The sequence below is a fragment of the Streptomyces sp. NPDC059009 genome, from assembly GCF_042740175.1.
Classification (GTDB): domain Bacteria; phylum Actinomycetota; class Actinomycetes; order Streptomycetales; family Streptomycetaceae; genus Streptomyces.
Genome location: NZ_JBHYJB010000009.1, coordinates 96,040 through 137,760, shown reverse-complemented (window position 1 = coordinate 137,760; position 41,721 = coordinate 96,040). Strand labels below are relative to the sequence as shown.

Genomic DNA, 41,721 nt, shown 5'->3' with positions numbered 1-41,721 from the left:
ACGGGGCGGGGCTGGGGAAAACCCGCCGGAGGCACAGCCCGGCCCGGCCCCACCGCTCACCCGAACGACGCCCGCTCCAGCCAGAAGTCCAGCAACTCCCGCTCCCCCAGCACCTCGACACCACCCTCGTCCAGCCCTCGCCTCCGGTAGAAGGCGAGCAACACCTCCGTCAACGGCCCCCGCAAGGCGACCGTCGCCTTCTCATGCCCCCGCCGCCACACAAACCCGTCCTCCCTGAACTCGATGAGCCACTCGGCCTCGGGCCCCGGCCCCGCATCCGTGGCGTGCAGGTGGATGCTCCGCCCCGCCCCCTTCAACTCGGCGGCGCTGTCCGAGGGTTGGATCCGCTGCACGAACCGCACGATGTCCAGCCACTCGTCGATCGCATCGGCCGCGACCTCGGGGTCCACCTCGTACGGCACGCCCACGGCGATCGCCGCGTCCGCCCGGTGGATCGCCACCTCATGGGTCATCCGCCGCGCCCAGAACGCGGCGTCCCGCGCCTCGGTCCACGTCCACACGAACGCCTCGGGCCCCACCTCCCGCAGCGTCCCCACCACGAGCTCCGCCGACTCGGCCAGCCAGGCGTCGAGCCCCGCGGGGTCGTCGTCACCGGGCGCCGCGGCCCCGGGGACGTCCTTCTCGTCGACGGGCTTGTCGGTGCCCGTCCGCATCATGATCTCCGCCCACCGCACCGCCCGCCCGACGTGCCGGGCCAGCTCCCCCAGCGTCCAGTCGGGACAGGTCGGCACCGTGACCGTGAGGTCCGCCCCCGTGAGCGTCGCCCGCAACGCGGCCAGCTGACCGGCGACTTCGTCGCAGTAACGCTCGTACTCCAGTGTCGTCATGGGGCGCACCCTAGTTCGCCTTGAGCGGCCCCCGCACGCCGGTTTCGGATGGCCCGGAACCCCGTGCGTCAGGTGCATCAGGCGTGTCAGGCGCATCAGGTGTGTCAGGTGCATCACCTACGTCACATCGTCCGTCACGGCGATCGAGCACCACCACATCCCCAGCCCCGAACACGACCCCCACCGCGTCCCCCACCTCGGGCGCCTCCCCCAACGGACAGGCCGCCTCGATGCGCGGCCCCTCCACCGGCCGCAGCCGCACCGCGACATGGGTCCCCCGGAAGGTACGCGCCACCACCTCGCAGCCGAGCCCCTCCTCGGCGGCCCCGAGCCGCACCCCGGTGGGCCGCACCAGCAGCTCGCACGCGCCCGGCCGGGTACCGGCGGGCACCGGGACCTTGCCCCACACGGTGTCGGCCACATCACCCGAACCCGACACCGTCGCCTCGACGACGTTGTCGAAGCCGAGGAACCGCGCCACGAACGCGTCGACGGGCCGCTGCCACACCTCAAGTGGCGTGCCGGACTGGGCGATCCGCCCGTCCCGCATGACCACGACCCGGTCGGCGAGCGCGAACGCCTCCCCCTGGTCATGGGTGACGGCGAGCACGGTCGTGCCCAACTCGCTGAAGAGTTCCCGCAGTTCGACGACGAGCCGTTCGCGCAGCGACCGGTCGAGCTGGCCGAGCGGCTCGTCCAGCATCAGCAGCCGGGGCCGGGGGGCGAGCGCACGGGCCAGGGCGACGCGCTGCTGCTCGCCGCCGGAGAGCGTGGCGACGGCCCTCCTCTCGGCGCCGGGCAGCCCGACGAGGGCGAGCAACTCCCGTACGCGTACGTCCTGTTCGGACTTCGAGACGCCATGCATGCGCAGCCCGAAGGACACATTGCCGCCCACGTCCCGCTGCGGGAACAGCTGGTGGTCCTGGAACATCAGGCCCACGCCCCGCTTGTGCGCGGGCACCCCGCCCTGGTCGCGGCCGTCCAGGACGACCCGGCCGCCGTCGAGGCCCTGGAGCCCCGCGACGGCCCGCAGCAGCGTCGACTTGCCGCTGCCGCTGGGCCCGAGCACGCACACGGTCTCGTGCTCGGCGACGGACAAGTCCACGGCGTCGAGCGCGGCCCGCTCCCCGAACCGCACCGTCGCGTCCGCGAGCGTCAGCAAGGCCATCAGAACTCTCCCGTGGTGCGTTCGGTCCGGATCCGTTCGAGGAGCAGCAGCGACACCGCGCACACCGCCATGAGGATCGTCGAAAGGGCCATCGCCTGGCCGTAGTTGAGGTCGCCTGCCCGTCCGAGCAGCCGCGCCACGGCGACCGGCAGGGTCGGGTTGTCGGGCCGGGCGATGAACACGGTGGCGCCGAACTCGCCGAGCGACACGGCGAAGGCGAACCCGGCGGCGATCAGCAGCGCCCGCCGCACCATCGGCAGGTCGACCTCCCGCCAGGCCCGCAGCGGCGACGCCCCGAGCACGGCGGCCGCCTCCCGCAGCCGCCCGTCCACGGCCCGCAGCACGGGCAGCATGGTGCGCACCACGAACGGGACCCCCACCAGCGCCTGGGCGAGCGGCACCAGGATCCATGAGGAGCGCAGGTCGAGCGGCGGCTCGTCCAGGGTGATCAGGAAGCCGAAGCCGACGGTTACGGCCGACACCCCGAGCGGCAGCATCAGCAGCGCGTCGAAGCCCCGTACGAGCCGCCCCGCCTTCCGGGTGAGCGCGGCGGCCGCCAGCCCGCCGATGACGACGGCGATGGCGGTGGCCGCGAGGGCGTACTGGAGGGAGTTGCCGATCGCGTCGATCGGCGGCACCAGGAACGCCCCGCCCTCCGCCGACGTCAACTCCCTGAAGTACAGCAGCCCGAAGCCGTCGGGCCCGTCGAAGGAGCGCTGCACGAGGACGCCGAGCGGCAGCAGGATCAGCACGACGATCGTGGCGAGGACGAACGCGAGCAGCGTCCACTGCCCCGCCCCGCGCGGCCGCCGCGCCACCGCCGCCGCGGAGACGAGCTTCAGGGCGCTCTCCCGCCGCCGCACCGTCCAGGCGTGCACGGCGAGGATCAGTCCGACCGCCGCGAACTGGACGAGGGTGAGCACGGCGGCCGTCGGCAGGTCGAGGAGCTGCGCGGTCTGCCGGTAGATCTCCACCTCGAGGGTGGAGTAGGCGGGCCCGCCGAGGATCTGCACGATGCCGAACGACGTGAAGGTGAAGAGGAACACCATCAGTGCGGCGGCGGCCACGGCGGGCGCGAGCGCGGGCAGCGTCACCGTCCGCCAGGCCCGCCACCGGGAGGCGCCGAGCATCCGCGCGGCCTCCTCCTGGCGCGGGTCGAGCTGCGACCAGAGCCCGCCCACCGTCCGTACGACGACGGCGTAGTTGAAGAAGACGTGCGCGAGGAGGATCGCCCACACCGTGGTGTCCAGGCGCACCCCCCACCACTCGTCGAGGAGCCCGCCGCGCCCGAGCAGCGCCAGGAACGCCGTGCCGACGACGACGGTCGGCAGCACGAACGGCACGGTGACGACGGCCCGCAGCACCTGCTTGCCGGGAAACTCGAAGCGCGCGAAGACATAGGCGCCGGGGAGCGCGATCAGCAGCGTGAGCGCGGTCGAGGCGAGCGCCTGCCAGGTCGTGAACCACAGCACGTCCCGGATGTCACCCTGCCCGAGCACATCCGCGATCCGCCCGAACTGCCAGGCCCCGCCGGCCTTCAGCCCGCGCGCGACGATCGCCGCGACGGGATAGGCGAAGAACACCGCGAAGAACGCGACGGGCACGGCCATCAGCCCGAGCCGCACCGCGCTCCCACGCCAACCCCCTTCACGGGCCTCACGGCCCTTCGGGGCTACTTCTGTACGAGCGAGGTCCACGACTTGACCCACGCGTCACGGTTGTCGGCGATCTTCTTGGGCGCCATGGTCTCCGGCTGGACGGTCGCACCGAACTTGGTGAACAGCTCCGGCACCTTCGCGTCCTTGAGCGCGGGCTTCACGAACATGTTGAGCGGCATGTCCTCCTGGAACTTCTTGCTGATCAGGAAGTCGAGGAGCGCCTTGCCGCCCTTCTCGTTCTTCGCGCCGTCGAGCAGCCCCGCGAACTCGATCTGCCTGAAGCACGTCCCGGTGGCGACGCCGGTGGGCGCCTCCTTGGGCTGCGGCTTGGCGTAGAGGACCTCGACGGGCGGCGACGAGGCGTAGGAGACGACGAGCGGCCGGTCGCCCTTGGCCTTCTTGCCCCCGGCGGACCCGGAGAACTCCTCGTTGTACGCCTGCTCCCAGCCGTCGACGACCTTGACGCCGTTGGCGTCGAGCTTCTTCCAGTAGTCCTGCCAGCCGTCGTCGCCGTACTTGGCGGCGGTGGCGAGCATGAAGCCGAGCCCCGGCGAGGACGTGGCGACGTTCTCCGTCACGAGCAGATTCTTGTACTGGGGCTTGATCAGGTCGTCGAAGGACTTCGGCGGCGCCAGCTTGTGGTCGGCGAAGTACTTCTTGTCGTAGTTGACGCAGATGTCACCGGTGTCGACGGGCGTGACGCGGTGCTTGCCCCGGTCGAGCTGCAGGTCGGCCGGGATCCCGGAGAGCCCCTTCGCCTCGTACGGGGTGAAGACGCCCTGGTCGAGGGCGCGGGACAGGAGCGTGTTGTCGACGCCGAAGAAGACGTCGCCCTGCGGGTTGCCCTTGCTGAGGACGGCCTTGTTGACGGCCTCTCCGGCGTCGCCGCTCTTGAGGATGTGGACCTTGTAGCCGGACTGCTTCTCGAAGTCCTTCAGGACGTCCTTCGACACGTTGAAGGACTCGTGGGTCACGAGCGTCACGTCCTTGGAGTCAGCCTTCGACCCGCTGTCGGAGCTGCCGCACGCGGAGACGGCGACGAGCCCGAGCCCCACGGCAACGGCGCCGACACAGACCTTCTTGGTCCTGATCCTGGTCCTGCTGGTGGTGCTCACTGAGTTCATTCCTCCTGGGGTGACCAGGAGAAGACGCGGCCCTGCCCGGGATCCCCGAAGGGTTCCCGGGCAGGGCGCAACAGCTTGATGAGTGGTGACCGAACTTCCTACCCGGAATGACCCGGGCAAGGTTCAGAGGGTCTGCGGCCCGCCTGTCCCCGGCTGCCGCACTCTCAGCGCTGTGGCGCTCCCCTGTCGGAATATGCAGATGTGTTTCGGCCAGACTACCGCGCGGCGCCCTATCGCTCGGCGGCGGCGAGCTGCCCGCACGCCCCGTCGATCTCCTGACCACGGGTGTCCCGGATGGTGACGGGCACCCCGTGGGCGGCGATGGCCTCGACGAACGCCTTCTCGTCCTCGGGCCGCGACGCGGTCCACTTGGACCCCGGCGTCGGGTTCAGCGGAATCAGATTCACATGGACGGGCTTGCCCTTGAGCAGCCGCCCGAGCCGGTCACCGCGCCACGCCTGGTCGTTGATGTCCCGGATCAGCGCGTACTCGATGGACAGCCGGCGCCCCGACTTGGCGGCGTACTCCCATCCGGCGTCCATCACTTCCCGCACCTTCCACCGCGTATTGACCGGTACGAGGGTGTCGCGCAGCTCGTCGTCCGGCGCGTGCAGCGAGATGGCGAGGCGGCACTTGAAGCCCTCGTCGGCGAAGCGGTGGATGGCCGGGACGAGCCCGACCGTCGACACGGTGATGCCGCGCTGCGAGAGCCCGAGACCGTCGGGCTCCGGGTCGGTCAGCGCACGAATGGCTTGCACGACCCGCTTGTAGTTGGCGAGCGGCTCCCCCATGCCCATGAACACGATGTTGGACAGCCTGGCCGGTCCGCCGGGAATCTCCCCGTCCCGCAGCGCCCGCATCCCGTCGACGATCTGGTGGACGATCTCGGCGGTGGACAGGTTCCGGTCGAGCCCGGCCTGCCCCGTCGCACAGAACGGGCAGTTCATCCCGCATCCGGCCTGGGAGCTGATGCACATGGTGACCCGGTCGGGATAGCGCATCAGCACCGACTCGACGAGCGTCCCGTCGAACAGCCGCCACAGGGTCTTGCGGGTGGTGTCGTCGTCACAGCTGATGTGCCGCACCACCGACATCAGCTCGGGAAGCAGCGCCTCCTGCAGCTTGCCGCGCGCGGCCGCCGGAATGTCCGTCCACTGGTCCGGGTCGTGGGCGTACCGCGCGAAGTAGTGCTGCGAGAGCTGTTTGGCGCGGAACGGCTTCTCGCCGATGGCGGCGACGGCTTCCTTGCGCTCGGCGGGCGTGAGGTCGGCGAGGTGCCGCGGGGGCTTCTTGGCTCCGCGGGGCGCGACAAAGGTGAGTTCTCCGGGCTTAGGCATGGCTCTACCAGTGTCGCAGATGCCCGCCCCTGCCTCACTCGGCCGCCGAGAGGGCCCCTGCGGCCCCGGAAAAATCCCTCAGCTGAAGATCCCGCCGATCACCACGGCGACCCGAGAGCCGTACTCCTTCCACCGGTGCGAGGTCCGGCAGTACTGCCGCGGCCTGCGCCGCCCGCCCTGACCGATCAGCGTCTTGCACCACTTGCACGGCAGGTCCCCGTGATAGGTGCCGTCCTTCTCCACTCGCGCCCGCCCCATGAGCGGGGACCTTACGTCAACGAGCCCCCGTTCCGAGCGGAACGGGGGCTCTCAGTTGATCACAGGACCAAGATCACGACCCCGGGCAAGGCGCCCGGCCTCATCCGGACCCGCCCGGTCTCACCCGGACCCGACGAACGCCACCAGCAACAGCCACACCACCGGCGCCGTCGGCAGCAACGAGTCCAACCGGTCCATGATCCCGCCGTGCCCCGGCAGCAGCGTGCCCATGTCCTTGATACCGAGGTCCCGCTTGATCATCGACTCGCCGAGGTCCCCGAGCGTCGCGCTCGCCGCGACCGCGAGACCGAGCAGCAGCCCCTGCCACCAGCTGCCGCCGTCGATCAGGAACTGCATGCACAGCGCGCCCGCCGCCATCGCGAACGTCACCGCTCCGACCAGGCCCTCGCGGGTCTTGCCGGGGCTGATGCGCGGCGCGAGCTTGTGCTTGCCGAAGCGCCAGCCGATCGCATACGCCCCGGTGTCGCTGACGACCGTCAGGAGCAGGAACGTGAGGACCCGCTGCGGCCCGTCGTCGGCGGTCAGCATGAGCGCCACGAACGTCGCGAGGAACGGCACGTAGAACGCCGCGAAGACCCCGGCCGTGACGTCCTTGAGGTAGCCCTCGGGCGGCTCCGTCATGCGCCAGACGAGCACCGCGAGCGCCGTGAGGGCCATCGCCACCCAGGCGCCCTCGGCCCCGCGCACATATCCGGCGACCACCATCGCCGCGCCGCCCACCGCGAGCGGCACGAGCGGCGCCTTGATGCCCTTGCGCTCCTCGAGCCGCGAGGTCAGCTCCCACAGGCCCACCACGACGGCGACCGCTATGACGCCGATGAACACGGCCTTCACGATGAACAGCGAGGCGATGATCACGGCGCCGAGTCCGACACCGACTCCTATGGCCGCCCCGAGATCCCGGCCCGCGCTCTTCTTCTGCGGCGTCTGCGGCGCGGCCGGCGCGGGCTGTGGTGCGCTGGGCATGGGCTCCTGCGGGGGCGTGGGCGTCGGGCGCGGGGACTCGTACTCGTCACGGAACAGGGGGCCACTCAGCCGAGCGGCCCCCCGGTCGTCGTCCTGGGCCCCGCCGCTCGCGGGCATGTCGGGCACGATGGGCATGGGCTGCGTCTCTGAAGGCTGCACGGCGTCATGCGCATCGTATGCGGGGCCGGTCGGGGCGGCACCCTGGACGGGCCCCTGGCCGGGCGGCCCCCAGTACCCCGCTCTGGGCGGCGCCCCCCAGGAAGAGTCGTTCACGGATCGGATTCCTCAGAGTTCCCTCGGACCTGACTCAGACCTCGAGCAGCTCGGCTTCCTTGTGCTTGAGCAGCTCGTCCACCTGAGCGACGTACTTGGCGGTGGTGTCGTCGAGCTCCTTCTCGGCGCGACGCACCTCGTCCTCGCCGGACTCCTTGTCCTTGACGAGCTTGTCGAGGGTCTCCTTGGCCTTGCGGCGGACGGAGCGAATCGAGATCTTGGAGTCCTCGGCCTTGGTCTTGGCGACCTTGATGTACTCGCGGCGGCGCTCCTCGGTGAGCTCGGGGAACGTCACACGAATGATGTTGCCGTCGTTGCTCGGATTGACGCCCAGGTCGGAGTCGCGGATCGCCTGCTCGATGTTGCGCAGCGCGCTCTTGTCGAACGGGGTCACCACGGCCATCCGCGGCTCGGGAACCGAGAACGAGGCCAGCTGGTTGATCGGCGTCAGCGCGCCGTAGTAGTCGGCCACGATCTTGTTGAACATCGCCGGGTGCGCACGACCAGTGCGGATCGCGGCGAAGTCCTCCTTGGCGACCACGACGGCCTTCTCCATCTTCTCCTCGGCCTCGAGGAGGGTCTCTTCGATCACCACTTGCTCCTGCGTGTCTTGAGTGGGCCCGGCGTCCATGGGGCGGCCGGCTGCGTCGCGTCTCTTTCCCTGCACGGTGTCCGACCGTCAGGGCTTTGTCCATCCCTCGAGGGACGTCCTGGCGTCCCGTGCGGGACACCCCGGAGTCAGGACCGAGTGTCGTGGTCGCCCACGAGCGTGCCGATCTTCTCACCCTTGACGGCCCGCGCGATATTGCCCTCGGCGAGCAGCTCGAAGACGAGGATCGGCAGCTTGTTGTCCCGGCACAGGGTGATCGCCGTGGCGTCCGCGACCTTCAGGTCGCGGGTGATGACCTCGCTGTATCCGAGCGCGTCGAACTTCACCGCGTCGGGGTTGGTCTTGGGGTCGGAGTCATAGACACCGTCCACGCCGTTCTTGCCCATCAGCATGGCCTCGGCGTCGATCTCCAGGGCACGCTGCGCGGCGGTGGTGTCGGTGGAGAAGTACGGCATGCCCATACCGGCACCGAAGATGACCACACGGCCCTTCTCCAGGTGACGCACGGCACGCAGCGGGATGTACGGCTCCGCGACCTGCCCCATCGTGATGGCGGTCTGGACGCGGGAGTCGATGCCTTCCTTCTCCAGGAAGTCCTGCAGGGCAAGGCAGTTCATGACGGTGCCGAGCATGCCCATGTAGTCGGAGCGGGCCCGGTCCATGCCGCGCTGCTGGAGCTCGGCGCCGCGGAAGAAGTTGCCGCCGCCGATGACGATGGCGATCTCGAAGCCGTCGCGGACGACCGCCGCGATCTCCCGGGCGATCTTGTGCACCACGTCGGGGTCGACGCCGAGCGCCCCGCCCCCGGCGAACGCCTCGCCGGAGAGCTTCAACAGGAAGCGCCCGGCAACTTTGCCGTCGTCACTCTTGGAGTCGGCCTTGGTCATGGAGATCTCGCTTCCTTGCGTGTCACACATACGAAGAAGGCCACTGCCGCTGGGGTGTCGTTTCGCATCCCATGCGCGGCAATGGCCTCCTCGTCAGAACTGCGGTCGTCCGTCGCCCACGAGGTCGTGGTGGCGGTCTCCCGCACCACACCCGCGCGACGTTCCGTACGCGGTGGCCGCTGAAGACCCTAGCGGGCTCAGCGGTCTGCCACGTACAGACTCAGATGCCGACCTTGATGCGCGAGAAGCGCTTCAGGCTGACACCGGCCTCCTGGAGGACCTTCTCGACGGACTTCTTGTTGTCGAGCGCGTACGGCTGACCGAGCAGCGTCGCGTCCTTGAAGAAGCCGTTGAGGCGACCCTCGACGATCTTCGGCAGGGCGGCCTCGGGCTTGCCCTCCGCGCGCGTGGTCTCCTCGGCGACGCGGCGCTCGGCCTCGACGACGTCGGCCGGGACGTCGTCCTTGGCCAGGTACTTCGGGGCGAACGCGGCGATGTGCTGCGCGATGCCCTTGGCGACCTCGGCGTTGGGCTTGTCCAGCTCGACGAGGACACCGATCTGCGGGGGCAGGTCGGGCATCGTGCGGTGCATGTAGGCGGCGACGTAGCCACCGGAGAACTGCGCGAAGCGGTCCAGGACGATCTTCTCGCCGAGGGTCGCGTTGGCCTCGTCCACGAACGCCTGGACGGTCTTGCCCGCGGCGATCTCGGAGGCGAGCAGCGCCTCCAGGTCAGCCGGGGAGGTCTTGGCGATGTGCGCGGCCAGCTCGTTCGCGACGGCCTGGAACTTCTCGCCCTTGGCGACGAAGTCCGTCTCGCACTTCAGCTCGACGATGACACCGGAGGTGTTGTCGTCGGCGATGAGGGAGACCACGGCGCCGTTCTCGGCGGAGCGGCCCTCACGCTTGGCGACGCCCTTCTGGCCCTTGATGCGGAGCGCCTCGACGGCCTTGTCGACGTTGCCCTCGGCCTCGTCGAGCGCCTTCTTGCAGTCCATCATGCCGGCGCCCGTGAGCTCACGGAGCTTCTTGACGTCAGCGGCGGTGTAGTTCGCCATGATCGTGAATTTCTCTCTCGAAGTCTGAAGGATCTACGAAGATCTACGGGTGAACGGCGGGGGCCGATCGGGCCCCCGCCGTCAACTACCGAATCTGTGCGGCCGGATACCGACGCATGCGGTCGGATCCCGGACCGCGAGAATCAGCCCTGCTCGGCCGGCTTCTCGGCCTCGGCCTCAGCAGCCTTGGGCTCCTCGGCCTTGGGCTCCTCGGCCTTCGCCTCGTCAGCCTTCGGCTCCTCAGCCTTCGGCTCGTCGGCCTTCTCGGCGTCAGCCTTCTTCTCACCCTCGAGCAGGTCGCGCTCCCACTCGGCGAGCGGCTCGCCCTGGGCCTTCTCGCCCGGCTTCGAGTCACCGGCGGCAACGCCGGAACGGGCGATGAGGCCCTCGGCGACGGCGTCGGCGATCACGCGGGTGAGCAGGGTGACGGAGCGGATCGCGTCGTCGTTGCCCGGGATCTTGTAGTCGACCTCGTCGGGGTCACAGTTGGTGTCGAGGATGGCGACAACCGGAATGTTGAGCTTCCGGGCCTCACCGACAGCGATGTGCTCCTTCTTGGTGTCCACGATCCAGACGGCGCTGGGCACCTTCTGCATCTCGCGGATACCACCGAGGGTCTTCTCCAGCTTGGCCTTCTCGCGCGAGAGCACGAGAAGCTCCTTCTTGGTCAGACCGGACGCGGCGACGTCCTCGAAGTCGATCTGCTCGAGCTCCTTGAGGCGCTGCAGACGCTTGTAGACGGTCGAGAAGTTGGTGAGCATGCCGCCCAGCCAGCGCTGGTTGACGTAGGGCATGCCGACGCGGGTCGCCTGCTCGGCGATCGCCTCCTGCGCCTGCTTCTTCGTGCCGACGAACATGACCGTGCCGCCGTGGGCAACGGTCTCCTTGACGAACTCGTAGGCGCGGTCGATGTACGACAGCGACTGGAGCAGGTCGATGATGTAGATGCCGTTGCGCTCCGTGAAGATGAAGCGCTTCATCTTCGGGTTCCAACGACGGGTCTGGTGACCGAAGTGGACGCCGCTCTCCAGCAGCTCCCGCATCGTGACGACGGCCATGGCCGTACTCCTTGGTGTTCTCGGTTGTGCCGCGGGTGCCGGACGGCACCTGCGCCTGACGCCCGCATGCGCCGTGCCGCAAAGGACCGAGGGGCGCTGACACCGGCTGGTGATGGCCTGATGTCGGGGCGTGCGAAGTCGACCCGGTGACCCGGATCGCCACATGAAGTGTACGGGACCCGCGAGGCCGCGGGTGACGCCGCTGTCCACAACCAGCGGGTACTCCACAGATCCAGGCCATGATCCCCGCCACCCCGCCCGATCCGGGACCGTCATCACATGCGACAGAACCCCCGCCCCACACGGCGAAAACTGATGCGTGGAGCATCGGCCGCGGCCACTTCGGCAGCGGTCGGAGCAGGCACAGCGGCAGCCCTGCTCACCCCCGCCGCCACAGCCGCGGACCACCCACCCCCGACCCCCCACCCACCCTCGGCCCGCACCGCCCCCGACCCCCCAGTCCCGACGGTGGGCCGCGCCTGGCCGACGACTTCCCACCCCGTGGTCGTACGCGGCTGGGACCCACCCGCCACGCAGTACGGACCAGGCCACCGCGGCGTGGACCTGGCCGCCCCACCGGACACCCCCGTACGCGCCGTCGCCACAGGCCGGGTCACCTTCGCGGGCCGCATCGCCGACCGCGGCGTCATCACGGTGAAACTCTCCGGCACAGGCACCCCACCCCTACGCACCACCTACGAACCGGTCCGGGCAACGGTCACCAAGGGCGACAAGGTCAACGCAGGCGACCCCATCGGCACCCTGGAACACCCACGACCCCACTGCCCCCGAACCTCCTGCCTGCACTGGGGCCTGCTCCGCGCCGACCACTACCTGAACCCCCTGGACCTGCTGCCGCCGTGGGTACTGCGACCGGGGCCGAGCCGGTTGCTGCCTGTGGTGGGGGTGGAGCTGGGAGTGGAGGCGGGGGTGGAGGTGCGTTCTTGAGCTGAAGTCGAGGGGGGTGGGGAGGGGGCGGGGGGGGGTGGGGGTGGGGGGGGTGGGGGTGGGGGGGGAGGGGCCCCGGTAGAGCTCGATTCAGCCCCGAACGCCCCGCAACGCCATCCCCACAGCCGCCTCCGTGATCGCCCCGGGGTCCTCCGCCGCTCCCAGCTCGATCCGTCGGACCGCTGCGTCGACGATGCCCTGGAGCAGCATCGCGGCGAGCCGGGGCTGCTCGTGTCCGAGTGTTTCGAGGGCTTCGACGATCATCGCCACGAGGCCGCCGTGCGCCGCGCGGATCTTCTCTCGCGCCCCCGCGTCGAGTTCGCTCGCGGAGATCGCGACGACGGCGCGGTGCCTCCGGTCGCCGACCAGGGAGAGCTGCTGGCGCACATACGCCTCGACCTTGCCCTCGGCGGTGTCGGCGGCCTGCATCGCGGCGGACACCTCCGCCGCCCAGACGGGGAAGTCGACCTCGCAGAGCTCTTCGACGACGGCGGCCCGGGAGCGGAAGTACTCGTAGACGGAGGATCGCGCGAGCCCCGTGCGTTCGGCGAGCGCGGGGAAGGTCAGCGCCTCCGTACCGCCTTCGGACAGCAGGGATCGCGCGGCGTCCAGGAGGGCGCCGCGCTGCATCGACCGGTGCTCGGCCACGGAGGCCGCTCGAATCCTTGGCACGTCTCCACTTTACGGACGCGGGGCCCGGCACGGGAGTCCGTTCAAGCGTGCCACCGGTGCGGGAGCCGGGCCGAGGGACGGCCGGGGGACGGCCGGGGGCGTGGCAGACACGATTCAGCAGCGCGCCTGCCCGGCGCATCTCACCGTCCGAAACTCGCCAGCTTCGCTCTCAGCTGGAGCACCGATTTGGTGTGGATCTGGCTCACTCGGCTCTCTGTCACACCGAGGACGTTGCCGATCTCCGCGAGGGTGAGCCCTTCGTAGTAGTAGAGGGTGACGACGGTCTTCTCGCGCTCCGGCAGTGTGTTGATCGCCCGGGCGAGGAGGCGCCTCAACTCCCGGTCCTCGGCGACTTCGACGGGGTTGTCGGCGGCGTGGTCCTCGAGGGTGTCCATGAGGCTGAGCCGGTCGCCGCCTTCGCCGCCGACGTGCAGCAGCTCTTCGAGTGCCACCACGTTCGCGAGGGACAACTGGCTGAAAACCGCGTGCAGTTCTTCGAGTGCGACGCCCATCTCGGCGGCGACCTCGCTCTCCGACGGGGTGCGTCGCAGCTTCGCCTCGAGTGTGGCGTAGGCGCGCTCCACGTTGCGCGCCTTCTGTCGTACGGAGCGGGGAATCCAGTCGAGGGCGCGGAGTTCGTCGATCATGGCGCCCCGGATGCGGGTGATCGCGTATGTCTCGAACTTGATCTCGCGCTCGATGTCGAACTTCTCGATCGCGTCGATGAGTCCGAAGACGCCGGAGGAGACGAAGTCGGCTTGCTCGACGTTGGGTGGGAGTCCGACGCTCACCCGGCCCGCGACGTATTTCACCAGCGGTGAGTAGTGCAGGATCAACTGTTCGCGCAGGCGCCCGTCCCCCGTCGCCTTGTACGACCGCCACAGCTCGTCCAGCGACGTGGGTGCGGGGGGCCGCTCCCGCTCGCCGCTGCGGGCAGCTGGGGGAACAGCCGCCCGGTCAGAACCGGAGGTGTGCTGGGGCATTCGTCGCCTTGAGCCGTTCTGCCGTGAGCCGGTGAGATCGCGTGCACCGGTGGGGTGGTGACCTTGCGTGAACTGAATGAGCTTGTCCGTCTGTTTGCCTGCCGCGTCGGAATCCTTGTGAGCGTAGCGTGACTGAAGTGTCGCAGTGTGCGAAGAGTATGGGATCGCGCGTACGCAGATACGTTCCGCTGAGCGACCGATGCAGCACCTCCGGTCGCAGAGCGTGACGAACCCGCGGCATCAACTCCGCGATTTCCCAAGGCCATCGGGGGTCATCCGGACGGCGGAACACTCTCTGTCATCAATCACATGAAGGTGGCGCAACGGGCACCATCGTCTGGCGTGTCAACTGCCAGCCATCGCCGTGTCGTTCGACGAATCCGAGTGAACGGAGCTCGTACAGTCGACTCACGGCGTCGTCCGGTGCCGTTCCGGCGTCTCGTGCGATGTCGGGCACCGAGGCGGTTCCGCGGCCGGGCAGTGCGGCCAGGACCCGGGCCGCGCCGGGGGTGAGCAGGTCGCGCGGCACGACGGGGCCTCGTCGCTCCGGTGCGAGCTCTCCCATGTCGCCGACCAGTTCGGCCACTTCCTCCGCGTCGGTGACCAGGACCCCCTCCCCGCGCAGGAGTTCATGCACTCCGGCCGAGAGCCCGCTGGTGACCGGCCCCGGCACCCCCATCGTGAACCGGCCGAGCCGTTGTGCCGCCCGCGCGGTCACCAGGGCGCCGCTGCGGTATGCGGCCTCGACGACGACCGTGCCCCGGGTGAGTGCGGCGATGACTCTGTTCCGGAGGATGAACCGGCTCGGTGTGGGGTGGTCACCGGGCGGCAATTCACCGATGACGAGGCCCTGTTCGGCGATCCGGTCGAGCAACTCGGTGTGCCCGCGCGGATAGGACTGGTCCACCCCGCACGCGAGCACCGCCACGGTGGCCCCACCCGCCCCGAGTGCCCCTCGGTGCGCCGCCCCGTCCACCCCGTACGCGCCCCCGGACACCACGACCCAGCCGCGCTCGGCGAGCCCCGAGCCGAGGGCCGCCGCCATGTGTGCCCCGTACTCGGTGCAGGCCCGGGCGCCGACGACGGCCACCGACCGCAGCGCCCATATCCGCAGGCTGGGTCGCCCGCGCACCCACAGCCCCACGGGCCGTGTGTCCCCCAGGTCGTCGAGCTGCCCCGGCCACTCCTGGTCCCCCGGGCACACGAACCGGGCACCGACGCGGGCCGCGGCCTGCAGGTCGCGCTCCGGTTCGGCTCGCTCAGCGCGTGCCCGCAGTCCGGCCCAGCGTTTCGCGCCGATGCCCGGTGGCCGCTCCTCCGTCTCGCCGTCCGGTTCGCTCTCGGTGAGCCTGCGCAGCACCTCGGCGGGTCCGCTCTCCCGCAGCCATCGGCCGCACGCCTGGTCTCCGGGTTCCAGGACGCGGGTGAGGGCGATGCGCGCCCGGCGTTCCCGCTCCGGGGCCGCGTCGGGCGCCATCAGCCGGCTCCGATCGCCATGGGCACGCCCCGGGAGATGCCGGTGCGCAGTTGGAGGGCGAGGGCGACGTCCTGTGCGCCGGGCCGGTCCCGCCCGGCGAGATCCGCGACGGTCCAGGCGACTCGCAGCACCCGGTCGAGGCCGCGGGCGGTCAGGAAGCCCCGCTCCAGGTCGCGTTCGGCCAGGTCGAGGGCGCCGGGGGCGGCGGGCCAGCGGGAGCGCAGGGCGTGGCCGGGCACTTCGCTGTTGGTGCGCCAGCCGGTGCCCGCGAGCCGGGCGGTCGCTCTTTCGCGGGCCTCGCGCACCCGCTCGCCGACGATCTGGGTGGTCTCGCCTCGTGCGGTGTATCCGGAGAGCTCGGAGCGGGTGACGGGCTCCACCTCCACTTTGAGGTCGACGCGGTCGAGGAGAGGGCCGGAGAGGCGGGCCTGGTAGCGGCGGACGAGGGCGGGTGGGCATTCGCAGCCGTCGCCCATGAGGGAGTGCTGACCGCAGGGGCAGGGGTTCGCGGCGAGGACCATGAGGAATTTCGCGGGCAGGCGCACCACTCCGGCGCTGCGGGCGATCACGACGTGTCCGGACTCCAGGGGCTGGCGCAGGGAGTCCAGGGCCCGGCTGCTGAATTCCGGTGCCTCGTCGAGGAACAGGACGCCGCGGTGGGCCAGGGACACCGCTCCTGGGCGGGGGATTCCCTGGCCGCCGCCGACGAGGGACTGCATCGTCGCGGAGTGGTGGGGTGCGCAGTAGGGGGCGGTGTCGACGAGTGGTTTGCCCGGGGGCAGCATGCCTGCCACGGAGTGCACGGCGGTCACTTCGAGGGACTCTTCGCGGCTGAGTGGGGGCAGGATCGCGGGCAGGCGTTCGGCGAGCATGGTCTTGCCTGCGCCGGGTGGGCCGAGCAGGAAGAGGTGGTGGGCGCCGGCGGCGGCCACTTCGACGGCTGTGCGCGCGGAGACCTGGCCGACGACGTCGGCGAGGTCGAGGCCGTGTGTGTCGTCGGGGACGAGGCCGGTGCCGGCTCCGGCGCCGGGCACGCTGAGGCCCGCGAGCATCGGGTCGGGCCGCCCGACTTCGTCCGGTGGCTCGTCGGGGACGGGTTCGTCGGTGAGTACGGCGATGAGCTGGCGCAGGCTGCGTACGCCGAGGACGGAGATGCCTGGTACGAGTGCGGCTTCGGCTGCTGTGCACTCGGGGACCACGACTTGTTCGTAGCCCGCGTCGGCGGCGGCGAGGACGGCGGGGAGTACGCCGCGTACGGGCCGTACGCGTCCGTCGAGTCCCAGCTCGCCGATCATGACGATATCGGCGAGGACCCGGGGGTCGATGCGCTCGGCGGCGCCGAGGACCGCGCAGGCCACGGCCAGGTCGAAGCCGCTGCCGCCTTTGGGGACCGAGGCGGGGCTGAGCCCCACGGTGAGCTTCTTCTGTGGCCATGCGCCGCCCGAGTTGACCACGGCGGCCCGGACTCTGTCCCGGCTCTCCGTGAGGCTCTTGTCGGGCAGCCCGACGAGGGTGAACGCCGCGACGCCGGGTTCCAGGTCGGCCTGTACTTCGACGACCACGCCTTCGACGCCGACGAGCGCCACGGAGCAGGTGCGCGCGAATCCCATCAGGCCACCCCCCTGGCGTGCTCCACCACGGGGGCGCCTCGGCGGGGCACGAGGACGCCCACGAGGTCGATGCGGACGCCGCCTGGTGGCGGGCCGCCGCGTTGGTCGATCCAGTGCTCGGCGAGGCGGCGCAGCCGCTCGGCCTTGGTGCGGTTCACGGCCGCCATCGGGTGTTCGTAGATCCCGGGGCCGAGGCGGCCGGTGCGGCGCGTCTTGACCTCGCAGACGACGAGTGCGTCTCCGTCGAGGGCGACGATGTCGATCTCTCCGGCTCTGCCCGCGCGCCAGTTGCGCGCCAGAACCGTCATGCCGGCTTCGGTCAGCCGCCGCGCGGCCAGTCCCTCGCCGTACTTGCCCAGTGCCCCCCGTGCGTTCATGCCGGCACCACCTCCGGCATCAACGGTCATGCACTGGCCCCCGCCTTTTGGATCTTGGTGGACGGGTGCCGGGTTGTGGACAACTCGGTCACCCTTGCGGGGGCGGCAGGCTCCGGGGTCGGGGTCGGGTCACCCCTGCGGGAGCTCCAGGTCGCTCTTGTTGAGCTCCTCGATGTTCACGTCCTTGAACGTGAGGACCCGGACCTGCTTCACGAATCGTGCGGGCCGATACATGTCCCACACCCAGGCGTCCGCCATGGACACCTCGAAGAAGACCTCACCCTGGACCGAGTGCACCTGCATCTCGTAGTCGTTGGTGAGGTAGAAGCGCCGCTCGGTCTCGATCACGTATTTGAACAGACCGACGACATCGCGGTACTCCCGGTAGAGCTTCAGCTCCATCTCGGTCTCGTACTTCTCGAGGTCCTCGGCGCTCATGGCATGTTCCCCTTCAGCCGTGCGTCCCCCTATTGTGCGTCAGCCCCGCGAGCCCCTACACGATTTCCGTGTCGAGGATCTCGGGATGGTCCGGGGGACCCTCGTCGAGCAGCCTGCGGAGCAGCTCGGCGAGTCTGGTCGGATATACCGTCTCATGTGCCTCGGTCAGTTCCCGGCACGTCCACCAGCGCGCTCCGTCGACGCTGCGTCGCTCCAGCTCCGTGAGCCCTTCGGCTACGGCCGCCGTCCGCTGCGTCGTACGGGCCAGGTAGTACCACTCGTCCTGGTCCCAGCGGCGCCCGGCGAACGGGAAGGAGCAGATCCTGCGCCACAGCACCGGCCCGAGGTCGACGTCTGTGATGCCGGTCTCCTCGGCCAGTTCACGCAGCGCGGCCTCAGTCCGCGTCTCGTCGCCCTCGAGGCCGCCGCCCGGCGTGAACCACCAGTCGTCCTTCTGGTCGCCCGGCTCGTGGCCGTGCAGCAGCAGGATCCGGTCCTCGGGGTCGAGCAGCACGACCCTCGCGACCTTGCGCAGCGGCCGGGTCGCGACGTCGCCCTCGTCCGGGACGGGCGCCTGCTCGCCTGCTGGGTCAGCCGACATGTTCACCTGCCTGGTCATCCGGCATGAGCGGTCTCCCTCGTACGGCCTCCGGCACGGGCCCGCCCACGGCCGAGGCGCTTGGCCAGCGGTCCGTACGCGGCCCCGCCGAGGACGAGCACCATGCCCGCGACCACCGCGCCGAGGACGAGCCGCAGCGGCCCGGGCTCGGAGAGGCCGCCGGGCAGCTCGGCGAAGCCGTCGGGGCGCTCGAGCATGCCGAACTTGTCCATGGGCCAGGCCACCGCGTCGACCCGGGCCTTGACCGCGCTGCGCGGCACCGAGCCGTGGTCGGCGTCGCCGAGGTGGACGCTGGAGTCGAGGGAGCCGCTGCGTTCGTCGCCGAGCAGGAACAGGCGCCCCTCGGGGACGGTGGTCTCCTTGATCCCGGTCGCGGAAGCGCCCTTGCCCTTGAGGAGATACGGTTCTTCGATCTTCTTGCCGTTCACGGTGAGCTTGCCGTCGGTGCAGCAGGCGACCTTGTCGCCGCCGATGCCGACCACGCGCTTGACCATGGGCAGATTGCCCCAGCTCTGCTGCTCGAAGACGACGACGTCACCGCGGCGGACGTCGTCGCCGTCTATCCGCTGGGCGAGGACCCGGTCGCCGGAGCCGATGGTCGGGGTCATCGATCCGGTGGGGACGGTGTACGGCTGGTACAGGACGGCGCCCCAGGCGAAGCCGCCGAGGAAGAGCACACAGCCGAGGGCCACGGCGAGCCCCGACAGCACTCTGCCGGTGCGGCCGCGGCCCTCACCCGTACGACTTGTCCTGCTCATCCCAGTGCTCCCCCACGTCGGAGACGACCTCTGCGGCCCCCGGTACGGCGGCTCGGAAGATCGGCGATCTGGGACGGCACCCTACCCGGCGGTACCTCAGCCAGAAACCCTCGCACCACGGCCGGAATCCACGCCTCCGGTCGCCTCGAGGCGCACCCGGCGCCTGCGCCACAGCACGATCGGGACGGCGCCCGCGAGGCCGAGGGCCCCCGGAGCGGCGCTCATCGCGGCGTTGATGCCGGGCTGGTCGAAGGTGTCCGGGACGGGCAGCGTGGCCCAGCGGGTGGGCGGCCAGGCGATCACGATGGCGCGGCCCACGACGTTGTCCACGGGGACGGCGCCGCCGCCGGGCTGGTTCTGGTGGTAGCGGGAGTCCAGCGAGTTCTGCCGGTGGTCACCCATGACCCAGATTTTGCCCTTGGGGACTGTGACCTTGAACTGGCCGCCCTCGTCGTCGACGCTGCAGGGGGTGTTGCCGGGGAAGACGTACGGCTCGTTCAGCGCCTTGCCGTTGACCTTCACCGGGCCGGTGCCCTTGCACTCGACGGTGTCGCCGCCGACCCCGATGACGCGCTTGATGAGGTCCTTCTCGTCGGCGGACGGCATCAGGCCGATCCAGCCGAGGACCTTCTGCACCGCGTTCGGGTTGGGCGCGGGCTCGCCGTCCAGCCAGTGGCCGGGGTCCTTGAAGACGACGACCTCGCCGCGCTCGGGCTCGGAGCCGAACCACGGGGTGAGCTTGTCGACGAGGACCCGGTCGCCCTTCTGCAGGGTGTCCTGCATCGAGTCCGACGGGATGGAGAACGCCTGGACCAGGAAGGTCTTGATGATCAGCGCGAGCACCAGCGCGATGCCGATGAGCAGCGGGAGCTCTCTCCAGAAGGAGCGGGGCTTCTTCGGCGTCTCGGTCTTCTTGCCGCCCGCGTCGCCGGGGCCGCCCGCGGAGGGCGCGGTCTGGTCCGCCGCGTCAGTCCCGGGGGTCGCCTGGTGCGTGCCGTCCGCCGCGGATCCCGCCGGTTCGCCGGTCCGTCCCGGCTGCTCCTCGGGTCCTTCGTGTCCGGATCGTGCGCCGACCGCCAAATCCCCCACATCCACTCCTCAGTCCGTGCCGCCGCCTGCCCCATCCACGGTGCAGGCCCACCACTCCCATAACGAGCGGGAGTTCCGCAGGGGTCGGGAGCCGGATCATTCCGTTTGGATCGCCGGGGGCCACCCTATGCGAAGCCCCGAGGGCCGTGTCCGACCCGGATGGCGCGTCGGGGACCGTCGCGTAGGTGTCCGGCTCCTCGAGTTTGCGCCAGTGCCCGAAGGGCCAGGCGATGACCATCGCCCGCCCCACGACCGAGTCCTCCGAGACCGTGCCGTGGAAGGCTTCGGTGCGGTGGAAGCGCGAGTCGGCGGAGTCGCCGCGGTGGTCGCCCATGACGAAGAGGCGCCCCTTGGGGACCTTCACCTCGAAGTCGAAGTTCGAGGGCTTGTCACCAGGGTTGATGTACGGCTCGTTGAGCGGCACTCCGTTGACGGTGACTTTGCCGTTCTTGTCACAGCATTTGACGGTGTCGCCGCCGACGGCGACCACGCGTTTGATCAGGTCCCGTTCGTTGTCGGACGGGAGGAGCCCGATCCAGGTCAGACCTTCCTTGACCTGCTTGACGACGACGGGGTCGTCCTTCTTCTTGCCCTGTTCCTCTTCGAGCCAGCCGCCCGGGTCCTTGAAGACGACGACGTCGCCGCGCGCGGGCTTGGAGCCGAACCAGGGGGTGAGCTTGTCGACGAGGACCCGGTCGCCGATCTTGATGGTCTGTTCCATCGAGCCCGACGGGATCACGAACGCCTGCACCAGGAAGGTCTTCAGGACCAGGGCTATGAGCACCGCGACGCCTATGAGGAGGGGTATCTCCTTGATCGCGGAGCGCCGTCGGCGCCGTTTGACCTTCTTGGCGAGCTTGCGCCGCTCGGCCCGCCCGGGCAGCGCGGGCCCGTCGGTCGGCCGGGTTCCGGTGGGCAGGCGGGTGTCGGCCCGGTGACTGGCGCGGGAGCGCCCGCGGTTACCCATGCGCGCCGCCCGGTGCCGGCACGCGTGCGTAGCCGCTCGGGCGCTTCAGGGAGGTCCAGTGGCCGATCGGCCAGGCGATCCACTCGGCCCTGCCGATGACCTTGTCGACGGGGATCATGCCGCCGCCGGGTGAGCCGAGGTGGTCGCGGGAGTCACGGGAGTCGCTGCGGTGGTCGCCGAGCAGGAACAGGCTGCCGTCCGGTACGACGACGTCGAAGGGCACCTTCGACGGGGCGTCCCCGGGGTACAGGTACGGCTCGTCGACGGCCTGCCCGTTCACCTGGATCCTCCCCCGCCGGTCGCAGCAGACGACTCGGTCTCCCCCGACGCCCGCGACGCGCTTGATGTAGTCGGCATCACCGAAGTATCCGTCGCCGTCGAAGACGACGGCGTCACCCCGCTGCGGCCCGGAACCGAAACGGTACGCCAACTTGTTGACGAGTACGCGGTCTCCGACCCGGAACGTGGGCTCCATGGAGCGGCTCGGGATCTGGAAGGGCTGGATCACGAAGGTGCCGAGCAGCAGTACGAAGACCAGGCACAGCAGCAGGGTGAGCGTGATCCGGCCACCGGGCAGCCAGGAGGCCGCCCATGCGACGACGGAGCGCGACCGCTCCTCCGGCGCCTCCTCCTCGGACTCAGGGTCCGAGGAGGGCGGGGAGGGGCGGTCGCGCTCCGTCTGCTGTGCTTCGGTGTCCATCGGGGCCAGATGCTATCCGGCCCTTCTGTGGGACCCGTGCGCGAGCTCAGTTCTCGCGCTTCTCCTTGATCTTCGCGGCCTTGCCGCGCAGGTCGCGCAGGTAGTACAGCTTGGCGCGGCGGACGTCACCCTTGGTGACGAGCTCGATCTTCTCGACGATCGGGGTGTGCACCGGGAAGGTGCGCTCGACGCCCACGGAGAACGAGACCTTGCGGACCGTGAAGGTCTCGCGGACACCGGCGCCCTGGCGGCGGATGACAACGCCCTTGAACTGCTGCACACGGGAGCGGTTGCCCTCGATGACGCGGACGTGGACGTTGACGGTGTCACCCGGGCGGAAGGCCGGGATGTCGCTGCGCAGCGAAGCGGAGTCGACGGAGTCGAGCAGGTTGGCCATGATCGTCTGCTTTCTTCGCTGATGCCACAGGTCATCAGCGGTACGTGATGAATGAGGTTTCGACAGCTGATCGCGTCGGGCGGGCGTCGTTCCCCCTGTGGCAGGGGCGCACGCTGGACGTACAGCAGCGGTCTATTCTTCCACGGCCTCGGGGTCTCGCCCAAATCGGCCGTCGGGGCCCGGCCGCCACCCCAGGATGGAGAGCATCTCGCGGTCCTTCTTGTCGAAGGCCGCGGGGTCGCAACGCTCAATGAGATCGGGCCTGTTGCGGGTCGTGCGGCGCAGCGCCTCGTCCCGCCGCCAGCGCGCGATCTTGCCGTGGTGGCCGCTGAGCAGGACGTCCGGGATGCCCTGGCCGCGCCACTGTGGGGGCTTGGTGTACACGGGCCCCTCCAGGAGGTTGGCCATGGCCCCGGGCGCGAAGGAGTCGTCGCGGTGGGACTCGGCGTTGCCGAGGACGCCGGGCAGGAGGCGGGCCACGGCCTCGGTGACGACCAGGACGGCGGCCTCTCCGCCGGCGAGGACGTAGTCGCCGATGGACACCTCGTAGACGGGCAGCCGGGTCGCGTACTCGTCGATCACGCGCCGGTCGATGCCCTCGTAGCGCGCGGGTGTGAAGACGAGCCACGGGCGCTCGGAGAGCTCGACGGCGAGTTCCTGGGTGAAGGGGCGCCCGCTGGGCGTGGGGACGACGAGCGCGGGGCCGTGGCAGCCCGCTTCGTAGCCGTCGGCGAGGACCTGGTCGAGGGCGTCGCCCCAGGGCTCGGTCTTCATGACCATGCCGGGGCCGCCGCCGTAGGGGGTGTCGTCGACCGTGTTGTGCCGGTCGTACGTCCACTCCCTGAGGTCGTGCACGTGGACGTCGAGGCGGCCACGCGCGCGTGCCTTGCCGACGAGGGAGACGTTCAGCGGGTCCAGGTACTCGGGGAAGATCGTGACGACGTCGAGCCGCATTACGCGTCGTCCTTCGAGGCGTCGCGTGCGGAGGCGATCTCGGCGCGGTCGTCGATGAGCCCGGGGGGCGGGTCGATGACCGCGCGCTGCTCCTCCAGGTCGATCTCGGTGACGATCTCCTCGACGAACGGGATCATGACCTCGCTGCCGTCGGGCCGCTCCACGATGAACAGGTCCTGCGAGGGCAGGTGCGAGATCTCGGTGATCCGGCCGATCTCGGTGCCGTCCGCCAGGACCACGTCGAGGTCCATCAGCTGGTGGTCGTAGAACTCGTCCTCTTCTTCGGGGAGTTCCTCGGGGTCGACCTCGGCGATGAGGATGGTGTTGCGCAGGGCCTCGGCGGCCGTGCGGTCGCGTACGCCTTCGAAGCGCAGCAGGAGACGGCCGCTGTGCACCCGGCCCGACTCGATGGTCAGCGGGCCCGTGGCCGCGGGGTCGGTGGCGAGGACGGCGCCGGGGCCGAGCCGCAGCTCCGGCTCGTCGGTGCGGACCTCCACGGTGACCTCACCCTTGATGCCGTGGGCACGGCCGATGCGGGCGACTACCAGCTGCACTGCGTTCTCTCCTCGTTCACGACTACGGGCCGGGGACGGCTCTGAAGCCCTCCCCGGCCCGAGCCGGTGCTGCGATATAGGTTCAGCGAACCTGGTCCACGTCGACGAGGTCGACGCGGACACCGCGGCCGCCGATTGCACCCACGACGGTACGCAGGGCGCGTGCGGTGCGGCCGTTGCGGCCGATCACCTTGCCGAGGTCGTCGGGGTGGACCCGGACCTCAAGGACGCGCCCGCGGCGCAGGTTGCGCGAGGCGACCTGCACGTCGTCGGGGTTGTCGACGATGCCCTTCACGAGGTGCTCGAGAGCCTCCTCGAGCATGCTCAGGCCTCAGTCGACTCGGTGGACTCGGCCTTGGCCTCGTCCGCCTTCTTGTCGGCCTTCTTCGCCTTCTGGGTGATGGCCTCACCCTGGGCGTCGTCGCCCTCGAGGCCCTTGGTGAAGGCTTCGAACGCGGCGCGCTTGTCCTTGGGCTCGGCAACCTTCAGCGGCGCCGGGGCGGGCAGGCCCTTGTGCTTCTGCCAGTCGCCGGTGAGCTTCAGGATCGCCATGACCGGCTCGGTCGGCTGGGCGCCGACGGACAGCCAGTACTGGGCGCGCTCCGAGTTGACCTCGATGCGCGACGGGTTCTGCACCGGGTGGTACAGACCGATCTCCTCGATGGCCCGGCCGTCACGGCGGGTACGGGAGTCGGCGACGACGATGCGGTAGTGAGGCGAACGGATCTTGCCCAGACGCTTCAGCTTGATCTTGACTGCCACTGGAGTGGTGTCTCCTGGTCTTGACGTGGTTGGGCACAACGGGATGCCACGTGGGGTTGCGGTACTCGGAGTGCCCGATGGACGCGTCAGCCGGAGGCGAGAGGGTTCCTGTGCGGCTGTCGAGTACAGCTAGCCATTGTGCCACAAGCCTGCGGGGCGGCCGAACCGAGCCCTTCCCCGCTCGTCCGCCCCGAACCAGCTCAGGCAGGGTCACCCCACGCCGGCGCCGACCGCCTCCGGGATCCGGAAGGGCTTGCCGCAGCCGCCGCACATGATGGGGGCCTGGGCGAGCACCGACGGGACCACGCGGACGTTGCGACCGCAGTCGCACACCGCCTTCACGCGGACCCCGCCGCCGGAGGAGCCGTGCCGGGCGGCCGGGCCCCGGAAGCTGCGCGCGGAGTCGGCCGTCGTGGCCGCCGTGTGCGCCTTCAGGGCGCGCTGGAGGCGCTCGATGGTCGGGCGGTAGCGCTTCTTCGCCTCGGGGTTGAGCGTGACCAGGGAGAAGCCGCTGCTCGGGTGCGGCTCCTCGGGGTGGTCGAGCCCCAACTCCTCGGCGATCGCGAGGAATCTGCGGTTGTGATAGCGGCCCGCTCGTGAAGTGTCGCGAACGCCGCGTGAGGCGGCGATGCCATGGACTGCCTCGTGAAGCAGTCGCTCGAAGGAGAGCTCGGCGCCGCAGGCGGACGACGACTCTCCGATCAGGGACTCGGGCGCGGCAAGGTCGGGCAGCTCGGGGTGGTGCCGCTGAATGTCGGCCCACGCCTGTGCCAGCTCTGCGGCGAGAACAGGTGGTGTCGTGCTCACGTCGTGCTCAACGAGCCGGGGTGCCTTCTGGTTCCATTCCGGGGCATCCCAAATAATTTGCACGTACCCGTCAGTTGCCGTTGATGCGTCCGGACGAGGGCGGGTGCGCTGATCTGCGGAGAAGCCGCACAGCTCGTACCAAGGTGGTGCGTAGTGGCGCGTACGCCCCGGCGCGTAGAACTTTCCGCACGCCGGGGCTCCTGTTACCCGGAAGGCGCACGAGCCGCGGGCGCGCGCTAGTAGGCGCGGGCCACCAGAGCGACCGTACCGGGTGCGTCATCGGCGTCCGGCACCGCCCCGTCCTCGGCGACCAGACACCGTACGGTCACGGAGTGCTCGGCCAGTCTGGCCTCGCCCTCCTCGCCGACCGCGGCCCACGGGACGCGCGCCCAGTTGCCCGCGGCGGCCGCCTCCACGGCCTCGTCGACCGTGGCCACGTCCGTCGTACGGGACTCGCGGCGCTCGCGTGCCTGGGTCAGCAGCAGCCGCTGATCCTCCTCCAGGAGGCCGGGCAGCAAGGAGGGCAGCGTCTCGACCGCGACGGGCTCCTTGCCGCCGGGGATGCGGCGGGCCACCATCGCCGTGCCGCTCTCCAGGTCACGCGGGCCGACCTCGACGCGGACCGGCACGCCCTTGAGCTCCCAGTCGACGGCGCGGCGCCCGAAGGGGGTGTCGGTGCGGTCGTCGACCTGGACGCGGAGTCCGGCGGCCTTCAGGGCGTCGCCGATCTCGCGGACCTTCGCCAGGACGGCGTCGTCGCCCTTGATGGCGAGCACCACGACCTGGGTGGCCGCGAGGCGCGGCGGGACGCGCAGGCCGTTGTCGTCGCCGTGCATCATCACCAGGGCGCCGATCATGCGTGTCGTCGAGCCCCAGGAGGTCTGCCAGACCAGCTCCTGCGTGCCCTCCTTGGAGAGGTACTGGGTGTGGAAGGCGCGCGCGAAGTTCTGGCCGAGCTCGTGGCTGGTGCCGAGCTGCAGGGCCTTGCCGTCGCCCATCATCCCTTCGAGGGTGAGGGTGTTGATGGCGCCCGCGAAGCGCTCCTTGGGGGTCTTGCGGCCGAGCACGAAGTCCATGGCGAGGGTGTCGCGCATGAACGCCCCGTACACGTTCTCGTGGATGTGCGCCGCGAAGTCGCGCGCCTCCTCGTAGGTGGCGTGTGCGGTGTGGCCCTCCTGCCAGAGGAACTCCGACGTGCGCAGGAAGAGCCGCGGCCGCAGCTCCCAACGGACCACGTTCGCCCACTGGTTGATGAGCAGCGGCAGATCGCGGTAGCTCTGCACCCACTTGGAGAAGTACTCGTTGATGATCGTCTCCGACGTGGGGCGGACGACGACCGGCTCCTCCAGCTCCTTGCCGCCGCCGTGCGTGACGACGGCGAGCTCGGGCGCGAATCCCTCCACGTGCTCGGCCTCCCGCGTCAGGTACGACTGCGGGATGAACAGCGGGAAGTACGCGTTCTGGGTGCCCGTCTCCTTGATGCGGGCGTCCATGTCCTGCTGCATCCGCTCCCACAGGCCGTAGCCGTACGGTCGGATGACCATGGTGCCGCGCACCGGGCCGTTGTCGGCCAGCTCCGCCTTGGTGATCAGGTCCTGGTACCAGCGGGGGAAGTCGTCCGCGCGGGGCGTGAGTACGGGTGCCTTTGCCATGGCGCGCATGGTACGGCCGAGCATGCGGAGAGCTGCAATCCAATATGGCGCGCGGCGGCGGCGCAAGACATCCCAAGGAGTGGCCCACAACCCCTGGACGCCACGACGGATGCGGAGTTCTCTGGCATACGGGGGGAGTGCGAGCGCACTACACGGGGGCGGACGAACGGCGGGAAACACAGCCAAGCAGTAACTCCTCGGCGGATTGGGGCGCTTTCGATGACACCTACACTCGTGCAGTCGCACCTCCCGCGCGCGGGCACCTCCCCTCGTGTGGATCAGTGTGCACGCGCGCGTGACTGGGCGGAGATCCAGGAGCGGATGCTGGTCCCGCTCTATGAAGCGGTGTACGAACGACTTGAAGTGGGCACGGGAAGCCGCCTGTTGGGCCTCGGCTGCGGCTCCGGACTCGCCCTCCTGATGGCGGCCGCTCGCGGCGCCTCGGTCACCGGCGTCGACCCCTCGGCCCCCGAGCGCCTCGCGCTCGCCCGGGAGCGGCTGCTGCCGGAGTCCGCGCGGGACACCGGCCCGCGCGGCGACACCCGGCTCGTCGAGGGCGGCCCCGCCGACGCGGCGGACCCGGGCTCGGCCCCGTACGACGTCGTCACCGCGTTCCAGCCGATCGGGTGCATGGCGGGCGACTCCGAAGGGCTCGCGCAGCTCCTGGAGACCGCGGCGCCGCTCGCCGAGCGCGGCGCGGCCGTGGTGCTCGCCGGGTGGGGCCCGCCGGAGCGCTGTGCGACGTCGTCGGTGCTGCGGGTGGCCACGAAGCTCGCCGACCCCCTGCGCAGCCCCGGCAGCTGGCGCCCGGCGCTGCGTGACGACCTGGAGGAGGTCGCCAAGAGTGCGGGCCTGCGGCCGGACGGCTCGGGCCGGGTCGCCTGCCCCTTCGGGTACGCGGACCTGGCGAGCGCGGTGCGCGGCCTGCTGTCGACGGGCCTGTTCGACGCGGCGATCGGGGCGACGGACCAGGTGCAGGTCGACAAGGAGCTGACGGAGGCGCTCCATCCGCACCGGCGGCGCGACGGCACGGTGTGGATGCCGAACGTGTTCCGGTACCTGATCGCGCGCACGCCCTGACCGCGTGCATGCCCTGACCGGTCGGCCCGCCGCACCAGGACGGCGGCGGGTGATGAGATCTGTCAGCTGTCCTTGGTCAGCCTGGTGATCCCCGCGATCCGGTACGCGGCCGCCTCCTCCAGCGTCTCGTTCTCCAGGAGGGCGGCGGCGAGGTCGTCCAACTGGCCGCGGTGTTCGCGCAGTTGGCGGCAGGCGCTCTCGTAGCACTCGTCGACGATCCGCCGCATCTCCCCGTCGATCGTGTCGAGGGTCTCCGGGGCGGCGGCGAGCCCGTATGCCTGCTGGGCGTCGCCCGGGAGCGCGGAGAGGCGGCCGACGCGTTCGCTCATGCCCCAGCGGCCGACCATGCCGCGGGCGATGTTGGTGACCTGCTCCAGGTCGTTCTCGGCGCCCGTCGTGATGACTCCGTAGACGACGTGTTCGGCGGCCATGCCCCCCAGTGCGCCGATGATGCGGCCGCGCAGGTACTCCTCCGTGTACGCGTACTTGTCGGAGTCCGGGGTGGACAGGGTGACGCCGAGGGCGCGGCCGCGCGGCACGATGGTGATCTTGCGGACCGGGTCGGCGCCGGGCTGCAGCATGCCGAGCAGCGCGTGGCCGCTCTCGTGGTAGGCGGTGCGCCGCCGCTCCTCCTCCGGCATCACCAGGGGGCGTTCGGCGCCCAGTTGGACCTTCTCCATGGCTTCGGAGAGGTCGGACTGGCTGACGGTCTTCTGCTTCTTCTTGACGGCGAGGAGGGCTGCCTCGTTGGCGAGGTTGGCGAGTTCGGCGCCGGTCATCCCCGGTGTCGTACGGGCGACCTGGGCGAGGTCGACGTCGGGGGCGAGCGGGATCTCGCGGGTGTGGATCTCGAGGATGGCCTCGCGGCCGCCGCGGTCGGGCGGGGAGACGTTGACGACCCGGTCGAAGCGGCCGGGGCGGGTCAGGGCCGGGTCGAGGATGTCGGCGCGGTTGGTGGCGGCGAGGACGATGACGCCCTCGGCGCCGGAGAAGCCGTCCATCTCGGTGAGGATCTGGTTGAGGGTCTGCTCGCGTTCGTCGTGGCCGCCCATGCCGCTGCCGCCGCCGCGGGCCCGGCCGATGGTGTCGATCTCGTCGATGAAGATGATCGAGGGGGCGACCTTGCGGGCCTCGGCGAAGAGCTCCCGTACGCGCGAGGCGCCCACGCCCACGATCATCTCGATGAACTCGGAGGCGGAGGCGGAGAAGAAGGGCACCTCGGCCTCGCCCGCGACGGCCCGGGCGAGGAGCGTCTTGCCGGTGCCGGGCGGGCCCGCGAGCAGCACGCCGCGGGGCATCTTGGCGCCCATCTTCCGGTAGGCGTCGGGGTTCTTGAGGAAGTCGACGACGTCGTTGAGCTCGCCCTCGACCTCGTCGATGCCCGCGACGTCCGCGAAGGTCGTGCGCTTCTTGCCCGGCTCCAGCTCGACGGGCTTGGGCGGCTGCTTGCGGCCGAGCATGCCGCCGGCGCCGCCCATCCCGGAGCTCATGCGGCGCGCGATGAAGATCCACAGCACCACGAGGAGCAGCATCGGGGCGAGCGAGATGAGCAGGTTGGACAGGAAGCTGCGCTCCTGGACGACGGGCTCGGCGGTGACCGTGACGTTGTGCTTGGTCAGGTCGTCCCAGAGCTTGTCGTCGGCGAAGGCCGGGCGCTGCGTCTTGAACTTCGTGTACTTGCCGTCGCCGTCCGGGTCCTCCTGGGCGCTCTTGAGCTGGCCCTGGATCGCGTCGCCCTTGGAGTAGATCTTCGTGACGTTGCCGGAGTCGACCTGCTTGGCGAACTCCGTGTACGAGATCGTCGGCTCGTCGCCGTCGTTGAAGAAGGACAGGACGAGGTTGGCGATGAGGTAGACGATGAGGGCGGTGAGGATGAGGCTGCCCCAGCCGCCCGGCATCTTCCGCTTCGGCGGGGGCGCGGGCGGCGGCGGGGGTGCGCCTTCGGAGCGCCACGGTTTCTCGGGCGTCTGACGCGGCGGCACGGGGTTGCTCATATTCGGACGTTACGTCACGAACTGGGACCCGGCATGTGATCCGGAATGCGACGAGGGCGCCCCCTGTGACACACGGGGCGCCCCACCGGACGTACGGGATGGGCCTCGCTCAGCCCATGAACTTCTTGAACTCGTCGGGCAGCTCGAAGTCCTTGCCGCCCTGGCCGCCCGGCAGGCCGAAGGCGCCGCCCGGCTGGCCCGGCTGCTGCTCGGCCTGCTCGCGGCGCGTGGCCGCCTCGAGCTCCTGCTGCTTGCGCTTCATGGGGTTGCCGGAGCGCTGCTTGCCCTTGGCCTGCTTCTGCTTCTTCTTCTGCCGGCCGGCGCCGCCGCCCATGCCGGGCATCCCGGGCATGCCCGGCATGCCGCCGCCCTGGGCCATCCGCGACATCATCTTGCGGGCCTCGAAGAACCGCTCGACCAGGTTCTTGACGGCGCTGACCTCGACGCCGGAGCCCTTGGCGATACGGGCGCGGCGCGAGCCGTTGATGATCGAGGCGTCCGCCCGCTCGGCCGGGGTCATCGACTTGATGATGGCGGCGGTGCGGTCGACGTCCCGCTCGTCCAGGTTGTTGATCTGGTCCTTGATCTGGCCCATGCCGGGCATCATCCCGAGCAGCTTGCTGATGCTGCCCATCTTCCTGACCTGCTCCATCTGGGCCAGGAAGTCGTCGAGCGTGAAGTCCTGGCCCTTCTTGGAGGCCAGCTTCGAGGCCATCTTCTCTGCCTCTTGCTGCGAGAAGGTCTGCTCGGCCTTCTCGATCAGCGTGAGCATGTCGCCCATGCCGAGGATGCGGGAGGCCATGCGGTCCGGGTGGAACGCGTCGAAGTCGTCGAGCTTCTCGCCGTTCGACGCGAACATGATCTGCTTGCCGGTGACCTGCGCGATGGAGAGCGCGGCACCACCGCGGGCGTCGCCGTCGAGCTTGGACAGCACGACGCCGTCGAAGCCGACGCCGTCGCGGAACGCCTCGGCGGTGTTGACGGCGTCCTGGCCGATCATGGCGTCGACGACGAAGAGGACCTCGTCCGGGCTGACGGCGTCGCGGATGTCCGCGGCCTGCTGCATCAGCTCCTGGTCGATGCCGAGGCGGCCCGCGGTGTCGACGACGACCACGTCGAACTGCTTGGTGCGGGCGTACTCGATGGAGTCCTTGGCGACCTGGACCGGGTCGCCCACGCCGTTGCCCGGCTGCGGGGCGTAGACGCCGACGCCCGCGCGCTCGGCGACGACGGAGAGCTGGTTGACGGCGTTGGGGCGCTGCAGGTCACAGGCGACGAGCAGCGGCGAGTGGCCCTGCGCCTTGAGCCACATGCCGAGCTTTCCGGCGAGCGTCGTCTTACCGGCGCCCTGGAGACCGGCGAGCATGATGACGGTCGGCGCGGTCTTGGCGAAGCGCAGGCGGCGGGTCTCGCCACCGAGGATGCCGATGAGCTCCTCGTTGACGATCTTGATGACCTGCTGGGCCGGGTTCAGGGCCTGGGAGACCTCGGCGCCGGTCGCGCGGTCCTTGATCTGCTTGATGAAGGCGCGGACGACGGGCAGGGCGACGTCCGCCTCGAGCAGGGCGATACGGATCTCGCGGGCCGTGGCGTCGATGTCCGCCTCGGACAGGCGTCCCTTGCCCCTCAGAGTCTTGAAGGTATTCGCCAAGCGGTCGGAGAGAGTATCGAACACGGCGCTCGTCGGTCCTCGGAGTCGGGGGCAGTTCGGATTGCCCTCCAGGGTATCTGCACGGAAACGGTTGCTGGCCCCTGCCTGCTGGGATTGGCGGCCCCCGGCTGGTGGGGCCACGCACGCCGGGCACACCCAGGGGGCCGTGCCCGGCGCCGCACGCCCTGCGCCTCACCCCCGCAGCGCCCCCTCCACCGACCGCGCCACCTCCACCGCCCGCTCCCCCGGCAGCGGCGCCCCCTCGGTGCCCGTCCCACCCGTCCCGGTGTCCGTCACATAGAAGGCGTCCACCGCGTTGGCCCCCAGGGTCGACACATGGGCCGAGCGCACCCGCACGTCCGCGCCCTCCAAGGCCCGCCCGATGCGGTGCAGCAGCCCGGGGGCGTCCTGGGCGCGCACCTCGATGACCGTCGCACGGCGTGAGCCCGCCGAGGCGACCGTCACCCGGGGCGGCGGCGCCACCGTGCCCCGGCGCCGCGGATAGGCGGCGTCGCGCTCGGCGAGCCGGGCCACGATGTCGAGGGAGCCGTCGAGGGCGCGCACCAGGTCGGCGCGGAGCCGGGCGGCCTGGGGCAGGGAGCCGTACTGGGCGGAGACGCGCCAGTTGAGCAGGAGAACGGAGGCGGGCGCCTCGCTGCCGGGCGCCTCCCGGCCGGGCGCCTCCCGGCCGCTCTGCTGACCCCCCAGATCGTCGCTGCCCCGGCGGACGCCCTGCCGCCCGCCCTCGAGCACATCCGCCACCCCGAGCGACCGCAGCTCCGCCGTGCGCACCCCGAGCCGGTGCATCGCGAGCACCCCGGCGACCGCGGGCAGCACCCCCGGCTGCTCGGGCACGGCGATCAGGAGCTCCACGCCGAGGGGTTCGGGGTCGGCCGCGGCGGAACCGGCATCGGCGGTCGGCGGCTCCGTCTGGGCCCGCAACGCCAGGACCGGCGCCCCCGTGCGGTACGCCTCCACGGCGAGCCGCTCCTGTTCGGCGGTGGGCGCCGGGTCGGACACGTCCGCGGGCTCGCCCCCGGCCAGCACCGCCGCGACCCGCTTGACCAGGTCGGCAACGAGCGAGCCCCGCCACGACGACCAGGCGGCGGGCCCGGTGGCGAGCGCGTCGGCCTCGGTGAGGGCGTGCAGCAGTTCCAGGGTGGAGGTCGAGCCGACGGCGTCGGCGACGGAGCGGACGGTCGCCGGGTCGTCGAGGTCGCGCCGGGTCGCGGTGTCGACGAGGAGCAGGTGGTGGCGGACGAGGGTCGCGACGGTGGCGACGTCGTCGCGGTCGAAGCCGATGCGGGCGGCCACGTCCTTCGCGATGATCTCGCCCGCCTGGGAGTGGTCGCCGGGCCAGCCCTTGCCGATGTCGTGCAGCAGCCCGGCGACGAGCAGCAGGTCGGGCCGGCCCACGCGCCGGGTCAGCGCGGAGGCCCGTACGGCCGTCTCGACGAGGTGCCGGTCCACGGTCCAGGTGTGCACGGCGTTGCGCTGGGGGCGGCACCGCACCCGCTCCCAGTCGGGAAGCAGCCCGGCGATGAGGCCCTCCGCCTCCAGGGCCTCCCACACCTCGACGGTGGGGCGCCCGGCGCCGAGCAGCGTCACCAGCTGCTCGCGGGCCTCGGCGGGCCAGGGAGTGGGCAGCGGCCGGGCGACGGCTGCGAGCCTGCGCACGGCGTGCAGGTTCAGCGGCAGCCCGGCCTGCGCGGCCGCGGCGGCGGCGCGCAGCGGCAGCACGGGGTCGCGCTCGGGCCGGGCGGCACGGGCGAGCACCACTTCGCCGTCCTGCTCGACGACGCCTTCGGCGAGCGGCGACCGCTCGGCCGTCCCCGCCTTCCCTGCCTTCCCGCCGCCCAGCATGGCGCGCAAACGGGGCCTGACGGCGCGGGACTTGATGACCCGGCCGACCTCGCGCCAGGTGACGTCACTGGCGTACGCGATGGTGCGCGCGGCCTCGTACACCTGGCGCAGCAGTGTGTCGGCGTCCAACAGGCCGAGTTCGGCGGCGACTTGGTCCTGTTCCTGGAGGGCGAGCCGGTCGGTGGCGCGGCCGGTGGTGAGGTGCAGGGCGTCGCGTGCGTCGAGGAGGCGGCGGCGGGCGTTGTCGAGGCCCTCGCGGGGGGCGTCGGCGAGCCAGGACGCGGCGACGGCGCGCAGTGCGGTGGCGTCGCGCAGTCCGCCCCTGGCCTCCTTCAGGTCGGGTTCGAGGAGGTACCTCAACTCGCCCTGCCGCTCGGCCCGTTCGGCACACAGGTCGCGCAGCTCCAGGAGCCGCTTGGGGGCCTGGTTGCGCCAGTCGGCGAGGATCGTGGTGCGCAGGGCGGCGGTGAGGCCGAGGTCGCCGGCGAGGTGGCGGGCGTCGAGGAGGCCGAGGTGGACCTTGAGGTCGTCGCCGGCGGTCTTGCGGGCCTCGGCGGGGGTGCGCACGGAGTGGTCGAGGGCGAGGCCGAGGTCCCAGACGGGGTACCAGAGGCTGTCCGCGAGGGCGGCGACGGCGCCGGGTTCGGCGGTGCCGTCGTGCAGCAGCAGGAGGTCCAGGTCGCTGCGCGGCGACAGCTCCCCGCGCCCGTATCCGCCGACGGCGACGAGCGAGATCCCTCCCCACTCGCTTGCCGCATCCGTGAAGAGCCCGGCGAGCCAGTCGTCGGTCAGCTCCGCGAGGGCCGCACGGCGCGGCGGCCCGGACTGCGCCCCCTCCTGGAGGAGGCGCAGCCGGGCCGCCGCGTAACCGCTGGGTCCCGAGTCGTCTGCTTCGGTCGTCACGTCGTCCACACTCGTCACCCAGCGACTCCGTTCCCTCTGTTCTTCGAGCGCTCTAGAGCGCGTCCGGGCCGCGTTCGCCGGTCCGGACCCGGACCGCCGTGTCGACGGGGACGCTCCAGACCTTGCCGTCCCCGATCTTGCCGGTGCGGGCGGCCTTCACCACGACTTCGAGGAGCTGTTCGGCGTCGTCGTCCTCGGCGAGGACCTCGATGCGGATCTTCGGTACGAGGTCGACGGTGTACTCGGCGCCCCGGTAGACCTCGGTGTGGCCGCGCTGGCGCCCGTATCCGCTGGCTTCGGTGACGGTCAGGCCGTGGACGCCGAAGGCTTGCAGGGCTTCCTTGATCTCGTCGAGCCGGTGGGGCTTGACGACGGCGGTGATGAGCTTCATGCGTCCACCTTCTTGGCCGGGGCGGTCTTGGCGTCCGGTACGGGCCCGGGGACGGTCGTGCGGGGCGCGGTGCCGCCGCCCGCGCCGCTGAAGTCGTAGGCGGTCTCGGCGTGTTCGGCCTGGTCGATGCCGGTGACCTCGTCGTCCTCGGGGACGCGCATGCCCATCGTCTTGTCGATGAGGAAGGCGAGGGCGGCGGAGGCGACGAGGGAGTAGCCGAGGACCGCGCCGACGCCCGCGCACTGCTTCCACAGCTGGTCGAAGCTGTGGTCGCCGTAGAAGACGCCCGCGGCTTCGGACTGGCCGCCGCCGGTGGCGAAGAAGCCGACGAGCAGGGACCCGGCGACACCGCCGACGAGGTGGACGCCGACGACGTCCAGCGAGTCGTCGTATCCGAACTTGAACTTGAGGCCGACGGCCATGGCGCAGAGGAGACCGGCGATGGCCCCGATGGCGATGGCGCCGAGCGGCGAGCAGGAGCCGCCGGAGGGGGTGATGGCGACGAGTCCGGCGACCGCGCCGGAGGCGGCGCCGAGGGTGGTGAACGCGCCGTGGCGGATCTTCTCGTACGCGAGCCAGGCGAGCATCGCGGCGGCGGTGGCGACCTGCGTGTTCACGAACATGAGCGCGCCGACGCCGTCGTCGTTGCCGAGCCAGGACCCGGCGTTGAAACCGAACCAGCCGAACCACAGCAGGCCCGCGCCGAGCATCACCAGGGGCAGCGAGTGCGGGCGCATCGGGTCCTTCTTGAAGCCGACGCGCTTGCCGATGACGAGGATCACGCCGAGCGCCGCGGCACCGGCGTTGATGTGCACGGCCGTGCCGCCCGCGAAGTCGATGACGCCCATCTCGAAGGCCCAGCCGCCGGTGCCCCACACCCAGTGCGCCACCGGGAAGTAGACGACGATCGCCCACAGCGTGATGAACAGCGCCCACGCGGTGAACTTCACGCGGTCCGCGAGGGCACCGCTGATCAGGGCGGGCGTGATGATCGCGAACATCAGCTGGAACACGGCGAAGACGTAGATGGGGATGGTGTAGCCGTCCCACAGCTCGGTCTTGCCGATGCCGCTGAGCCCGACGAAGTCGCCGTCCCAGCCGAAGAGGCTGCCGTGGTCGGTGCCGAAGGCGACGGAGAAGCCGAAGAGGACCCAGAGGATCGTGATGATCCCGAGGCTGATGAAGCTCATCATCAGCATGTTCAGGGTGCTCTTGACGCGGACCATGCCTCCGTAGAAGAAGGCCAGGCCGGGCGTCATCAGCATCACCAGTGCGGAACAGATGAGCATGAACCCGGTGTTGGCGGCAGACAGGTGCGGGGTGTCTGCGGCAAGCGTGATGCCTGGGGGCATCGGAGTCTCCTCGTCGTCGTATGCGGCCCGTGGGGGCGGAGCCTGAGCGGTGCCATGAGGGGGTGGGCCGGTGATGCGCCATGAGGTTGGCGCAGCGCGGTTTCCGTCGATGCCCCTCGATGTTTCGCCGCAGTGACGAAGAGGGCGTGCGTGTTACGCACACATGAACCGCCGGGTCAGGGCGGGCGCGGTTTCCTACCCTGTGCCGACGACAGCAACCGGCCGCGGCGGCCATCCGTGGACCTTGGCGTGGGGGGAGCCGGTCGGCCTTTTCCGGATGGACCGGCCACGGCCGGAGTCCTGGGGTGCGGGCGTCGCTAGACGGCCTCCGCGGTCTCGGGCATCTCCAGGGCGAGCTGCTCGGTGAGCCGGACGACCTCGCCGACGTCCCCGAAGTCGCGGACGGCGGTGTCGACGGTCTTGCGGAGCCGGGTGTTGACCCTCTCGGAGCGGACCTTCTTGGCGATGGTGAGGGCCTGCCCGGCGAGCTCGGCGGACTGCTCGGGCTCCTTGTGGAGCAGGTGCACGGTGGCCATCCCGATCAGGTTCAGGGCGTACGACCGCTGGTGCTCGGGGTCCTTGCCGAAGAGCTCGACGGCGCGCTCCATGACGGGCTCGGAGAGCGAGGCGTAGGTGGGGCTGCGTCCGGCCACATAGGCGAGGTCGCGGTAGGAGTGGGCGTTCTCCCCGTTCAGTTCGGCCTCGGAGAAGAAGCGGATCCAGTCGGGCTCGGGCTCGTGGAAGTCGTCCGCGTCGGCGAAGGTGTCCTCGGCCATGCGCACGGCCCGCTTGCACTTGCCGGGCTGGCCCATGTTGGCGTAGGCGCGGGCCTCCATCGCATACAGCATCGCCTGGGTGCGGGGGCTGGCGCAGTCGCGGCTGCCGTACTGGGCGAGGTGGATGAGCTCCAGGGCGTCGTCGGGACGGCCGAGGTGGATCATCTGGCGGCTCATGCTGGAGAGGATGTACGAGCCCAGCGGCCGCTCCCCCGCTTCCTTCGCGGCGTGCAGGGCGAGCACGAAGTACTTCTGGGCGGTGGGCTGCAGGCCCACGTCGTAGCTCATCCACCCGGCCAGCTCGGCGAGTTCACCGGCGACCTTGAAGAGCCGCTTCGCGGTGGCCTCGGGCTGCGGCTCCTGCAACAGGTCGGTGACTTCGTGGAGTTGACCCACGACGGCCTTGCGGCGCAGTCCTCCCCCGCACTGGGCGTCCCACTGGCGGAACATGACCGTCGTCGACTCCAGGAGGTCGAGCTCGGGCTTGGAGAGGCGGGCGGGGCGGCGCGAGGCGGACGGCGACTCGGACTCCTGCGCCTGCGCGAGCGAGGTGGGCACGAGCCAGCGCTGCATGGGCTCGATGAGGGCGGGCCCGGCGGCGAGGGCGAGCGAGGTGCCGAGGAAGCCGCGCCGGGCGAGCATCAGGTCGCTGCGGGAGAACTCGCTGATCAGCGCGACCGTTTGGGGCCCGGTCCAGGGCAGGTCGACGCCGGAGACGGAGGGCGACTGGTGGGCGGCGCGCAGACCGAGGTCCTCGACGGCGACGACGCAGCCGAACCGCTCGGAGAAGAGCTCGGAGAGGATGCGCGGAATGGGCTCGCGGGGATTCTCCCCGTCCAGCCAGCGGCGCACCCGGGAGGTGTCCGTGGAGATGTGATGCGCACCCAACTGCCGTGCCCTGCGGTTGACTTGGCGGGCGAGCTCGCCCTTCGACCAGCCGCTGCGCACGAACCAGGAGCCGAGCATCTCATTGGGGCGCTTCTCAGCGTTCGTACCGCTTCCGCCATTGCCGCCCACTGGAACGCCCCCATTCCTCAAGACACTTGTACGCGGGTCCACGCCAAGCCCTAACAGAATGCCGCGTCTTGCGGCCCTCCACCCGGAGAACGTCACCCATCGAACAGGAAACCGACTTGCCTCCGGCATACCCACGAGTGCATGAGCCTCAGAGCTCGTGCACTGAAAGTAATCCTACGATCACCCCTCCGGCGAGGGCGATCCCGGAAACGCCACCATTCGCCACCCCTTCGAATGAACTCCGGGCCCGCTCCACACGATTCACTTGACACTGCACATCCGAAAGGGACGAAGCGGAGTGCGCAGGGGCGCCCATCACCCGGCGCGCGACCGACCTGAGCGCCGGGCGCCGCGGCGCAAACAGAGGGTCACGATCCGATTCCGTGACGTAACCAGAGGGCAGTCGACCCGTTGGAGGGGGCATGGGCTTCACGATCGGCGGTATTCGGGGGACCAAAGAGCCCCGGTCCGGTTCACGTCGTCGCGGCCGCGCCTCGGAGCGCACCACGGTCGCCGAATTCACCGGACTCTGGGGCTGGGACGCGGTGCCCGGAGCACGCGCCCTGGACGGCCGGTGCTCCTGCGGGCGGGACGACTGCGCGACACCGGGCGCGCACCCCCTGCCCGGCGCACCCGAGCTGCCCGCCGGGGCGACGCTCGACGAAGTGACCGGCACCTGGGACCAGTTCCCGGGCGCCGCGATCCTGCTGCCGGTGGGGCGCGCCTTCGACATCCTCGACGTGCCGGAGACGGCGGGGCGCCGCGCGCTGGTGCGCCTGGAGCGGATGGGCATCCCGCTGGGGCCGGTGACGGTCACGCCGCAGGGGCGCGCACACTTCTTCGTCGCGCCGGGCGCCGCCGCCGAACTCCCGCAGCTGCTCTACCGGATGGGCTGGGACGACGCGGCCCTCGACCTGCACGGCCTGGGCCCGGGCAGCCACATCACGGCCCCGCCGTCCGACCGGGGCGGCCTCGGCCCCGTCCGCTGGCTGCGGCCGCCCGCCCTGGACTCGGCGACCAACCCGCCGCAGGCCCGGCTGCTCCTCGGGACACTGGCGTACGTGGCACACCGGTCCCCGGCGTAACGGCATCCCACAGCCGCCCAAGGTCGCCCAAGACGGAAGGGCCCCTCCGCATCTGCACCATGCGAAGGGGCCCTTCCTCGCGTACGACGGGACGCACGCGCTCTCGGTCTCAGTCCCCGATGAGGGCGTCCACGAACGCCTCGGGCTCGAACGGGGCGAGGTCGTCCGGACCCTCGCCGAGGCCCACGAGCTTGACGGGGACGCCCAGTTCGCGCTGGACGGCGACGACGATGCCGCCCTTGGCGGTGCCGTCGAGCTTGGTCAGGACGATGCCGGTGATGTCGACGACCTCGGCGAACACGCGCGCCTGGACGAGGCCGTTCTGCCCGGTCGTGGCGTCGAGGACGAGGAGCACCTCGTCCAGCGGGGCGTGCTTCTCGACGACGCGCTTGACCTTGCCGAGCTCGTCCATGAGCCCGGTCTTGGTGTGCAGCCGGCCCGCGGTGTCGATGAGCACCACGTCGGCGTCGTCGGCGATGCCTTCCTTGACGGCGTCGAAGGCGATCGACGCGGGGTCGCCGCCCTCGGGGCCGCGCACGGTGCGGGCGCCGACGCGCTCACCCCAGGTCTGCAGCTGGTCGGCGGCGGCGGCGCGGAAGGTGTCGGCGGCGCCGAGGACCACGGACTTGCCGTCGGCCACGAGGACGCGCGCGAGCTTGCCGGTGGTGGTGGTCTTGCCGGTGCCGTTGACGCCGACGACCATCACGATGCCGGGCGTCTCCAGGCCCGACTCGGTCTTCACGGCACGGTCGAAGTCGGTGCCGACGAGGGTGAGGAGCTCCTCGCGCAGCAGGGTGCGCAGCTCCTCCGGGGTGCGGGTGCCGAGTACCTTCACGCGCTCACGGAGGCGCTCGACGAGCTCCTGCGTGGGCGCGACGCCGACGTCGGCGGTGAGGAGCGTGTCCTCGATCTCCTCCCAGGTGTCCTCGTCCAGGTGCTCGCGGGACAGCAGCGTGAGCAGTCCCTTGCCGAGCGCGTTCTGCGAGCGGGAGAGCCGGGCGCGCAGCCGGACCAGGCGGCCGGCGGTCGGCTCCGGGGTCTCGATGACCGGGGCGGCGGGGGCGGCCGGGGCCTCCTCGACGGGCTCTTCGACGGCCGTCGGGGCTTCGGCGGCGCCGCCGGGGAGCTCCACCTCCTCGATCGTGCGGCGCGGTTCGTCGCGCGGCGTCTCGGCCTCGTCGCCGACCTGAGGTTCGGCGGGAGGGGCGGTGATGGTGGGGGCGGACGACGGAGCCTGCGAGGGCAGCTGCTTCTTCTTGCGGCCACTGACCACGAGCCCGCTGATGGCGCCGACCACGACCACGGCGATGACTACAGCAAGGATGACGATTTCCATAACCCACCCAGTATCGGCCATGGGCCCACCACAGGCCCAGATTGTGGTTTCCTCCAAAGAACATATGCGCATAGAGGGCATCACTCGGATTAAAGTACGATGGAGCTCGCCGCATCAACGCGCGTAGAGTCCATCGCGATCACCCCCACCGACGGATCGCGACGTTGCGAGCCGAGCGAGAGGCACGGACCCCACCCATGAGCACCACCGCCGAATCCGAAGGCGCCCTCGAGACACGCGGCCTCGAGCCCGTGCCGCACGCGGAGCGCACCGGCAGGACCCGCGAGTTGTTCCCCACCTGGGTAGCGGCCAACATCAGCGTCCTCCTGCTCACCATGGGCGCCGGCCTCATCGTCACCAACGGCCTCAACTTCTGGCAGGTCCTGGTCGTCTCCCTGGTCTCCCCCGTCCTGAGCTACGGCCTGGTCGGCCTCATCTCCATCGCGGGCAAGCGCGGCGGCTCCCCCGGCATGACGCTCTCGCGCGCGGTCTTCGGCCAGCGCGGCAACCTCTTCCCCGGCGCCCTCATCTGGGTCGCGCGCTGGGGCTGGGAGACCATCAACGCGGTCACGGGCGCGTACGCGATCCTCACGGTCCTGGACATCTGCTTCGGCGTCCAGCAGAACACCGCGCTGAAGGTCATCACGCTGCTCGCCTTCGTCGCGGCCACGTTCGTCATCTCGGGCCTCGGCCGCAAGGTCCTGCACATCTGCAGCACCTGGTCGACGTACCTCTTCGGCGCCTTCAGCGTCCTGGTGCTGATCTACCTGATCGGTCACACCGACTGGGACGAGGTCTTCTCCCAGTCCGCGGGCTCCACCGCGGCGATGATCGCGGGCATCGGCACCATCGCCGCGGGCGGCATCAGCTGGGTCCCCACCGGCCCCGACTTCACCCGCTACCTCCCGCGCACCGCCTCCAACAAGCCCCTGGTCGGCCACGCGGTCGGCGGCGCGGGCATCGTGGTCGTGCCCCTGGTCCTGATGGGCGCCGTCATGGCGGTCTCCACGCCGGGCCTGTCCAAGGCGGCCGACCCGGTCTCCTTCCTCGGCGAGCTGCTGCCGACGTGGATCGCGGTGCCGTACCTGATCATGGCCCTCATCGGGATGCTCCTGATCAACTCGATGTCGATGTACTCCGCGGGCTTCACCGCGATGACCCTCGGCATCAAGGTCCCGCGCGCGTGGGCGGTCAGCGTGAACGCGATCATCAGCCTCGTCTTCGGCTACATCCTGATGAACGTG

40 protein-coding genes and 1 riboswitch are annotated in these 41,721 nt (G+C 70.7%); of the genes, 4 read left to right on the top strand and 36 right to left on the bottom strand.

Going from position 1 to position 41,721, the window contains the following annotated elements:
- Nucleotides 1-56 precede the first annotated feature (56 nt).
- The 11 genes from ACFWYM_RS11475 to rpsB form a co-directional block, all read right to left on the bottom strand.
- Complete coding sequence (locus ACFWYM_RS11475) at nt 57-848, bottom strand: maleylpyruvate isomerase family mycothiol-dependent enzyme (protein ID WP_384833671.1); 792 nt, start codon at nt 846-848, stop codon at nt 57-59.
- A gap of 10 nt (nt 849-858) precedes the next feature.
- Nucleotides 859-2,016: an ABC transporter ATP-binding protein gene (locus ACFWYM_RS11470; RefSeq protein ID WP_384833668.1), complete on the bottom strand. Its 1,158-nt coding sequence runs from the start codon at nt 2,014-2,016 to the stop codon at nt 859-861.
- Nucleotides 2,016-3,713, bottom strand: a complete 1,698-nt coding sequence (locus ACFWYM_RS11465) for an ABC transporter permease (RefSeq protein ID WP_384833665.1) — start codon at nt 3,711-3,713, stop codon at nt 2,016-2,018. The genes ACFWYM_RS11470 and ACFWYM_RS11465 overlap by 1 nt, the downstream gene beginning before the upstream one ends.
- Entirely contained in the window at nt 3,689-4,798 is a 1,110-nt protein-coding gene (locus ACFWYM_RS11460; RefSeq protein ID WP_384833662.1) for a thiamine ABC transporter substrate binding subunit, read from the bottom strand. Before ACFWYM_RS11460 ends, ACFWYM_RS11465 begins: the two co-directional genes overlap by 25 nt.
- 77 nt (nt 4,799-4,875) lie before the next feature.
- A riboswitch (TPP riboswitch) is annotated at nt 4,876-4,993 on the bottom strand.
- A 35-nt stretch (nt 4,994-5,028) separates the two neighbouring features.
- Nucleotides 5,029-6,135: a 23S rRNA (adenine(2503)-C(2))-methyltransferase RlmN gene (gene rlmN, locus ACFWYM_RS11455; RefSeq protein ID WP_384833659.1), complete on the bottom strand. Its 1,107-nt coding sequence runs from the start codon at nt 6,133-6,135 to the stop codon at nt 5,029-5,031.
- Between the two features lie 78 nt (nt 6,136-6,213).
- Nucleotides 6,214-6,393 carry a hypothetical protein gene (locus ACFWYM_RS11450; RefSeq protein WP_384833656.1) on the bottom strand — a complete coding sequence of 60 codons (180 nt, stop codon included), beginning with the start codon at nt 6,391-6,393 and terminating at the stop codon, nt 6,214-6,216.
- A gap of 120 nt (nt 6,394-6,513) precedes the next feature.
- Nucleotides 6,514-7,653 (bottom strand): phosphatidate cytidylyltransferase, encoded by a 1,140-nt coding sequence (locus tag ACFWYM_RS11445; RefSeq protein WP_384833653.1) that lies wholly within the window; start codon nt 7,651-7,653, stop codon nt 6,514-6,516.
- 34 nt (nt 7,654-7,687) lie between these two features.
- Entirely contained in the window at nt 7,688-8,245 is a 558-nt protein-coding gene (gene frr / locus ACFWYM_RS11440) for a ribosome recycling factor (RefSeq protein WP_384833650.1), read from the bottom strand.
- Between the two features lie 146 nt (nt 8,246-8,391).
- Nucleotides 8,392-9,150 carry a UMP kinase gene (gene pyrH / locus ACFWYM_RS11435; RefSeq protein WP_384833647.1) on the bottom strand — a complete coding sequence of 253 codons (759 nt, stop codon included), beginning with the start codon at nt 9,148-9,150 and terminating at the stop codon, nt 8,392-8,394.
- 220 nt (nt 9,151-9,370) lie between these two features.
- Entirely contained in the window at nt 9,371-10,207 is an 837-nt protein-coding gene (tsf, locus tag ACFWYM_RS11430) for a translation elongation factor Ts (protein WP_384833644.1), read from the bottom strand.
- A 143-nt stretch (nt 10,208-10,350) separates the two neighbouring features.
- The gene (gene rpsB, locus ACFWYM_RS11425) at nt 10,351-11,265 is read right to left on the bottom strand and encodes a 30S ribosomal protein S2 (RefSeq protein ID WP_384833641.1); all 915 of its coding nucleotides are present in this window, start codon (nt 11,263-11,265) and stop codon (nt 10,351-10,353) included.
- A gap of 468 nt (nt 11,266-11,733) precedes the next feature.
- On the opposite strand from rpsB, the gene ACFWYM_RS11420 reads away from it, so the two are divergent.
- Nucleotides 11,734-12,213 carry a murein hydrolase activator EnvC family protein gene (locus tag ACFWYM_RS11420; RefSeq protein WP_384833638.1) on the top strand — a complete coding sequence of 160 codons (480 nt, stop codon included), beginning with the start codon at nt 11,734-11,736 and terminating at the stop codon, nt 12,211-12,213.
- Nucleotides 12,214-12,303: 90 nt separating this feature from the next.
- Here the strand turns inward: ACFWYM_RS11420 and ACFWYM_RS11415 are convergent, their stop codons facing one another.
- From ACFWYM_RS11415 to proS, 18 genes are all read right to left on the bottom strand, one after another.
- Nucleotides 12,304-12,861 carry a TetR/AcrR family transcriptional regulator gene (locus ACFWYM_RS11415; RefSeq protein ID WP_384833917.1) on the bottom strand — a complete coding sequence of 186 codons (558 nt, stop codon included), beginning with the start codon at nt 12,859-12,861 and terminating at the stop codon, nt 12,304-12,306.
- Nucleotides 12,862-13,025: 164 nt separating this feature from the next.
- The gene (gene whiG / locus ACFWYM_RS11410; protein WP_384833635.1) at nt 13,026-13,868 is read right to left on the bottom strand and encodes an RNA polymerase sigma factor WhiG; all 843 of its coding nucleotides are present in this window, start codon (nt 13,866-13,868) and stop codon (nt 13,026-13,028) included.
- A 301-nt stretch (nt 13,869-14,169) separates the two neighbouring features.
- Nucleotides 14,170-15,345: a DNA-processing protein DprA gene (gene dprA / locus ACFWYM_RS11405; protein WP_384833632.1), complete on the bottom strand. Its 1,176-nt coding sequence runs from the start codon at nt 15,343-15,345 to the stop codon at nt 14,170-14,172.
- Nucleotides 15,345-16,955, bottom strand: a complete 1,611-nt coding sequence (locus ACFWYM_RS11400; protein WP_384833629.1) for a YifB family Mg chelatase-like AAA ATPase — start codon at nt 16,953-16,955, stop codon at nt 15,345-15,347. Before ACFWYM_RS11400 ends, dprA begins: the two co-directional genes overlap by 1 nt.
- Nucleotides 16,955-17,332, bottom strand: coding sequence for a YraN family protein (locus ACFWYM_RS11395; RefSeq protein ID WP_384833626.1), 378 nt, complete (start codon nt 17,330-17,332; stop codon nt 16,955-16,957). The genes ACFWYM_RS11400 and ACFWYM_RS11395 overlap by 1 nt, the downstream gene beginning before the upstream one ends.
- Nucleotides 17,333-17,461: 129 nt before the next feature.
- A complete protein-coding gene (locus ACFWYM_RS11390) occupies nt 17,462-17,770 on the bottom strand; it encodes a DUF2469 domain-containing protein (protein WP_017947641.1) in 309 nt (102 codons plus the stop codon).
- Nucleotides 17,771-17,825: 55 nt separating this feature from the next.
- Nucleotides 17,826-18,371 carry an NUDIX hydrolase gene (locus ACFWYM_RS11385; protein ID WP_384833915.1) on the bottom strand — a complete coding sequence of 182 codons (546 nt, stop codon included), beginning with the start codon at nt 18,369-18,371 and terminating at the stop codon, nt 17,826-17,828.
- A gap of 14 nt (nt 18,372-18,385) precedes the next feature.
- Nucleotides 18,386-19,147, bottom strand: coding sequence for a signal peptidase I (gene lepB / locus ACFWYM_RS11380; RefSeq protein ID WP_384833624.1), 762 nt, complete (start codon nt 19,145-19,147; stop codon nt 18,386-18,388).
- A gap of 96 nt (nt 19,148-19,243) precedes the next feature.
- On the bottom strand, nt 19,244-20,227 hold the full coding sequence (gene lepB, locus ACFWYM_RS11375; RefSeq protein WP_384833912.1) for a signal peptidase I: 984 nt from the start codon (nt 20,225-20,227) through the stop codon (nt 19,244-19,246).
- Entirely contained in the window at nt 20,115-21,203 is a 1,089-nt protein-coding gene (lepB, locus tag ACFWYM_RS11370) for a signal peptidase I (RefSeq protein ID WP_384833619.1), read from the bottom strand. Before lepB (ACFWYM_RS11370) ends, lepB (ACFWYM_RS11375) begins: the two co-directional genes overlap by 113 nt.
- The gene (lepB, locus tag ACFWYM_RS11365) at nt 21,196-21,903 is read right to left on the bottom strand and encodes a signal peptidase I (protein ID WP_384833616.1); all 708 of its coding nucleotides are present in this window, start codon (nt 21,901-21,903) and stop codon (nt 21,196-21,198) included. The genes lepB (ACFWYM_RS11370) and lepB (ACFWYM_RS11365) overlap by 8 nt, the downstream gene beginning before the upstream one ends.
- A gap of 46 nt (nt 21,904-21,949) precedes the next feature.
- Nucleotides 21,950-22,300 carry a 50S ribosomal protein L19 gene (rplS, locus tag ACFWYM_RS11360; RefSeq protein ID WP_384833613.1) on the bottom strand — a complete coding sequence of 117 codons (351 nt, stop codon included), beginning with the start codon at nt 22,298-22,300 and terminating at the stop codon, nt 21,950-21,952.
- Between the two features lie 132 nt (nt 22,301-22,432).
- A complete protein-coding gene (gene trmD / locus ACFWYM_RS11355) occupies nt 22,433-23,254 on the bottom strand; it encodes a tRNA (guanosine(37)-N1)-methyltransferase TrmD (RefSeq protein ID WP_384833610.1) in 822 nt (273 codons plus the stop codon).
- Complete coding sequence (gene rimM, locus ACFWYM_RS11350) at nt 23,254-23,808, bottom strand: ribosome maturation factor RimM (RefSeq protein ID WP_384833607.1); 555 nt, start codon at nt 23,806-23,808, stop codon at nt 23,254-23,256. Before rimM ends, trmD begins: the two co-directional genes overlap by 1 nt.
- 82 nt (nt 23,809-23,890) lie before the next feature.
- Nucleotides 23,891-24,130, bottom strand: coding sequence for an RNA-binding protein (locus ACFWYM_RS11345; RefSeq protein WP_014176063.1), 240 nt, complete (start codon nt 24,128-24,130; stop codon nt 23,891-23,893).
- A gap of 2 nt (nt 24,131-24,132) precedes the next feature.
- Nucleotides 24,133-24,570 (bottom strand): 30S ribosomal protein S16, encoded by a 438-nt coding sequence (gene rpsP / locus ACFWYM_RS11340; RefSeq protein WP_384833604.1) that lies wholly within the window; start codon nt 24,568-24,570, stop codon nt 24,133-24,135.
- A gap of 210 nt (nt 24,571-24,780) precedes the next feature.
- Nucleotides 24,781-25,377 (bottom strand): hypothetical protein, encoded by a 597-nt coding sequence (locus tag ACFWYM_RS11335; RefSeq protein WP_384833601.1) that lies wholly within the window; start codon nt 25,375-25,377, stop codon nt 24,781-24,783.
- A gap of 236 nt (nt 25,378-25,613) precedes the next feature.
- The gene (proS, locus tag ACFWYM_RS11330) at nt 25,614-27,029 is read right to left on the bottom strand and encodes a proline--tRNA ligase (RefSeq protein ID WP_384833599.1); all 1,416 of its coding nucleotides are present in this window, start codon (nt 27,027-27,029) and stop codon (nt 25,614-25,616) included.
- 219 nt (nt 27,030-27,248) lie between these two features.
- Between proS and ACFWYM_RS11325 the strand changes: the two genes are divergently transcribed.
- Nucleotides 27,249-28,109, top strand: a complete 861-nt coding sequence (locus tag ACFWYM_RS11325; protein WP_384833596.1) for a class I SAM-dependent methyltransferase — start codon at nt 27,249-27,251, stop codon at nt 28,107-28,109.
- Between the two features lie 62 nt (nt 28,110-28,171).
- Here the strand turns inward: ACFWYM_RS11325 and ftsH are convergent, their stop codons facing one another.
- The 6 genes from ftsH to ACFWYM_RS11295 all read right to left on the bottom strand — a co-directional run bounded on the left by ftsH (nt 28,172) and on the right by ACFWYM_RS11295 (nt 38,056).
- Entirely contained in the window at nt 28,172-30,103 is a 1,932-nt protein-coding gene (ftsH, locus tag ACFWYM_RS11320) for an ATP-dependent zinc metalloprotease FtsH (RefSeq protein ID WP_384833593.1), read from the bottom strand.
- Between the two features lie 109 nt (nt 30,104-30,212).
- The gene (gene ffh, locus ACFWYM_RS11315; protein WP_384833590.1) at nt 30,213-31,778 is read right to left on the bottom strand and encodes a signal recognition particle protein; all 1,566 of its coding nucleotides are present in this window, start codon (nt 31,776-31,778) and stop codon (nt 30,213-30,215) included.
- A gap of 168 nt (nt 31,779-31,946) precedes the next feature.
- On the bottom strand, nt 31,947-34,529 hold the full coding sequence (locus tag ACFWYM_RS11310) for a [protein-PII] uridylyltransferase (protein ID WP_384833909.1): 2,583 nt from the start codon (nt 34,527-34,529) through the stop codon (nt 31,947-31,949).
- A gap of 43 nt (nt 34,530-34,572) precedes the next feature.
- Nucleotides 34,573-34,911 carry a P-II family nitrogen regulator gene (locus ACFWYM_RS11305; protein ID WP_384833587.1) on the bottom strand — a complete coding sequence of 113 codons (339 nt, stop codon included), beginning with the start codon at nt 34,909-34,911 and terminating at the stop codon, nt 34,573-34,575.
- The gene (locus ACFWYM_RS11300) at nt 34,908-36,263 is read right to left on the bottom strand and encodes an ammonium transporter (RefSeq protein WP_384833584.1); all 1,356 of its coding nucleotides are present in this window, start codon (nt 36,261-36,263) and stop codon (nt 34,908-34,910) included. Before ACFWYM_RS11300 ends, ACFWYM_RS11305 begins: the two co-directional genes overlap by 4 nt.
- Nucleotides 36,264-36,580: 317 nt before the next feature.
- Nucleotides 36,581-38,056: a hypothetical protein gene (locus ACFWYM_RS11295; protein WP_384833581.1), complete on the bottom strand. Its 1,476-nt coding sequence runs from the start codon at nt 38,054-38,056 to the stop codon at nt 36,581-36,583.
- A gap of 422 nt (nt 38,057-38,478) precedes the next feature.
- Between ACFWYM_RS11295 and ACFWYM_RS11290 the strand changes: the two genes are divergently transcribed.
- Entirely contained in the window at nt 38,479-39,141 is a 663-nt protein-coding gene (locus tag ACFWYM_RS11290; protein WP_384833579.1) for a bifunctional DNA primase/polymerase, read from the top strand.
- 109 nt (nt 39,142-39,250) lie between these two features.
- Here ACFWYM_RS11290 and ftsY read toward each other — a convergent pair whose 3' ends face one another.
- Nucleotides 39,251-40,477, bottom strand: coding sequence for a signal recognition particle-docking protein FtsY (ftsY, locus tag ACFWYM_RS11285; RefSeq protein ID WP_384833576.1), 1,227 nt, complete (start codon nt 40,475-40,477; stop codon nt 39,251-39,253).
- Nucleotides 40,478-40,674: 197 nt separating this feature from the next.
- On the opposite strand from ftsY, the gene ACFWYM_RS11280 reads away from it, so the two are divergent.
- A partial coding sequence (locus tag ACFWYM_RS11280; RefSeq protein WP_384833573.1) for a cytosine permease occupies nt 40,675-41,721 on the top strand: 1,047 nt, incomplete at its 3' end.

Coding starts and splice junctions, on each gene's coding strand:
- ACFWYM_RS11300 (WP_384833584.1), bottom strand. CDS start 36,263: ATGCCCCCAGGCATCACGCTTGCCGCAGACACCCCGCACCTGTCTGCC.
- rlmN (WP_384833659.1), bottom strand. CDS start 6,135: ATGCCTAAGCCCGGAGAACTCACCTTTGTCGCGCCCCGCGGAGCCAAG.
- ftsY (WP_384833576.1), bottom strand. CDS start 40,477: ATGGAAATCGTCATCCTTGCTGTAGTCATCGCCGTGGTCGTGGTCGGC.
- whiG (WP_384833635.1), bottom strand. CDS start 13,868: ATGCCCCAGCACACCTCCGGTTCTGACCGGGCGGCTGTTCCCCCAGCT.
- ACFWYM_RS11475 (WP_384833671.1), bottom strand. CDS start 848: ATGACGACACTGGAGTACGAGCGTTACTGCGACGAAGTCGCCGGTCAG.
- rpsB (WP_384833641.1), bottom strand. CDS start 11,265: ATGGCCGTCGTCACGATGCGGGAGCTGCTGGAGAGCGGCGTCCACTTC.
- lepB (WP_384833616.1), bottom strand. CDS start 21,903: ATGGACACCGAAGCACAGCAGACGGAGCGCGACCGCCCCTCCCCGCCC.
- trmD (WP_384833610.1), bottom strand. CDS start 23,254: ATGCGGCTCGACGTCGTCACGATCTTCCCCGAGTACCTGGACCCGCTG.
- lepB (WP_384833624.1), bottom strand. CDS start 19,147: ATGAGCAGGACAAGTCGTACGGGTGAGGGCCGCGGCCGCACCGGCAGA.
- ACFWYM_RS11290 (WP_384833579.1), top strand. CDS start 38,479: ATGGGCTTCACGATCGGCGGTATTCGGGGGACCAAAGAGCCCCGGTCC.
- ACFWYM_RS11345 (WP_014176063.1), bottom strand. CDS start 24,130: ATGCTCGAGGAGGCTCTCGAGCACCTCGTGAAGGGCATCGTCGACAAC.
- pyrH (WP_384833647.1), bottom strand. CDS start 9,150: ATGACCAAGGCCGACTCCAAGAGTGACGACGGCAAAGTTGCCGGGCGC.
- tsf (WP_384833644.1), bottom strand. CDS start 10,207: ATGGCGAACTACACCGCCGCTGACGTCAAGAAGCTCCGTGAGCTCACG.
- lepB (WP_384833619.1), bottom strand. CDS start 21,203: ATGGGTAACCGCGGGCGCTCCCGCGCCAGTCACCGGGCCGACACCCGC.
- dprA (WP_384833632.1), bottom strand. CDS start 15,345: ATGGCGCCCGACGCGGCCCCGGAGCGGGAACGCCGGGCGCGCATCGCC.
- ACFWYM_RS11390 (WP_017947641.1), bottom strand. CDS start 17,770: ATGAGCGCCGAGGACCTCGAGAAGTACGAGACCGAGATGGAGCTGAAG.
- ACFWYM_RS11325 (WP_384833596.1), top strand. CDS start 27,249: ATGACACCTACACTCGTGCAGTCGCACCTCCCGCGCGCGGGCACCTCC.
- ACFWYM_RS11305 (WP_384833587.1), bottom strand. CDS start 34,911: ATGAAGCTCATCACCGCCGTCGTCAAGCCCCACCGGCTCGACGAGATC.
- proS (WP_384833599.1), bottom strand. CDS start 27,029: ATGGCAAAGGCACCCGTACTCACGCCCCGCGCGGACGACTTCCCCCGC.
- ACFWYM_RS11450 (WP_384833656.1), bottom strand. CDS start 6,393: ATGGGGCGGGCGCGAGTGGAGAAGGACGGCACCTATCACGGGGACCTG.
- ACFWYM_RS11460 (WP_384833662.1), bottom strand. CDS start 4,798: ATGAACTCAGTGAGCACCACCAGCAGGACCAGGATCAGGACCAAGAAG.
- ACFWYM_RS11385 (WP_384833915.1), bottom strand. CDS start 18,371: ATGTCGGCTGACCCAGCAGGCGAGCAGGCGCCCGTCCCGGACGAGGGC.
- ACFWYM_RS11470 (WP_384833668.1), bottom strand. CDS start 2,016: ATGGCCTTGCTGACGCTCGCGGACGCGACGGTGCGGTTCGGGGAGCGG.
- ACFWYM_RS11400 (WP_384833629.1), bottom strand. CDS start 16,955: ATGGGATTCGCGCGCACCTGCTCCGTGGCGCTCGTCGGCGTCGAAGGC.
- rplS (WP_384833613.1), bottom strand. CDS start 22,300: ATGGCCAACCTGCTCGACTCCGTCGACTCCGCTTCGCTGCGCAGCGAC.
- ftsH (WP_384833593.1), bottom strand. CDS start 30,103: ATGAGCAACCCCGTGCCGCCGCGTCAGACGCCCGAGAAACCGTGGCGC.
- ACFWYM_RS11395 (WP_384833626.1), bottom strand. CDS start 17,332: ATGAACGCACGGGGGGCACTGGGCAAGTACGGCGAGGGACTGGCCGCG.